The sequence below is a fragment of the Psychrobacter sp. NPDC077938 genome (genome assembly GCF_044542635.1).
Lineage (GTDB): Bacteria > Pseudomonadota > Gammaproteobacteria > Pseudomonadales > Moraxellaceae > Psychrobacter.
The window spans coordinates 1-57,671 of the sequence record NZ_JBITUW010000007.1; the positions used below are offsets into that span (position 1 = coordinate 1).

Sequence of the window (57,671 nt, forward strand, 5' to 3'; positions counted from 1 at the left end):
GGCTTATCCTATTTAGCGAGCTGACCATCATATCATGTTTTAATAGTCTGTCAACTTCTTTTTTTAATTTGTTTCAACAAGTTAACTGGGTTATTTATATGTAATCTACATATAAGCTACTTCCAGCTCGTCTTGATGAGGTGCGTATTATAGACGGTTTATCTTTTGTGTCAACCCGTTTTATTAATGTTTTTAATCTTATTTTAGTAGATGAATAAATCTGTATTTTTTTCAATAGGTTATGATTTAATTAATTTCAATAGGTTTAGAGACTGACTATAGATGTGCTTTTAACTATACTTTCTATCATCAAAAACGCTTAGCTTTGTTAGATAAATACCTTTTACTATCTTTGAGCTTTATCTTCTATTAGTGCAACCATTTCTCTATTTCCATTTTATAACTTACCCATCTTTTCAAAAAACGCCTTATACGCCGCGACTTTCTTATCCAACGATAATGGATAGGCACGTGAGGTTGACGGTAATCTATATAAGGTTAAGTCATTAACATCCGTTTTTTTATTATTCGCATTCTGCCATTGATAAGGGTAATCCATACTTTGATTGGTTTTCGGATGCTTTGATTTAGCAATTGGCTCATCTAATAACCCAAGTAGCACTTCGGTCGCCTTACCTCCTGTCGTAAACAATGACGCTACCTTCGGCACTTGTGGCAAGATAACCTCTAAATCAACAGGTGTGACTACTGTTAGATTTTTATCCGAAGCATTACCCGTCTCACGGATCGCCTGCTTTACTGTCGGACAAGAAGCAATGCCACGTTCAAACATAAAATCTCGGATACGCTCAGGGTCAAAGCGTTTTTCATCGCCTACTCTAAAGTAGTCAGCATCGTCAAAAAACACTCGGCCATATATCCGCCACATATCATTATAAAAATTGGGATAATGAAAGCTCATCGCCCATTTATCAGCAGTCGGTGGAAACGTACCCATCATCATGACCGTGGCATTGGGCGGTAAGACAGGCTCGAAAGGATGGGTTTCAAGCTCTGTGGCTTTGCTATCAGACAATTTCGATTCAGTATCAGTGGTTTTTTGAATGCTTGGTGTTTTTATAGTCATGATATTCTTCATCAGAAAAGCGGTTTTTTTGGTATCATAGCAAGTCTAAACACTACCTCACTTATAATCACGTTATATAGTCAAACTTAGTCGGTTCAATCAGTTGACTTAAGACAGCGCGATATCATTTTACTTAGCCTGAATTGCTTAGGCTTTGATGGCAGCTGTGAACGCAAATATTGTCATTGCGATAAATGAGCACTGTCGTAAAGTAGTTAATTAGCTTGACTGTGAAGGATTTAACTTTACTATTTATGAGCTAAGGATATGGTTAAAGTGCGGTAAGTGTTTGTATCTTTTATACTAATAGCAACCGCAGTAACTGCGCAAGCATCAGACAAGAAACCAAGAGAGTACTTATGAGTGACTTAAACAGCGATTTAAAAATTACGGTAATCGATCATCCACTAGTCCGTCATAAACTCAGCCTTATGCGCGAAAAAGACTGTAGTACTTATAAATTTCGTACATTGACCAAAGAGCTTGCGCGCTTGATGGCTTATGAAGCAAGCCGTGATTTTGAAATCGAAACTTTCCCAATGGAAGGCTGGTGTGGCGAAATCACTGGTGAGCAAATCATCGGCAAGACGGCGACGATCGTACCGATTTTACGCGCAGGTATCGGCATGCTTGATGGAGTGCTCGACTTGATCCCTACTGCTAAGATTTCTGTGGTCGGTCTACAACGTGATGAAGAAACGTTGCAGCCAGTTCCTTTCTTTGAAAAGTTTGTTAGCCATATGGACAAACGTCCTGCGCTGATCATTGATCCAATGCTAGCCACGGGCGGCTCAATGGTTGCGACTATTGAGATGCTAAAGAAAAACGGCTGTACTAACATTAAAGCATTGGTATTGGTGGCTGCACCTGAAGGCGTACGCTTGGTAAATGAAGCGCATCCTGACGTGACTATCTATACCGCTGCGCTAGACAGCCATTTAGATGAGCACGGTTACATCATCCCAGGTCTAGGCGATGCTGGTGATAAAATATTTGGTAAGCAGTTATCTAATAGATAAGTCGCATTAGGATAAATAAAATCGTCACCAAAACTATGGCAACAGCAGACAGCATCAATAATAAGGACAGATAATGAACGTATTGATTACAGGAGCGAGCGCGGGTTTTGGTAAAGCGTTGGCAGAGCGTTTGGTTGCTAACGGCCATCGCGTGATTGGTTGCGCCAGACGCCTTGATAAACTGAATGCTTTGGCAGAGACTTTAGGTGAGGCTTTTTTACCTGTGATTATGGATGTGAGTGATACAGCTTCTATTCCACAAATTATTGCTGATTTGCCTGATGATTTTAAGCAAATCGATGTCTTGGTAAATAATGCAGGGCTGGCACTCGGTGCAGAGCCTGCTCACAAAGCCAGTCTTGATGACTGGATGCGTATGACTGATACCAATATTAAAGGCTTGATGGCGTTAACCCATGCAGTCTTGCCAGCGATGGTCGCTCGCGATAGCGGCTATATCATTAATGTCGGCTCGATTGCTGGTAGCTGGCCTTACTTTGGTGGTAACGTCTATGGCGCGACGAAAGCGTTTGTAAAACAATTTAGCTTAAACTTGCGAGCGGATCTGATTGGCACTCAAGTACGCGTGACCAACCTCGAGCCTGGCAACGTGGCTGGCACTGAGTTTTCAAACGTGCGCTATCACGGTGACGATGACAAAGCTGCCAAGGTGTATGATGGCTTTAAAACCATGATAGGTGAAGATATCGGTGATATTTTGTTATGGCTAATTGAGTCACCTGCTCATATTAATGTCAACCGTCTAGAAGTAATGCCAGTCGCCCAGACCTATAATGGATTGACGATTGCCAAGCAAGCTTAATATTAACTGCTCGGCTAGTTTTAGTATCAATGTTGATTATCAATATAACACTTATCAACACCGAACCTATTAGCGCAGTTCATAAGATCGAAGCAATATAGAGTCATCTATATTGCTTTTTTTTATGTCTTCGACAGTCTGCTCATTGACCAAACGCAAATCCTGAAAGTCCAAAATCAGCACTTCGTTACGCAGACGTTCGCTAGTACGTTTATTGTGACGTATCGCAAACCCCAATACTTGCTTACCAGTGATGGTTATCTGATTAATAATTAACCTTGAATTATTCACGGTCAGCTTGTGGGTCAGATTCTGAGTCATTTTCTGAGCATTTATGATTACAGTCGCTGGATTCACCGTAGTGGTTAACGTCTTAGTTTGTCGTACACTTTTGGGCATATCTCCTGCAAAAAACAATACCTGACCTAATGGTAAATATTGCGCATGCCGTATTAATTCTTGTCGGAACAATGCAGGCATATCTGTGTTAAAACTGTCTTCTGTCTGCTGATAAAATGCGGTAAAGTTACGATGCAAATAACGCCCAAACACTGTAGTATTAATCCATTCTTGATAAACATCATCTGCTAATAACTGCTTGGTAAAAGCACTGGCATCAATTGTGACATCCCTACTCAAAGTAGCAGACAACATCGACAGTAAAAGCGCTTGCGGACTGGCAAATGTCTGCTGCTGCCATACTTGTGGATATAGACTACTATCGAGTAATGGTAATGTCGATCTACTCATGCACTTGTATCCTCAACGATAATTTTCAGCCCCTACATAGCACTGATATAGTCTCACTGTTGACTTCTACCTTTAGCCAAATTCTATGCTATGGTCAGGTGACAGCTTTAATATAGCAATCTTTTATTCGCGGTATAACTATTTTGTAGCTGTGTATTCTGCCGCCATACTTTCTTAGCTAAGTTGACCGAGACAGCTTGAAAAATCAAAGAGATATCACTCTATGAAAAAAGACCTCTTACCCTTTCCTACTCCCTACCAGCTAAAGACCATTACTGTCCAAACAGCTGATGGAACGTTGCTGCCCGTCTCTGTCATCGGCAAAGGTAAACCTGTCCTATTAATGCACGCTTTTGGTATGGATGCGAGGCAATTTTTGCCATTTATTTTACCGCTCATTCGGCACTACTGCTTTTACTTGCCTCATTTTAGAGGGTTTGGTTTGGCCAGTAACCTAACGCTGCCAACGTTTGATTTTATCGAGCAATATGCACAAGATACCCAAGATGTATTTGAATACGTGAGCGAAGAAACCGGCTTTGAGGTTTTTCCTGTTGCCGCGATATCGATGGGAGCATTGGTCATGTGGGCGTATTTTCAGCGCTTTGGTACTCAGCGCGTGAGCCATTATCTGAACATTGATCAAGCACCGATTATTCATAATCAGCCAGACTGGCAAGGTGGCGGTGTATTCGGTACACGACAAACCGAATTGTTTGCGCAATTTACACGGTTGATTACTGACACTGCCCCTTATTTACAAGCCGAGCAAGTGGTTGACTTCCGTCACCTGCCCTATCGATTGAAAGTAAATTTATTAGACATGGAGCGCTCTTTTTCTCTGCTCTCTGTCAGTAGTAAACCTTCGCAATTATTGGTAAAAGCCCTCAGTTATCGGGCACCGCAGAAAATCTCATTAATGGAACACGCGACTTGGCAACACAAACTGCGTTGCCTATCGGCTTATGTTGCATTGCCCTACGATTACCGCGAGGTTTTGCCCACTGTCAATATTCCGACTACCTTGCTGATTGGTGCGCGCTCGCAGTTATATAATGCAGAATGGCAACAGCGTTTGACTACTCTGCTGCCCAATGCACACAGTATTATTTTGCCAACATCAGGCCATGCCGTGCCGATGGATACACCAGTTAGTTTTTATAAAGTATTGAAAGAGTTTCTGAACGCTTAATTGTGAGTTTGCGATAATGCACAAAAAAAACGACCTCAACGGGTCGTTCTAAATTCAATCTAAATTATTGGCTAAGTATTAATCATTTAATGGTTTAATCAATTCAAATCGCGGAATTTCTTTACCATTAACCGTGACCGTCTCAGCGAACATCGCAAGCGGGCGTACCCACACGCCATACTCACCGTAAAGACAGCGATAGACTACTAGTGACTCTTCGGTCTCTGAATGCTGTGCGGTATGCATCACTTGATAAAGACTGCCTTTGTAATGGCGGTAAATGCCTTGGGGAATGGTTTTAGTCATAGCAAACTCCTACTATTAAAAATGGCTGCTAACTATCGCTTCATAAAAAAGGTCGACAATTACTGCCGACCTCGCTATTAATTATTTTTATAGATTATCTAACCAACCGTCACTTTTGCATAAGCCTTTTTACCTGCTTGAATCACGACCGTTTGACCTGAGGTTAGACTAAAGCCACCATCAACGACTTCGCCATCTACTTTGACCACGCCACGTTTTACCATGTCTTTGGCAGCCGAGTTGTTTTTAGCGAGCTTAGCTTGGTTCAATATCTGGGTGATAAATAATGCATCTTGCCCTTCTAGATCTAACATGATTTCTGGCAAGTCAACTGGTAGCTCGCCATCTGCTAAAACGTTACCCGCAGATTTGTGCGCATTAGCAGCGGCATCAGCATCATGAAAACGCTCGATTAATTCTTCGGCTAAGATACGTTTGATTTCTTGCGGATTACGGCCATCTTCCATTTCGCGCATCAATCTTTCAACTTCTTCCATTGGCTTAAAGCTTAAAAATTCAAAGTAACGATGGATAAGTGTGTCCGGCATCGACAGGATTTTTTGATACATGGTACCTGGTGCATCATAGATAGCGACATAGTTGCCCAGTGATTTGGACATTTTATTGACACCATCTAGCCCTTCTAAGATTGGCACAGTGATACAAACTTGCGGCTCTTGGCCATAGCGCCCTTGCAACGTGCGACCCATTAGCAAGTTAAAGGTCTGATCGGTACCACCAAGCTCAACGTCTGCTTTTAGGGCGATAGAGTCGTAGCCTTGTACTAACGGATAAAGAAACTCATGGATCGAGATAGGCGTTTGTGATGCATAGCGTTTTGAGAAGTCATCACGCTCTAGCATACGCGAGACGGTTTGCTGACTGGCAAGCTGAATCATGTCAGCGGCGCTCATGTCATTGAACCACTCAGAGTTAAAGACCACGCGGGTTTTTTCTTTGTCCAATATTTTGAATACTTGCTCAGCATAAGTCGTTGCGTTGGCTTTGATTTGCTCATCGGTCAACGGTGGACGTGTGCTGTTTTTGCCAGAAGGGTCACCAATCTTGGCGGTATAATCGCCGATTAAAAAATAAATCTCATGACCCAAATCTTGAAAATGCTTAAGCTTATTGATCAGTACCGTGTGACCTAAATGCAGATCAGGTGCGGTAGGATCAAAGCCTGCCTTGATACGTAGCGGACGATTTAGCTTTAGCTTAGCCACTAAGTCATCTTCAGATAATATCTCTTGCGTACCGCGCTGAATAAGGGCCAGTTGTTCTTCTAGGGTGTAAGTTTGATTGGTCATGATGCTCTCTATATATCACTTTAATTGGGATTTTTATGAATGACGGTTACTGGCTCAACACCTTAGGAAGTTTAGAACCTCAAAAGGTTGGAAAAAATGCTAGAATTTGACGGATATACTAGCGTTTTTTAAGGTAAATTGCCATGACCAACCCCGCATCGATTGCTGATACTGACCATAATGCCCTCGCAGACTTGCTTATGAATAATGGTTTGGACAACCCTTCAGACGATATTGATGATTTGACCTCTGATAATTCGAACTATGCCACCTTAACTGATGCCCTTGAGCAAACGGTGTTTGAAAGTTTCGATGATGGCTTATATATCGGCATGATGTCTGGCACCAGTTTGGATGGTATGGACACGGTGCTTTGTCAGTTTAATCCTGAGGTGAGTAACGAAGATGGCACCCAACCGCCAATGCGACTGCTTGCGACCTATAGCCAAGATTTTCCGCCACGTCTGCGTGAAGTGCTACTGGCATTGTGTCAGCCGAATGGCGTGAATCAACTCGTACCAGAGGCCGATGAACCAAGCAGTGAGTTGGATTGGTTCGGCTGGGCAAGTCGCGCGTACGCTGAGTTCGCGAGTGAAGTGGTCAATGCCCTATTGCAGCAATTAAATACCGATCCTGAGTCAGTACTGGCGATTGGCTGTCATGGACAAACCGTACGCCATCGCCCGCAAATGGGATTCACGTTGCAACTGGTCGATGCCAATATTATCGCTGAGCGCACAGGCATCAGTGTGGTCAGTGATTTCCGACGTCGTGACATGGCAGTTGGTGGTCAAGGTGCGCCTTTAGTACCTGCGTTTCATCAGGCACTATTTGCCAATCCTGATAGTACCCGTGTGCTATTGAACTTAGGCGGTATTGCTAATATAACCGTCTTGCCAGCTAGTGAAGAAATTCAAGTTGTTGGCTACGATACTGGACCTGCCAACTTGTTATTGGATGCGTGGACCTCATTGCATACAGATAATAGCTATGATGCAGGTGGCGCTTGGGCGCAGTCTGGAACTCTCATTGAATCATTATTACAGCAACTTTTGACACATCCGTTTTTTGCTCAGTCTCATCCAAAAAGCACAGGTCGTGAGGACTTTAACTTAACTTGGTTGCAGGGTGAGCTACAGGCTTTTGAGCAAGCCAATGCTAATATCAGTTATTCAGCAGCCGATGTGCAAGCAACCTTGACTGAGCTAACGGCCATCAGTGCCAGTACGCAAATCAATATGTTTGTCAGCCCTTCAAAAAACAGCTCGGTCTATGTTTGCGGCGGCGGCGCGTTGAATGACTATTTAATGACACGCCTGCAAGCACACCTACCCCATTGCAAAGTAAAAACTACTGAACATTTAAGGCTTGCGCCAACATGGGTAGAGGCCGTTGCTTTTGCATGGTTAGCCAGACAAACATTGATGGGTGAAACTGGTAATTTACCAGCGGTAACTGGTGCAAATAAAGGCGTGGTATTGGGTCAAGTATGTTTTGCCTGACCAGTTAAATTTTAGTTTACATACGTGCACCTATGTGTTTTATAATGACTTTTGAAACGCCATCCTCTTAGGACCTGTAAGTATAGGATATATCGCATGAGCCAGAATAGTAGTTCACCTATCGACCAAGCCACCACTGATGACACAAATAATATGACTGCAGCACCTGTACATAAATCGCGTCAAAAACCACCTCACTACGAGCGTTCTGATGATACGCGTGTGGTAGTCACAGGTATGGGCGCCATTACGCCGCTAGGTCTAGACGTCGATAGCTCATGGACCAAATTGCTCAATGGCGAAAGTGGTATCTCACCGATTACGCATTTCGATGCCACCGGCTACCGTGCGCAAATCGCAGGCGTGATCAAAGATTTTGATGCCAAGCAATATATGAATGCCAAAGATGCGCGTCGCTACGATGAGTTCATGCATTATGGGGTTGCCGCTTCTGCCATGGCACTCAAGCACGCTGGTTTTATCGATGAAGTCAGTGCTGCTGATGCACCTGTGCATGGCGTCGACCAAGATCGCTTTGGTATCATTTTAGGTTCAGGTATTGGCGGTATCCAAACGATTGAAAACAGCCGTGATACCTTACACGAAAAAGGCGCCGGCAAAGTCTCACCTTTTATTATCCCAGGCTCTATCGTTAATATGGCCGCTGGACTGGTAGCAATTAAGCATAAGTTAAAAGGTCCAAACCTTGCGACATCCACGGCTTGTACCACGGCGACTCATGCTATGGGTCTTGCTGCTCGTTTGATTGCTTACGGTGATGCCGACGTTATGCTGGCAGGCGGTAGTGAAAAAGGCTCTAGCCCACTTGGTATAGCTGGCTTTAGTGCGATGCATGCACTCTCTACGCGCAATGACGAGCCAACCAAAGCCTCGCGTCCATTTGATAAAGGTCGTGACGGGTTTGTCCTTGGTGATGGTGCTGGCGTGGTGGTATTAGAAAGTCTTGCCCATGCCAAAGCGCGCGGTGCAACGATATTGGCAGAGCTAGTCGGGTTTGGTATGAGCGATGACGCCAGTCATATTACTGCACCACCAGAAGACGGTAGCGGTGCGGCAAGAGCGATGCAAAATGCACTAAACGATGCTGGTATCGAGTCATCAAGCGTCGGCTATGTCAACGCTCATGGTACCAGTACCCCTGCGGGTGACGTGGCTGAGTCTATTGCTATCGAAACTGTATTCTCTCCTGTAAAAGACAGTATCCTAGTCAGCTCAACCAAGTCAATGACCGGTCACTTACTTGGTGCCGCTGGCGGAGTTGAAGCTATCTTTACAGTACTAGCGCTACAGCATCAGCATGTACCGCCTACGATTAATCTAGACGATGTCGAAGACAACTGTAATCTTGATTATGTGGCTAATCAATCACGCAAAGTTGATAACTTGCAGTATGCAGTATCTAACAGCTTTGGCTTTGGTGGTACCAATGGCTCATTGGTATTTGCTCGCTGGCCTGTCAATCAATAACAGCCATCCATCTACATCGCAGCGCATGGTAATAAATGCGTTGTAACGTTGGTGTCAGATTTGCTACGTTTGTCCACTTGCAGCCCCTTATCGTACTTGCGTATGATAAGGGGTAATTTTTGGAACATTTATGGAAGATACCATGTCAAGCTACTCATTTTCCCATCAGTTTTATCAACGCTGGACGTGTGCACCTGAGCCAGTACGTGCAGCGATTACCCAAGAACTAAAAGACATCACTACTCTGCTGCAATCTGACACCTCATTTGAAGACTTCACTTTTAATACCCATGACTTAGATGCGCATGTAGACGAGCTATACGACAACTACAATGCAGAGCAAGCCATTGCGAAAGCGATCACAGACAAACAAGATCTAGAAGACGCAGCCGCTGCAAAACAAAAACTAGAAGACGAGCAGAAGAAAAAAGAAGCAGAAGAAGCCACACGCAAGGCAGAAACGACTCAAAAAGAACAAGAAAAAAATGAGCAGGCAGCGTTAGAGACAGACAACGACAAAGAAATGGCTGCTACCGACGTAGCTAAATCAAACACAGATAAAGTCGTGGCAGATAGCGCTGTTACTGACGATTTTGTTACTGATAATTCTAGTGCAAAGACTGAAAAAGCGGCATCAGAAGTCGTAAATACTGAAAGCAATGTTAGCGATAGTAAAAATGCTGACAATAAAGCCATTGGCGAACAGGCTCATACGCTTAGTGATAACCACATTAAAGATATTAATAGTAAAGCCAGTGCAGCGATTAATTTGGCCTTAAAAGACGCTAAACTAGATGCAACACATCAACAGCTAATCCGTGAGCTAGAAACACAGGTCGATGACTATTTAAGTGAGCAAATGATGCTAATGTCTGAAAACCTAAAGTCTTGGCTACGTGCTGAGGTCACTCAACACTTTAGCGAACAGAACGATTCAACTACTAATAATGAAGCTGCTAAGAAAAACATCCACTAACAGTGATTGTTTTTCAGTGTGAAACCTACAGTTAGAAACAGTCGCTCAGTAGTAAGTATTAGATAACAAACACTAAAAAGCCCCGTAAATCATTTACGGGGCTTTTTAGTACTTTTAGTTAATGTTTTGAGCTTGGTATTAAATGGCTTTAGTACGTTCAGTCAACCATTCAAGCGCTGCACCTTCAACACGATCTTTTAGCTCTGCGAAGACTTGGCTATGATAGCTATTTAACCAATCAATCTCGGTTTGATCCAACAGTGACGGCTCAATCAGACGCGTGTCAATTGGGCAGTAAGTGATGGTCTCAAAGTTTAAGAAATCACCAAACTCTGTCTCAGTAGGCTTAGCAACTGGCGTATTTACTACCAAGTTCTCGATACGAATGCCCCATTTTCCTTCGCGGTATAGACCTGGCTCATTACTTGAAATCATACCGACTTTCATCGCTCGCTCTTTTGGTGTGCTAGCACTATAGGCGATGACTTGTGGGCCTTCATGTACGTTTAAGAAATAACCAACGCCGTGACCTGTACCATGACCATAATCCATCTGTGCTTGCCACAATGGCGCACGGCAAATAGCATCGATCAACGGTGAGGCGATACCATCAGGGAAATGCGCACGAGCTAGCGCAATGTGAGCTTTTAGCACAATCGTAAAGTCGCGTTTATGCTCAGCAGTGACTTGCCCAATACCGACTACGCGGGTGATATCAGTCGTACCGTTTTGATATTGTGCGCCTGAGTCAATCAGTAGCAATCCGCCTTCGCCCTCGGCCACATCAAGGTAGCTGAATTTTTCTGGCGTTGCGCGGTAATGTGGTAATGCGCCATTTTCGTTAAAGCCTGCGATGGTCGGGAAGCTTGGCGAGACATAATGCGGCTGACGACTGCGCACGTCTATCAGCATACTATCAACATCTAGCTCACTTAGGCGCTCGCCGTTTGCTAGACGCTGCTCAAATGTGGCAAAAAACTCAGCCAAAGCAGCACCGTCTTGACGCATCGCTTCACGGACATGATCGATATCTGCATCAGATTTCACAGATTTGAGTAATGTACTAGGCGCCATTTGCTCAATAAAGCCAACATCATCTGCCATTTTTGAGAGTGTACCTACTGCGACTTTGCTCGGATCTAACAGTAGTAAATCGTCTGGCGTTAATACGCTCAACGCCTCTTGCACAGCAGAATAATCAGCTAACGTGATACCGCTGTCTTTTAAACTTTGTGCAATATCTTCGCTTACTTTATCAGTATCAACAAACAACGTTGCTTTGTCGGCATTAATCAACATGTGTGACAAGAATACCGGATTATAATCAACATCAGCACCGCGCAAGTTCGTCAACCAAGCGATATCGTCTAAGCTTGAAAGTAAATGATGGGTCGCACCCGCTTCTGCCATGCCTTCGCGTACTGCAGCCAGCTTTGAGGTGGCAGACTGAGCAAGGAACTGCTCATCATGAGTATATAATTTGGCCGCTGGTAGTGCTGGACGATCTGTCCAAATCTCTGTCAGCACATCACGCTCAGTGATCAAAGTAATGTCATGGGCATCAAAAGCATTTAACAGGCGATCTTGCTCAGCGATAGATAGCACATTGCCATCTACTGCTACGCTATCCCCTTCTTGCAAATGCTCGGCTAGCCAATCGATATGATTTGACTGACCTGGCGCAAGCTTTTCTAAAGTAATACCTGTGCCTTCTAACTGGTCGGCAGCATGTACCCAATAACGGCTATCCGTCCATAGACCTGCAAAATCAGCAGTCACAACAAGTGTACCGACAGAACCGGTAAACCCTGACAGCCATAAGCGTGCTTGCCAGTACTCTGGTAGATATTCAGATAAATGTGGATCAGCAGAGGGTACGATGATTGCGGTCAGATCTTGCGCGGCTAAAGTGCTACGTAAATTAGCAATACGTTCGTGAATGGCTTGTTTATTCATTGAATGTGTCCTTATAGAAGTTATAAAAATTTGATGTTGGCGCGATTATTTACAATCGTCTTGTTCTAATAGTCGTCTTGTTTGAGTTGTTGATACCGCTTTAGTTTTAATAAGATATTTATTATCGATAACAATTATTCAAGCAAACAGTCTACTTATTTAGCTATCTAATTATGTTTGTTTGGGTAATTACTTCTACTTATTGAGAATAAAAAATTGAATTAATATAGGCTTATAAAACGCTGTACTGCTGTTTATCGTGAGCTATCATTAGATGTTTGGGCAGATAGTAAGCTTTCAATGGCTTGTGCCAAATATCCCACTAACTAAAACAATAAAACGTGCTACCAGTAATGGTAACACGTCTCATCATGTGTCACTTGTGCTGTTGTTAATCACAAATGTACATCAGATTATCTTATTGCTTGGCCAATTGTTTCTCACGCTCGCTTTCTTTAAGCATCTTATTAATAGGTTTTGCTAGTATCAATAGTAGTACAGCGGTAACTACCAAGAAGATGGTCATGGTAGTAAATAGACCTGGTAAGCCTTCGATTTTGTCAGCAGATACATGCCCACCAAAGAAGGCGGCAACCAAGTTACCCATAGCGATAGAAGCAAAGAACAGCCCCATCATTTGGCCTTGCATACCCTCTGGCGCCAGCTTAGTCATGGCAGATAACCCAACTGGGCTTAATGCTAACTCACCTAGCGTCAATAATAATAAACTACCTACCAACCATAGCGGCGATGCCAAGCCAGCACCAGGCGCTAAAATGCTTTTTGAGGCAAAAATCATCAAGGCGAAACCTGCGGCTGCAAGCAGCATACCGAGTGCAAACTTAGCCATACTGCTAGGCTCAAGACCTCGGTTACCAAGCTTGACCCAAACAATACTAATGATGGGAGCTAAGATCAGAATAAATAAAGGGTTCAATGACTGAAACCAAATACTCGGTATCTCAAAACCTAAAACATTCAGATCAGTATAACGATCGGCAAATAAGTTAAAAGACGTTGGCTGCTGCTCAAAGCTTGACCAAAACAGCGTCGAGCCAATGATTAAAACAAAGCAAATTAGCAAGCGTAGTTTGTCTGTCTTATCCAATCGTGGTGAGATAAACATAATAGCGAAATACAAGATGACCACCGCAGCAATGATATACGTCATATACTCTGCAACCATCTCAGGATTGAACGATATCATGCCGGTAGACACTAATAGCACTGCGGCTACTAGCAAGGCGACAAAACCACCAACCCAGCGACCGATGTTTTTGTAATGGTCGTTAGATTTTTCCCACTCGGCTGAGATACCTTTAGCACGTGCATAACGCGTTAAGTTCTTTTGCGCGAAAAAACGATAGATCAATAATGAAACCAGCATACCCAAACCACCAACGCCAAAGCCGACATGCCACATGCCTTTTTCTTTGAATACGCCAACGATAAGTGCTGCTAGTAACGCACCGATGTTAATACCCATGTAAAACAAGGTAAAACCGCCATCACGGCGAGAGTCGCCTTTGGGGTACAAGGCGCCAACCATCACTGAGATACAGGTCTTAAATAACCCTGAGCCCAAGACAATACAGATTAAACCAACAAAGAACAGCGTCATACCGAACATCGCTGAAAGCGCGATACACAAGTGACCAAGGGCAATAATAATACTGCCCCACCACAACGCACGCTCTTGACCTAGCCAGTTATCTGCTAACCAGCCACCTGGTACTGCTGCTAAGTACAACGAACCCGCAAAAATACCATAAATAGCAGAAGCGGTGACTTCATCGAAGCCAAAACCGCCACTGCTCACTGTTGCCACCATAAATAAAACTAATAGTGGACGGATACTATAATAGGAGAATCGCTCCCACATTTCGGTAAAAAACAATGAGCGTAAGGGCGCAGGATGTCCCATAAAGCCATTGTCTAGTGCTTCTAGCTCTGCTGCACTAGCCCCCGATTTTGTTTCTGTGCCCATAACTTTATTCCTTTAAAGATCATATTTGTAATGACCAAACCCCTGATTATTCAGATGGACGGTCATATAGGCGGAACATTGTTTCACTTGGCTATAATCAAGTAAAGAAAAAATTGGTCAAAAATTACACAAATACCCATAAAAAAAGCCCGATCTCAATGGTTGAGAACGGACTCTTTTTATGGGTATCTAGGACAGTGATATTATGCTTATAGCACTGTTGATACAGGCTTCATAATGCATCTCATCTGACAATCAAGTAGCACTATTTTAAATCATTTATATAGCCATACTACAGCTTACTGTGCTGCGACCTCATCAGTAGCGTCGCCAGCATTCCCAGCATCTACATCACCATCCGCTTGCTCAGCTGTCAAATCAGCATCAGCAACAGCGGCTTGGCTCACAGTACCAGAGGCAGTTGCGGTACCAGCTTCTGCGGTAACAACTGCACTATCTGCATCTGCCACTGGTGTTACGGTTGCATCTGCTGCAGTATCAGGCGCTGTAGCATCTGATGCTTCTTCTGTTGTCGCAGCTTCTGCATCGGCTGGAGCCGCTTCTTCTTCAGTAGCAGTGGCTTCTGCTTCATCTGCCGCAGCTGATGCTTCAGTCGTCTCAGCAGTGATATGCTCGCCTGCTGGACGCAAAAATGCAGAAACACCAATAAGTAAGACAATACCTAAGAACATGGCAATGCCACCTAAAGCGAATAACAGCTCTTTTTTTGGATTGTTATTAACGATACCTTCTGACATACCTTATCCACCTTGCACAAAATATTTGAAATATTGACCTATTATATCGCAATTTATACTGATTTGTGAAAACCCTTAAGTATTTAAAGGGTTTATTATCCACAATTTAAATATTCATTTTTGACACTTGTGACAGCTAACTACTTAATCAGTTATCTCTTATTCGCTATCGTCACATCTTACTTAATAATACTACTTAACCAAACGTACTGGAGACTTAGTACGTTTACCCAAATAGCTAAGTATTAGCAACAGTGCCATGATAAACAAAATAGGATATTGACCAAAGCGCATAAATGGCGTGTTGCCAACTCGTGCTTGAATATCACCGCGCAATACAGTACGTTCAAACTGCGGTGCTCGCTCTACAATACGACCTTTGTGATCGATAATAGCCGTCACACCTGTGTTGGTCGCACGCATAAACCAGCGACCGTTTTCTAGTGCGCGCATCTGTACCATCTGTAAATGCTGTAGTGGGCCTGCCGACGTACCAAACCAAGCATCGTTTGAGATGGTCAATAAGAAATCCGTACCAATGGCGTTTTTGCGCGTGGTATCTGGATAGGCCACTTCATAACAGATGGCTGCACCTAAATTATGCCCTCGCACACGTAGTGGCGACTGCTGATCACTGCCGCGACTATAGCTCATAATGTCTTGGCTGCCTGCCAGATTAGGCAGAATATCAAGCACTCCTTGGAATGGAATGTATTCCCCAAATGGCACCAGACGTTGCTTTTTATACAGCCCCTCTGCCTGTGCCCCTAGCGCTATCACGCTATTGTAGAACGGCGGATATTTATCTGTACTGGCATCAAACGCTGCTTCATCCTTATAAGGAATACCAGTCACCCATGTCGTGTCAGTCTCTTTGGCCATCGCGACCATTTCACTGATAAAACCAACAGCTTCTGTCTGAAACATAGGAATCGACGATTCAGGCCACAGCACGATGTCACGTCCCCACTCGTCACGGGTCAACGTTGCATAGATTTTTAGCGTCTCAATCTGATATTCGGTGAGCCATTTTAGATCTTGCGGGATATTGCCTTGAATCAAAGATACCGATAAATCAGGAGTGCCTTTTGGTTTGGTCCACTGCGGATTAATCAACCATAGCGCGCTACTAATGATTAGTAATGCTATCGATGGAATCATATAGCCACCGCGGCGACGCAACAGCTCAATGATACTGGCAGCCAATAATACCGCTACGAAAGAAACCGCAAAGACGCCAGCTACAGGCGCTAGCGAAGACAGCCAATACTGTTCAGTAAACGCGTAACCGACGAATAGCCAAGGAAAACCAGTAAACAACCAAGTTTTCATCCACTCTTGGAGTATCCACAGAGCGGCAAAAGATAAAGGCTGCTTGCCGACCACACGATTAAAGATGAGCGCCAAAAAGCCATGGAACAAGCCCATGCCTAGACCCATGAGCGCAATCATAATCAAAGAAAGCCATGCGGGCGTATCACCATAAACGTGTATTGAGGTATATAGCCAAAACGCGCCAACACACCACAGCCCTGTACCGTAGGCCTGACCAATTAGAAAGGCGCGGCGACCTGTCATCGCTGGTACCAGTAATGCATATAAGATGGCAGGTGATACCAAGGCAACTGGCCAAATGCCATAAGGCGCGAGCGCGAGTATAAAAGCGGCCCCTGCCAGCCAAGCTATTAGTACCGTCAACCCCATATGTAAACCTTTTGGCTTATCGGGGTTCAGACGTTTTTGTAAATCAACAGTAGACAGACGCATAGCAGTTATCCAAAACCATATTTTCTAAAATTTCTCAGCTAAGCGATGAGATAATACTCACGCAAAACCTGACTGCATAATGCTTTATGCAGGGCCACAAATAAAACCCACCCATGATACCAGTCAAAACCTGCAAGTGGGTAAATTTGCGTAGCTAAAACCTCATTCTAAAGACCAAAAGGCAGAAAGCAAAAAACACGATTTTTCATCGTGTTTTTTATTGAATTTGCTAACAAGTTTTATTCATTGACCAATTATCGTGACACTATAAGCAAGCTAGTGGCTGCCTATCAATATCTGTTGCTCGGCATTGGTTTTGGTCAGCTCTAGATTTTGGATAAATCGCCCTTCGACATCGGTAATGGTAATTTTCCAATCATCTATCACGACGCTCTCGCCTTCTAAATCACCAACGAAGCCAAGTGCTTGCATGACCAAACCGCCCATCGTATCGACATCGGTATCGTCAAAACGACTACCTAGCTCATCATTACAGTCTTCAATTACTGTAGACGCTTGGACACGCCATGTATTTGGCTTTTCTGGATCAGGGACGATGTTATTGATATCGCTATCTTCATCAAAGTCATCGTGCTCATCGACGATGTCGCCAACGATTTCTTCCAACAAATCTTCCATGGTGACCACACCACCAAAGTTACCAAACTCATCAACGACAATCGCCATGTGTACTTGGGTACGCTGCAATGAGCGTAGCAAGGTATCAGAACGAGCCGTCTCACTGATATATAACGGCTGGCGCACCAAGTCTCTGAGACGCTTACTATCAATTTTGTCTTCTTGGTTGCGGACCATATGTACCAGAATCGGAATCAAGTCTTTTGCTAATAAGATACCGATGACGGCATCATCATCTTGACTGTCAAAAACAGGATAGCGCGAGTGAGTGGTCTCAAGAATAATATCCATCACTTCGGCAAGACTGGTGCTCTCGTGCAGACCAATCACTTGCGGACGCGGTGTCATGATTTCGCGGACTTGTGTCGCAGGCAAATCTAGCACGCCTTCTAACATATCGACCGTATCAGGCTCTAAAAACTGGCGCGAGTCTTGTACCAGACGAATCAATTCATCACGGGTTTCGGGGGCGGTCGATAGCCAGCGTTTTAAGCCGCGCATCGACCAACTACTCGGGCTGGGAGTGTCGTCAGACATGGTGGTGTGATTTAACCTCTTTAGTTAATAAAAATCAGAATAGTATTCAATAGAAAAATGAACAATACTCAATAAAAAACAAGTAGAGCCTAGATGGGGATAAAAGTAGCAAATAAAACAGCTGGTTTGTTATTAATTACTGCATGAATAACAAATTTGCTAGTACAAATTAGCTTCACTTTATCGCAAGGCTCACCGACATTCAACGACAAATTCACTCAAATTGTATTGTCAGCGTGTTATAAACTTTGCTATGGTCAAAGCCTTTATTTATCAAAGCAAACCCTATGTCGCTACGTTCCGTTTTTTCTCGCTTACTCTCGTCGCGTTCACGCAGTCGACTGTCAGACAGTCGTGGCTTAGAGAGCCGTGGTTTAGAGAGTCTGGACTTAAAACGCAAAACATTAGAACGTAAACAGCCAAAGCCTACATGGCGCCATCGTCTTATGACTTTTTTAATTGCTGTTACGTTGTTGTTATCAGCGCTATGGTTATTACTCGCGATTTGGTATCAATACGGCGTCAGCTCAGTATTGACTTGGCTTGCGACAATAGCGATTGTAGGTATATTAGCTGCGCTGCTAAGTACACGTTATTGGAATGCTGTCACAAAAATATTGCAAAGTGACTCATTGTCTAATAGAAAATCGATTGGTAAAGGCACAGCAACCAAGCTGCTTATCGGCGTATATGGCGCTGTTTGGCTTGTGGGTCTAGGTTGGTTTTTTTCTATCGAACCTAAACAAGATCGAGAATGGATGGCTGAGGTCGACCAGCGAGTCTCCTATGAGCGCGATGCGACTAACCCTGATTTGATTACCTTAACCAATGTTCGTAACTTTGATTGGCAAACTGAAGAGGATGCTAACGAGCATTGGGATACCCGTACGATTAATTTGTCTAAACTCTCTGGCGTTGACGTGACCAATTCTTATTGGATGGGACCACTAATTGCTCATACCTTAGTTAGCTTTCGATTTGAAGATGATAGACCACTTGCCTTTTCATTTGAGATTCGTAAAGAAGATGGCGAGTCTTTTTCAGCGCTGGCTGGTTTTTTTCGACGTTATGAGCTGAGCCTGATTGCTGCAGAAGAACGCGATATTATCTACACTCGCAGCAATGCGCGCGGCGAGCAGGTTTATCTGTTTCCTATTAGCAATTTGCAACAGCATGAAGTGAGGTCACTATTTGAATCTTATCTAACGGCGGCCGATGATTTGAACGCTAAACCTGCTTGGTACAATACATTGCTCAGCAACTGTACCAATATCATCTTTTATATGGCGCGTATCGTGAGTGGCGATCGCTTGCCATGGGATTATCGGATTTGGGTGTCTGGTTGGTTACCGAATTATCTATACGATGTAGGTATGTTAGATGCGGCTCTAGAAAAGAACAACCAGCCTTGGTCAATGAACACGTGGTATGAGCGCACTCATATCAACCCAAAAGCAAAAGGCTTTGATAATCAAGTCAACTCACAGTCTGATATCGATAGAGATAAAAACAGCCGTAAATTCTCACAGCAGATTCGTCAAGATATTCCGATACCAGCATTGGCTAACTCGCAAGCCAGTGCTGAAGCAAAGGCCAAATCTACTGCTCAGGCATCTGACTAATGGTAGACTAAGGATTAACCCAGTTAACCACCCGTGTCTCCATTTCTTCATCAGACATACCGATTTCCGTGACACAGCGACCAGCGACGCCTACGTTGGCCGCTCGCATTTGTTGTTGTGTCACCACAGCATCCCCAGTCAATAATAAATGCCAACTTGGTAAGCCCTGCTCTTTATACAAACGCTTATAAGCGCAGTGCGATGGTAGCCACATCATCTTGGGCAAGTTGTCCATAGTCAGCTGAATACAATCTGGCACATGCTCCTGACGCGTCGCATAATGACTGCAATATCCTGTCGCGCAGTCCATCAACTGGCAGGTGACATCGGTATATTCGACCAGTTCTTCATCCACATTACCGCTTTCATCTTCATCGATGTACTTAATCAAGCAGCAACTGCCGCAACCATCGCACAACGCTTCCCACTCGCTATGGTTTAATTCTGTTAACGCAAATCGCGACCAAAACTGCGGACGTAGTGGTTCAGACTCATACTTAGAGTCAGCATTAGCATTAGAATCCACATCGGTACTATCAGGGAACAAACTTACCGGTTGCGTAGGCTTGGCCGCTGCATCGAGACCTAAATTCAAGTCAGATTGGTCATTATTTTTGTTTAACAAATTTATAGTCATAAAGTCGCAGTAGCATTTTGATAAAGAGCGTTACAGTATTATAGCTGTTTTTGCTGGACATGGGCGTTAAGGTAGTACGAGTTAGAAAAACGAACCATCACAATGACGAATAATTAAAACTCATAACATAAAAAAGGACAATAATATGTCAATTAAGACTTTTGAATTAATCAGTACTACCGAAAACGGTGTAGAACTTATCAGTTATGTAGCACTACCAGAGAACGCTTCAGATGGAAATCCAGCAGCAGGTATCTTGGTTGCACCAGAATGGTGGGGCGTGGTCGATCATCCAAAATCAGTGGTTGAGCGTTTGGCAGAAGCAGGCTATGCAGCAGTCGCTATGGACGTTTACGGTGAAGGCAAACTAACCACCGATGCGGCAATGGCAAACATGTGGATGGAGCAAGTACTGGCTGATCAAGACATGCTAATGGCACGCTGCCGCTTAATCCTTAATGATTTCAGCGATCAGTTATCAGTCGATGGTGACAACCTAGGCGCAATCGGTTACTGTTTCGGCGGTAAAGTCGTACTAGATATGGCTCGCGAAGGCATGCCACTAAAAGCCGTTGCTACGTTCCATGGTAACCCAACGCCAAAACAACCAGCAGACAAAAACTTTGCGGCAAAAGTGTTGGTTGCTCATGGCCGTGACGACTCAATGGTATCAATGGATGCTATCGAAGGTCTAAAATCTGAGCTAGACGCAGCCGATGTTGACTACACTATCGACGTCTATGACAATGCCAAACATGGCTTTACCAATCCGCACGCCGATGAGCGCGCAGCCAAAAATGAAGTAGATCTTGGCTACAATGAAGCCGCTGCTAAACAAAGCTGGGAAAACATGCTTGAGTTTATGAAAGCCAATTTAGCATAAGAAACGATTTGGTATAAAGACCATTAAAAAGGGTAGCTTAATTATTAAGCTGCCCTTTTATTTTGAGTGTCATCTTAGCATCTGTCTTTTAGTCCAGTAATCAGAGTAGTCTTGTGCTTCTTATTAAATCACGTCATTATCACTTTACTATAAACTGGATTGAGTGACGAAGATGTTGTATCTAATGGTGACCCAGTTGGGCTGGCTGGCTTTTACGATTTTATTGATCGTAGTGGTCGCGTTATATACTAGGATAGCTCGAAAAATCGAGCATCTACGCCGTGATGTGACGACGCTGCAAGCTGAGCTGGAGCAGCAAAGACATCGTAGTATGACGCCTCCGTCTGCACCTTTAATCGATAAAAATGATTATACACGTAACACTGCTACTGACGATAATGATCTTAAAGACAATGTTCCTAAAGACAGTGACGCTAAAGACCATGATGCTAAAGAAATAACTTTTGACTCACAACATTCTTCTGCAGATAATCGGCTGCCTGTATCACCACCACCGCTTCCTACCGTTGCTTCAAACTCGACCACACCTGCAGCATCAAACATCTATGACGATAAATATATAGACGATAACGCCTCGATAAATACTAAAAACACGGCGTCTACCGCACCGATTGAGCCAGATGAACGCTCATTGCCTATTGTGACCTCACTGATTCATTCAATCAAAAACTGGTTTTTCGGTGGCAATTTAGTCGTGCGAGTCGGCGTATTGGTGCTATTGGTAGGTGTGGTGCTCCTGCTTCGCTTATTAAGCGAATATATCGAGATTTCGATTGCGACGAAGCTGATAGCAGTTGGCGTTACAGGATTAGCATTGGCAGCACTTGGATTAAAGCTGACCGCAAAACGCTTCTCATATGGGATTACGCTACAAGGTGCAGGCTTAGCAATTGCGTATCTAAGTACCTTTTTTGCTTACAGTGTTTATGAAATCATTTCTGATATCCCAAGCTTTATCGGGCTTGGGTTATTGTCTGCCATTACCATTGCTCTCGCCGTACGTCAAAACGCCTTCCCATTAGCGTTACTGGCATTATTGGGTGGATTTTTTGCACCGATTCTGACCAGTGAAGATACTGGCAGCTTGGTCATCTTATTCAGCTATTATCTACTGCTAAACGTCACCATTGCCGTGATTGCTCATTATCGACCATGGAAAATATTAAATCTATTCGGTGTGACTGTGACATTTGGTTTGGCGTACTATTGGGGTATCAGCGAAAACCTGAGCGCCGTCATTGAGACGCAGCGCTGGGCATTGGTAGCGTTAGTAACCTTACACTGGCTGCTTTACTTATTTGTCGTCATTCGTTATGCGCAGCAAATCATTACCTATAACGCGCTAAACGAAAAAGACCTCAGTCATGCTGATAATGTAGATAATACAAAACACTTGGACAAAGCCCATGTAGGCAGCTCCTATGTACTCCCCATTGATACGGGTTTACTGTTTTCAGTACCGCTACTGGCCTTTGGCTTATTTTCTGCCTTACTAAACGACATCGCTAACGCCCTCACGATTACCAGTGCCATTTTGGCTATGGTTTATCTTGGCTTAGGCTGGCTATTTATCCAGCGCAGTAGACGCTATGCTTTAATCACCGAAGGGATGCTGGCATTAGGGTTAGGATTCTTTGCACTAGTCATTCCGCTGGCGCTAGATGCTGAATGGATTGCTTTTGGCTGGTCAGTACAAGGGTTGGCGCTAGTATGGTTTGGACGACGCTCATTGCGGTCGTGGTCGGTATTGTTCGGCTTACTATTACAGCTCGTCAGTATTGGTATGCTAGTGACGACAGCGATATTCTCTAGCAAAGACTATCCCGTTTTAGCCTTTAGTATTTCAGCGCTCAGTTATCTAGCGACCGTCTTTATATTACGCGCTAGCAATTCACCTGCCGCGCTGATTAATAGCTTAGATAGTAGTAATAACCTTAATAGCCTTAACAATAAAGGCCCTACAACAGCCTCGGTCATACAATCACAATCCTCAGTAATGAAAACACAAACATTGGACATCACATCAGATCCATTAACTAGCTATGCCCATGCGCTGGGCGTCAGTATACAAGCTGCGCAGCAATGGCTGACCTCCATCGATAGTCAGAGCCGCGTATTCAAATTCGTTTGGCATAGCCCTAGATTCATCAAATTTTTGACATTGACCGCGATGGCTTGGATGCTACAAGTACTGATGCTTGATTTGCATCATTGGTTTGATATCTGGCAATCAAGTACGACCGTAATTGCACTAGCAGCACTTATGAGCTTGATCGCTTATTGGGTCATCAATCGCTATCGTCCGTGGGCGGAAATTAGACAGCTTAGTCATGGATTGCTAGCCCTGTTCTACTTCATGCTAATACTGCAACTACCGCAAAATTTTGAGCGAAATTTAACATGGTCAACAGCGGAATGGTTGGTGTTTGTAGGCTTAATAATCGGTTGGTTAGTCATGGGTCAGCTATGGCTAAAAACATGGTCTGATACATGGTCCGATAACAAACATACCTCACGTTATACTGTTGCAAGCTGGCTAGGTACAGGCATCTTACTTATCGCTGCCGCTGCGCATTATGGTCTACCGAACTCTGATGGCGTGATGGCTTTCTTGTTTCCAGCAGTACTCATATTGATTGGATTATGGTTCAATCATCGTTATCTCAGTCAAAATGAAGAAAGCACCTCGACTAATAAAGTTTCAGAACAAGGTCTGCTGTATTGGTTTGATTGGCAGCAAGCACTGTTAGGATGTGCCGCCATCTTTGCTCCCATTGCTTTACTGTGGGTTGTTCTTACCAATTGGTCTTATGACGGTGTGATTTGGAAACTGTCTTATTTTCCATTATTCAACCTATACGACATCACATCGTGGCTGACGCTATCGGTTGGTTTTAGTCTGTATTACATCAGCCAACGTCGCCACAATGAAACCGTTATCGAGTCAGGTGCAACTGCCAAACCTAAGCGCGTATTCACCACTGAGAATTTACTAATTATATTGGGACTAATCAGTTTTTTGGTGATCTCCAGCATGTTAGTCAGAACGCTACACGCCTTTATCGGCACGCCACTTTGGAATGACTATCAAGGCGGCGCATGGCAGAGCGAGCAAGTACAAACAGGGCTGACGATTCTATGGACGCTCTTGGCATTGGTCGCTACCATCATGGCGAGTCGCTATTGGCAGCGTGCGCTTTGGTTTATGGGTATTGGGTTGTTAGGTATTGTCGTACTTAAGCTGGTCTTAGTCGATTTGTCACAGACTGAGGCAATTTGGCGAGTGATATCCTTCCTTGGTGCGGGCAGTTTAATACTATTGATTGGATATTTGGCGCCCTTGCCGCCAGAAGCTGAGGAGAATATTGACAAGCCTCAGGATTAGCATTCAAAAACGTATCCCAATTTTAAGAAAATATGCTGAGAAAGGTAATCGCTAATACTTTACAAACTCGAATTCATCAGGAGTGTTATTAGCTACTCATGGAGCTATAACTTCAGTATAATTGTCCTCGTTTTGGTTGTTGAGAGTGTGCAATGGTACGGAAGTTAACAGCAATAGATTTGTTTTCGGGGGCAGGTGGTTTTTCGCTTGCAGCCTATAATGCTGGCGTTGATGTACTTGCTGCGATTGAATTTGATCAAAATGCAGCCGAAACTTATCAAAAAAACTTAGTAGATCGACTGGATACAAAAACAAAAGTTTACGCTGAAGACATTACCGAGTTTGATATTGACTCACTTATTGATAGTATAGGAATAGAAAAAGGTAGCTTAGATATTCTGCTAGGTGGTCCACCATGCCAAGGTTTCTCTTCTCATCGTATTAAAGATTCTGGTAAAAACGATCCAAGAAATGACTTACTTATTCGTTATTTCGATTTTGTTGAACATCTACAGCCCAAAGCTTTCTTAGTTGAAAATGTTCCCGGTTTACTATGGCCTCGTCATGAAAAATTTCTTAATAATTTTTTAAGTCTTGCCAAGGAGCATGGTTATACGATTGTTGCTGATGAACCACTTATTTTGAATGCGCGTGATTATGGTGTCCCTCAAAATCGTCGACGTGCTTTTATATTTGCAATGCGTAATGATGTAATGCAAGAAGATATCGATTGGCCGCCACCGCCAACACACCATAAGTCCGGCGATTCTCCATGGTTAACTGCCTCATCTGCTTTTGAAAAGCCGAATTCAAAAATTTTAGATACCTTCAAACAACGACTTGAAGAAAAGTTTGGACATTCTAAAGAAGAGTCGGCTAAGATAATTGAATCATTAGAATGGGGCGAAAAACTTGAGCCTCAAGATTCATGTAACTTAAGTATGACTCACTCTGAAACCTTAACTAAAGTATTTGAAAACACACCCCTATTAGGTGGTAGAGACGAGTCAGGCAGGGAGCTAAACTGTCATAAAAACTACAAAGGTCATAAAGATGTTTATGGCCGCATTTATCCACACATACAAGCAAATACAATTACAGCTGGTTGTAATAACCCCTCGAAAGGACGCTTTGTACATCCTTGGTTAAATCATGGAATTACTTTACGTCATGCTGCACGCCTACAAACCTTTCCAGATGATTACACATTTACTGGCGGCTCTATGTCAGTAGCAAAACAGATTGGAAATGCAGTACCTTTTAAATTAGGGGAGGCTCTCATATTAAAAATATCACGGTTACTATCGGCTCAATAGAAAATCCTACCTTCTTTAATTGCGAGATAGAAGTATTTCTAAAGGACTCTACTCAGGAAGATGCAAAATGACTGCACCAGTTACTTTCCAAACACGAGCAAGAACTATAGACCACCTAGGTCGTGAGCAAATAGCTGACTGTCCTACTGCAATATCTGAGCTATGGAAAAATGCTTACGATGCTTATTCTCGAAATGTAGAGCTTCATTTATTCGATGGGGATGTTAAAGTTGCCGCTATTTTAGATGATGGTCATGGCATGAATCGTCAAGAGTTCGAATCAAAGTGGCTAACAGTCGGCACAGAATCTAAAATAAATGGTTTTGAGATAGCTATAGAAGATCGTAATGGTTTGGACCCTCGTCCTAAACAGGGCCAAAAAGGTATTGGTCGTTTGTCCTCTGCCGCATTAGGCCCACTTTTGCTTTTAGTGTCGAAGCGGAAGAATGAAGACTACGTTGCTGCCTTGATCGATTGGCGATTGTTCGAAAATCCATTCCTTTATCTAAACGACATTCGAGTTCCTGTCACTGAGTTTTCAAAACCTACTCATTTAATAGAAAATATACCTATATTATTCGATCAAATGATGGGTAATATTTGGGGTGACAGTGATGATCAAGCTAGAAATCAACGTTTGGCAGAAGCTTGGAAAGCATTTTCCCTGCAGGAAGTTAAAGATGGCAATGAAAAAACAACTCAAACACAGATAGAAACTACTCTTATCAAAGACATTTTCTTGGAAAAGCACTTTAATAAGTGGTCTGTATATCAAGGGTTATCTGAACACGGTACTGCCATGTTTATCGCTGATATCATTTACGATCTTGAAGTTCAGCTATCTCAGGTGCCAATATTTGAAGCAGATGAATCAGAAAAGGCTACTCGAGATCGTTTTCATCATACTCTATCGAATTTTACAGATCCTTTTTCCAAAGGTGTTGAACCTGTCGCCCAGAACTTTAAATGTCTGGTCAGAGGTTGGCGAAATGGGATTCCTTTTGATTTAGTTAGTGAAGATCGTGAATTTGACATTAAAAACCTCGCAGACCTAGAACATATAATTGAAGGTCATGTAGATGAAGATGGATATTTTAGCGGTCGCGTGAAAGCCTTCGGGAAATGGACTGAAAACTATATTGTAAAACCTAGATATTTGTATAAAACACGGAAAGATAGTGCTTTTGGACCTTTTGATATTCGAGTTGGGACATTTGAACTTAATATAGGTAGTACATCGTTGTCTGATCAACAACATGCCTTTTTCTCTCAACAAGCTGAGCGTTACGGTGGCTTTAGGGTTTATCGGGATGGCTTACGTGTTATGCCTTATGGTCGCGTTGATAGTGACTACTTTTCAATTGAGTATCGTCGTTCTAAAAATGCTGGCCGTTACTTTTGGGCTAATCGTCGTATGTTTGGTAGGGTGGCAATTTCACGACAAGACAATCCAAACCTGAAAGATAAAGCTGGTCGAGAAGGTATTATTGAGAATAGAGCATCTAAATATTTTCGAGAAATTGTGGAAAATATTTTACTTGATTCTGCTGATAGGTACTTCGGTAGAAAATCCGATGTTCGAAATCCTGCTTTAGCAGATATAAAAGAGCAGAAAGAATTAGAGAAAGCAGAGGCAGATCGCAAGAAGCTTCAATCTAAAGAACGAACACGGATTCGTACATCGATTAAAAAAAACCTCAATCAATTAGTTTCTCATGTGGACAACTTGTCTGAGCTAAGAAATACCTTTGAAAGTCGCTTGTCTTTAAATTCAATTGATGAGCTTCAGAAGTTGAAAGCCGAAGTGGATCATTTTAACGAGGTAACGCAAGACTTTTCTTTGAGTCCAATTCCTTCGAATTTAGGAAGATTAGAAGATGATTATAAAGGTTATAGAAAGTATGAGCTTGCTGCTAAAGAACTTATAAAAGAGCTGACTTATACTGTTAATAAAGCTTTAACTGAATCGACACAGAAATCCGATTACGAAAAAGCTTCAGAAGTATATCGGAGTAAGTTAGCAAGTATCAATAATAGCATTACTCGCTTTTCTGCTAAAGGGAAGGCCATGTTAGCTAAGCAGCAGCAAGAACTAGAAGAACTTACTAAATATTGTCGTGAACAATATAAGATTCAAGTTGAAGATGATCTAGAAGACCTCAAATTGGAGAGATTATCTCTCAATGTAGTGCTTGAAAAATTAGACGATATACAAGCAAAAATTGAAGTTGAAAATACTCAAAAACTTTCTCCTTATATTACAGCCTTAGAACGAATCAATGAGCAAATCGATCTAGAAGGTTTAGCAATTCATAGTATGAATGAATCATTCAAGTATCGAGAGGAGTTGGCTAGATTACATTCTTTAGCACAATTAGGTATTACTGTTGAAATTATCGGTCATGAGCTAGAAGGATTAGATCAAACAATCGCATATGGCTTAAAGAATCTAAATAATGACAATCTAACTGAGAATCAAGAATCTCTACTAAAGAATACTATGCACGCTCATCAGTCCCTGATGGACAAGCTACGTTTCCTTTCACCTCTTAAACTTTCTGGTAAAAAGACCATCGAAAGAATGACTGGCTACAAAATTGAAGATTTTATTCGATCTTACTTTGGAGATCATTTTGAAAAAGCTTCTATAGATTTTAAGGTTACAGACAATTTCAGGGCAATGGTTTTACAGGAAGTACCTTCTAGAATCTATCCAGTTTTCTTAAACCTTATCAACAACTCTCTATATTGGTGCCAGCGTAGTGACAAAGACAATAGAAAAATTTGTTTGGACTTAAAAGATAACGAGGTTTTCATTTCAGATTCTGGACAGGGAGTAGACCAAGACGATTACGGTCAACTGTTTACATTGTTCTTCACGCGCAAGCAACGTGGAGGTAGAGGTGTTGGCCTTTACCTTTGCAAACAGAATCTTCAAGCTGGTGGACATAAAATCCGCTACGAAACACGACCAGATAAAAAGTTGCTGTCAGGAGCAAACTTTGTCATTGAGTTTAAAGGATTAATCAATGAGTGAAATAGTAGAAACTTATCAGGATCTGATAAGAGAAGCATTCATAGACCCAATAAGAACTGTAACAGTCATTGATGATGAGTATCCGACTTTTCAAGAGTTACTGCTACAACCTGATAATGAGAAACTAAAGCAAAGTAACAATATAGACCGATTGATGAAAATATCGGAAATGTGTCATAGCACTCATAACTGGAGTTTAGATGTCTTTGATGGACAATCACCTAGGATAGGTGAAAACGATGAAATTCCAGATCACTTAAATCACAGTGATCTTTTGATTATTGATTACCACTTAGATGGTGAGCCACCTTCAGATGATGGAAGTAGGGCAAGAAAAATCATAAAAAAACTAGATTCGAATAATCATTTCAATATTATTCTTGTGCATACTAAAGGTGATGACGGGGAAATTAAAGGCATTTATGAAGATATACTCTTTGATCTTAACACTATAAGAAAAGCAGATTACTTTGACGTAGAGCCAGAAAATATTGATAAGATTGAAACTTGGTTAGATCAGAATGAAGATGGAGCTGAATATAATTGGTTATCTGAGAGTATAAATTATTCAAAGACAGAAGTTTTAAGCCTATTAGAATGTACTAATGAAAGACTATTTTTGAATACTAGAAATCCTAATCATTTATTCAGTCCTTATCACAGTGAAATAGATGACTTATCAAAAAAAATAGACATAAACAACAACGACTTAATCAAATGGCGTTTACTTGAGATCTGTAAAAAACAGAATATAATATTCACAGAAGAGTCTAGAAGTGATTTGAATTGGAAGTGGAATGATTCTGGTATTAACCATATAGCGACAGGAAAAGTTTTCATCTCTGTCGTGCGCAAAGTTTCTGAAGATCCTAAAAAAGAACTTTTTGATGCATTATGTACCTCTTTAAATCAATTTAATGCCCCACCTATGCACTTGCTAATGGCGAAAATTCGTCACGAAATAGATGAGACAGGTTTTGAACAGGCACAAAATATTATTTCAAATCGACCCGCTCAAGCAGGGTGGCTATACACCCTTCTTTCTCAATCAGATGACATTCTTGCGCATGACAAAGCTATAGATCTTCATTGGGAACAACTAGGTAGAGCCTCGAAATACTCTCTTAGAAAATTTTCTCAAAAGATGATTAATATTCTCGGACAGCAAGATAATTTGAAAAATACCGTAAAAGATTTTTTCAGAGAATGTATAGCCGATGCTGATGCGTCATGTGGTCATTTAAATGCGTTTACTTGCTCCATGCCTGTAGTCAGCAGATATCTTAGTACAGGAGCAGTATTTGTTTTTGATAAAGAGTTTTGGGTGTGTCTTACACCTGCATGTGATCTAGTTCCTAATCAAAAATTAATTCAATGGGAGTCTAGGATTGGTTCTAACCATTTAGCATTCAGGGCAGTCAAGTTACATGAAGCTAAATTATCTACAGCGAATGGTAATGCAAACAGTAATGAATTTTTGTATTTAAACTTAGAAGATTCCTTAGAACTTAAAGCCTTTTCTTTTTCCAAAGGAGAGAGTCCTACTTGGGATACGTTTTACGCATCTAATCAGGGGCGTTTTGATTTAGAAAACAATATTAGTCTTTCCTGTGTCCGGTTCTCTGAAGGCAGCCTAAATATTAATGAATCTGAAGCGCAAATTGTCTCAGAGTTGCGCTACGAATATGCACTAAACTTACTTCAAAGATTGGGTTCAAGTCAAACAAGAGTCGGATTAGACTTTATTGAAAAATCTCATCTCTGGTAAGTAGAGTGTCAAGGTTCACCATGCAAAATATAATATTTTTTTATAAAAGTGCGTAGTAGAAATTGGATTGTATATTGGTAGACACATACTTTAATGTCTTAAAGATCGACTATTTCAAGATATAGCATTCATAAATTATATTTTCTTCATCTCAATCTTTCACCTAACTATTTTAATTATCTGCATATCACAGTCAGGTGAAATTGTGCCGTGAGCAAGATGGTTCTGTAGTAAACTGGACACCATTAGAAAGTAAACGTTGATTGTTTTACTTTTAGCATTTTTTATAAAAGGTTATGAAAGCAGATGGATAAGAGAGCAAGTATTCAGTGGTTCCCTGGGCATATGAACAAAGCCCGTAACGAAATCAAAGAAGTCATGCCGCAGATGGATTTGGTCATCGAGGTCATCGATGCGCGTATTCCGTATAGTAGTGAAAACCCAATGGTCGCAGCACTACGCGGCGAAAAACCTGTTATCAAAATCCTGAACAAAGCTGACCTTGCCGATCCTGAGTTGACTCAAGCATGGATGGATTATCTCGAGCAGCAAGATGGGGTCAAAGCCATTGCTTGCGATACTGAAAAAGCCAATGATGTAAAACGCATCATCGCCATCTGTAAGCATCTTGTACCCAATAAAGTCGGGACTGGTCGTCAAATCAAAGCGATGATTATGGGTATTCCAAACGTTGGCAAATCAACGCTAATCAATACGCTAGCAGGACGCGCTGTGGCAAAAACAGGCGACGAGCCAGCCGTGACCAAGTCGCAGCAGCTGATTAAACTCGACGATGACATCATGCTCTATGACACACCTGGTATGCTATGGCCAAAGGTTGAAAACGAAAACTCTGGCTATCGTTTAGCAGCGACGGGCGGTATCCGTGATACTGCTTTTGACTTCGCTGATGTAGCCAGCTATACCGCTGAGTACCTAATGCAAGCCTATCCTGAGCTGCTAAAAACTCGCTACAAAATTGAAGCGCTGCCGAAAACCGACTGGGAGTTTTTTGAAGTGGCTGGACGTAATCGCGGCTGTGTACGCGCGGGCAATCAAGTCGATACATACCGTATGTCTGAGATTCTCATCAACGAGCTGCGTAGCGCAAAGATTGGTCGTATCACGCTAGAAACACCAGCGATGACTGAAGCTGAAGAAATCGTCGTCGCTGAACAACGACTCGCTGCTGAAGAGAAGAAAAAAGCGAAAGAGGAAGAAAAACGCTTACGTCGTCTAAAAACGCGGAAGAATCGGAAGTAGCGTTTATCTAAAGGCTCATTACTCAAAAAGCTATTACCTATATAAAAGCCCTTATGGGCTTTTTTTATGTCTGTATTATCTGTATAACATCAGTATCGTATATCAGAATTATAAATATAGAGAGTGCTCAATGACAGATTACAGCGTAATGAAAGAGTTAACTTTTTCTAGTAGAGATGAGTTCACGCGGAAGCCTATCGCTGAAAAAATCATTAAACTCTTGGACTCAGATATTGATGTCTCACCACTTATCATCGACGGTAAATGGGGTACAGGTAAAACCGAGTTTTGCTTCAAGCTTAAAAATCTAATTCAAGCACATAATCCCAATAACTATAAAGTTGGCTACGTGAACGCCTTTCAAGCTGATCATGCTAATGAGCCACTGTTAACACTTATAGCTGAGGTGGCTAGTTTCTATGATGAAAAAGATGAAAAGCGCAAGAATTTTGTAAAAAATGCAGTTCCTTACTTAAGGTTGATTTCTGGTATAGGTCTCAAAGCAGGGTTAGGATTTGCATTCGGTAGATATGCGGCAGATATTCCTGATGCACTAGTAGATGGAGTAGAAGAAATAAAGGACGGGTCAAAATCTCTTATCGACCAATCACTTGAGTCTATGATTAAAGACCAAGTGGAAGCTGAAAAGAATTTATCGACATTGCGTGATGCTCTATCAGATATTGCTTCCACAAACCCTATCATTTTACTGATTGACGAGCTTGACCGTTGTCGTCCAGACTTTGCAGTGATGATGCTAGAGACCATCAAGCATGTTTTTGATGTTAAAAATGTGCAGATTATTTTGATTACCAATGCTGAGCAGCTTAAAGCGACTATCAAACATAGCTATGGTAGCGAAACCAACTCTCGCGATTATCTATATAAATTCTTTAAATATCAAATCAATTTGCCAACTTCTATAAAAGATATCGAAGGTAGGTCTATTGAAAATAACGTTACTTACTTTAAAGCTACGGTACAAGCTAGTAAAGTTATCCCTCAAGAATTTAAAGATAATGAATTCATATATGAAATCCCAACCTTCTTGGATCTCAGTGAATTATCACTTCGTAAAATTGAACAGACTGTTCGTTGTATAGAAACGCTAATAATTTTTGAAGACAAAGAACAAAGTAAGTCACAGATTGTTGAGCAAATTCTGATGGTTTTCCTATCCTTTGTCTATATGATTGATGAAGAAATATTTCAGGAGATAAACAATAAAGAAATTGATGACGTTAAGTTTTTACACTTTACTAATGCATCTCAGCTCACTGTCTCAGAGTATAGCTCAGTGGAGGAGGTAGGATTAAGGGATATAATTTCCATTATTTTTAACAAATACTTTGGAGAAGAATGTTTATACTTGCCTACAGGCCATTTTGATCGCCGACGTGCGGCTCAGACATTAAGTGAAATCCTAGATATTTATAAGTTTAGTGCAGAAACAGATTATTTAATAAAATTTAAAGACAATAACTCTTATATCTATAAATACATCGACCATACTATCAATAACCTCCTACTTTTCGACATCGTTAAGTAGTTATTTTTATTATATTATTTCAGTACATTACGTCAGAGTTGGGTCGTAGAAAATACGTATCTCAGGTATAATTGTTTACCTTCAAAAAACCAAATATAAGAGCCTATGACCCAGCCAACTGCCAACTCTACACCTTCTGATACCAACTTTAACCACTCCACCTCTTCCCTCAGTGCCTTCGCCCCACGCCTACTCGATTGGTTTGCCGAAAACGGTCGCCATGATTTACCTTGGCAACAGCATCAAACCGATACGCCCAATCCTTATATCGTTTGGTTATCCGAAGTGATGCTTCAGCAAACGCAAGTGACCACAGTACTGCCCTACTTTGCACGCTTTATGGCATCGTTTCCGACCGTGCAAGATTTAGCAGCAGCAGAGTGGGATACCGTAGCAGAGCATTGGGCAGGGCTTGGCTATTATGCACGCGCACGTAATTTGCACAAAGGTGCTAAGCAGTTGGTTGAGATCATCGATGAAACGGGCGAGTTTCCGCAGACACTAGCAGGATGGGAAGCGATTTCGGGCGTTGGGCCATCGACTGCTGGCGCGATTATGGCGATGGGATTACATCATTATGGCGTCATCTGCGATGGTAATGTCAAACGAGTGCTGACACGTTGGGCCGCTATCGACGGCGATATCACTAAATCTGCTACCACCAAAGATTTATGGGCATTGGCAGAGCGACTGACACCTACAGAGCATTCAGGATTGTTTGCGCAAGCCATGATGGATATGGGCGCGACATTATGTACCCGTAGCAAGCCTGCCTGCCTATTATGTCCATTAAAAGAAGACTGCCTAGCCCATGCGCAAGGGCGCGAGACTGATTATCCCGTCAAAGCAAAAAAGCAGCCCAAACCTAATAAATTCAGTGATGCACTGCTAATCGAAAGTGCAGACAGTGAGATATTGTGGCTACAGCGCCCTGACAACGGTATCTGGGGTGGATTGTGGAGTTTGCCATTACAGTTCGTGGAAAAAGTTAATGGTAAAGCGAACACTAAGGCTACCGTTAAAAAGACACTAGCTAACGATGACAAACTATCGAATATGCCAAATGACGTACGTAGTAATGAAAAAGTATACGAAGCAGAATTTACTACTGCTGAGCAAATCATAAATGAATGGCTGATAAAAAATAAACTGGTGGCAAAATCAGTTAGCAATACTTTACTCGATGACGCCCCTATTAAGCATTCGCTGACGCACTTTCACTGGTATTTGACCCCGCGTAAATTGACGATCGACGCGACGCAGGTAACTGAGTTAAATCAGAAATTAGCAGCGGCTGAAATTGACTTTAAGTGGTTGACCGAACAAAAAGCGCAAGACAGCCTAGGGCTACCTCGCGCGATGGTTAAAATCTTAGAATAAAAATTGGAATAAAAAAAAGCGACCCACTATTAATAATGAGTCGCTTTTTTATGATGACAATCTAAAGGTAGCTGAGTCTACAGCACTCTAAGACTTTGGTACACGTAAACGCATGAGTCCTTCTTGTTGCACAGTAGCGACCAGTTTGCCATCTTGCCAAAACTGACCATGGTTCAAGCCTTTCGCATTAGACGTGGTATCACTCCACATGTCATACAGCATCCATTTATTCAAATCAAAATCGCGATGGAAATGCATCGAATGATCGATACTGGCAGCTTGTAGACCACTGGTCATAAAGCTAACACCATGTGACATTAGCCCTGTGCCAACCAAATAAAAGTCAGACGAAAATGCCAATAACGCTTGCTGAATAGCCACTGGCTGATTGCCCAATTCACGAATGCGTAGCCAGTTTGCTTGCTTAGGTTTCATTGGTTCTGGGCTAATCGGATTACGCGGCTTAACTGGTTTAATCTCGACATGACGGCGGCGCATAAATCTTGCTTTTAGCGCTTCTGGCACTTTTCCGACATTCTCTTCCTTTAAATCTTGCTCTGTCAGCAAGTCTTCTGGCGGTGGATAGACAGGCATATCTTCTTGATACTCAAGCCCATCTTCCATCGGCGAAAACGAGGCAATCATTGAAAATATCACTTGCTCAACAGGCGGCTTACCACGTACTTCTTTGTACTGGATAGCCGTGACTTCACGTGCAGACAAGCTACGACCATCACGCAATCGACGGACTTGGTATATCACCGGTTGGTTGATATCGCCACCACGCAAAAAATACCCATGCAGTGAGTGACAAGGTTTGTCTTTATCTAATGTATGCGCCGCTGCCATAATCGCTTGGGCGAGCACTTGCCCACCAAATATACGACTGCCCACATAGTCATGGCTTTTACCCTCAAACACATCAGGGGTAACTTCAATAAGCGCGATAGTAGCCAGCAGCTCATCAATCAGTTGTAGATTATCGGACATGACGATATGTTTCCTTATTTTTATCAAAAACGCTCAGCATCTGATGATATTGATGCCATATAGCCATCATATTTGAATGTAAAATAATGCGAGATCACTTGTTAAGATCTGTCGAAGGAGACCTTAAAATAAACATACAGACATCGTTAGCGATGTTATTACCGAATATTTATTTTCTATAGAAAAGGTAAACATCTTACCCAATATTGGTGGCTTTGACTAGTTACTGTCGACTTACTCATAAGTATTGCTTAGCTGTTTTTGCTAGACAAATCGCAACTAAAGAGCAAAGCAAGCAATCTCAACCATAAAAAAACGAGATGTATAATAACACCTCGTTTTTGACAAATACGCCGATATTTATGGCTTAACTGCTACGAGTACGCGAATAGAATCCGGTACTAAGGACAAGTTACCAAGCGCTTGCTCACCTTGAGCTTTAAGCTGCTCTAAACGCTCAATCTCTTCAGGACGTACGTTTGGATTGATCGTCTGTAGATGTTTTAGACGTTTGATTTCGCGTGACCACTGCTGGCTAAAGCGGCTATTTGCTTGCTCACCAATTTCAGCGATCTGCTGACGAGCAATGTCTTCAGCTTCGTAATAACGCTGCTCAATCACATCACCGCGTACTTTAATGACTTGGCGGGCACGGTTTTTATCCAAACGCTCAACGTGCGGCATAATCATCTCAGCACTGATACGAGCCGATAAATCACTGCCCTGCTCACTGATAAAGACACGGATATTTTGTGTGGACAAAGTCGCTGGCAGATTGAGCACTTTTGGCGCAATCGCTTCAACACGGAAATTCACCTCTAGCAGTACCATACCTTGCGGAACAGCGGCACTTTTGAGCATAGCAACTGTCGTATTACCAAAGGTGCTGGTGCTCGCTAGCTCATAAATTGCCCGCATCAATGGATGCTCGTGAGTGATAAACTCGATGTCTTCACGCTGAAGCGCTTGCTCACGCTCAAAGGTCAACGTCATACCGTCTTCATCACCAAGTGGCAAGCCATCAATATAATCACTAATTTCGGTGCTATCGATCGGTGCGATCACCCACGAGCCATCACGTTGAATGTTATGATCGATATTGGCAGACGCAAAGAAACGCTCGATAAAGTGCGGCAGCAAATTATTACCATCAAAGTCACGCATAGCATCAGCGATACGACCAGCGACACGCGGACGGCATGAGTTGTACTCTAGCAGACGGTCACGACCAGCTTGTAGCTGTGCTTCTAGTCCCAAACGTGTCTGTAGCGCCTCGTCAATGATGTCTTGCAAGATGACATTGTTCTCAGGATTATCAGCACCCTCAAGCATTGGCTTAAGCTCTTGGATATATTGCTCTTGCACGCTTTGTGCGGTTGGCGATATCTGATTGAACATATTCAGCGCATCGTTATACCACTGATACAGACGCTCTTGCGCTGTACCTTGCACATAAGGCACATGTAGCATGATTTGCTGTGTCTGACCGATACGATCTAGACGGCCGATACGCTGCTCTAAGGTATCTGGATTAGCAGGCAAATCCCATAGTATTAACTGGCTTGCAAACTGGAAGTTACGACCTTCTGAACCAATCTCCGAACACAGTAGTATCTGCGCACCTTCGCTATCTGCAAAGAATGCGGCCGCTTGGTCACGCTCAAGCAAAGTCATCTGCTCAGTAAAGATAGCTGTTTTGATACCGGCATGCAGACGCAATACCGCTTCTAAACTCTCTACCGTCGCACCACTACGAGCAATTAATAGGACTTTTTGATGCTTAAGCTCACCGCGTAAGATATCAATCAACCAAGAAACGCGTGGATCATCTTCTAGCCAGCCACCATCTGGTTGGTTTTCTTCGCCCCATAGCTGCTCACGCAACTTACCATTGGTTTGATAGCTGTCTTTCCATGCTTCAGGTAATGGCAGTGGATATGGTTGGCTACTACGGCCGTAGAAACCTTTGACACTCTCACGAGTATTACGGAACAAAATACGACCGGTACCATGACGATCTAATAGCTCGTTTAGCGCATGTGTACGCAGTTTTTCATCTTCATTGATTGAGGATAGCTCTTCAATACTAATATCTAATAGACTACTTAAAGCAGCGATTTGGCCTTCATTCAATGGCTTTTCTTCTATTAAGACACCAGCAACTGCTGCTGTTTCTGCAAAAGCTTCTTGACCATCGATAAACTCATCTAAATCATCAAAGCGATCTGGATCCAGCAAACGCAGACGGGCAAAGTGACTTTGCGCACCAAGCTGCTCTGGCGTCGCTGTCAATAGCATCACGCCTGGCGTTTCTTCGGCGAAATCCGCAATCAAGTCATACTTATCATTGCCGCCCTGTGCTTCATCCCAATGCAGATGATGTGCCTCATCGACGACCAATAAATCAAACCCTGCATCCATCGCTTGGTCATATAAGTCTGGGTGATCGAGTAACAGATCCATGCCACCGATGATACATTGCTCAGTGGCAAAGACGTTTTGTTCAGGGTCGTGTTCTTTAATAGCTGCAGTACGCACCAAGTCAAACAAGGCAAAATTCAGATTAAAGCGACGACGTAACTCAATCATCCATTGGTACTGCAAACTATCTGGCACCAAAATCAACACACGTTCAGCTTTGCCTGTTAGCAACTGCTGATGAATAATCATGCCCGCTTCGATAGTTTTACCAAGGCCAACCTCATCAGCCAGTAGTACACGCGGCGCGATACGCTTGCCGACTTCATGTGCGATATATAGCTGATGCTCGATGATATCGACACGTGCACCCATTAGGCCTTTTAGTGGATGACCTGCCAGCGCCGACTGCATGCGCAAGATATCTTGACGCAGCTCATACCAGTCACCACGTTCAATACGGCCAGCAAGCAAACGCTCAAGCGGCTTGGCCAACGTGATATTGGCAGCAAGGCGGGTTTCCATGATGCCGCGCTCGTGCTCATCGACGCCATATTTCAGTACGCCCATTACTTCATCAACGGCATTGACCGTATAGCTTTTGCCATCTTGATCGTAGATGCTATCGCCCACCTTAAACACCACGCGCGATAATGGCGCAGAGTTTTTTGCGTAGACGCGTGTCTCTTCACTTTGCGGAAATAAAATATGCACACATCGGTCGTCAACATCGATGACCACACCTAAGCCAAGCTCAGACTCCGTATCAGATAAATAACGTTGACCAACGGCGAATTCAGTACTGTGCAATGAAGCAATAGAGATAGTCATAAGGCGATGTCTTTTGTACTCAGGTAGTAAGAAATTAAATAGATAGCTTAGAAAACAGCAATGGCGGCTAACAATGGCTAAATAAGGTTGTTCACACCATAAAATGTCAAAAAGACATAGAAGAAGTGCCACAACACCAATCAAGCCAATCGTTCAGCCCAACCATTATATAACGTTAGCGGGTAGATGAGTGCGTTAAGTTGACTTTTCAAGAGCAGATTCATACAAGATGACGCGAATGCTAAGCATAAGTTGGTCATATAAAACAATAAGATAACGACTCGCAAGTATAGAAAAAACATTTACATCATAAAATTGTTTCTATACTGTTACTTTATGAAAATAGATGTGTTTTTCGTTACGTCAATTGTTCATGTGTATAACTAAAAAAAATAGTATTTAGCACTTTCCTTCTACTTATCGACCGCTATCAATGTTCACAGGTAGACGGATTTACTATTTGTTATAGGGACTTAGTTTGTAGATAAGCGGATGGGTTTATGGATTGCGCCCTTCCTTAGAAGTAATGGCTTCACATCGTTGTGCTATTTATTCAGACATTTAGACATCAAATTATTCAGCATTAATAATCGCAGCTCTTTTTATACAAAAAATACTGCTAATCGTATTTTTTGTACTTTATATAATTCAAGGATGAATACATTTATGAGTGCCTCCAAAAAAGTTGGCTTATTTAACCAAGTCAGTACCCAAGTTACCATTATTTTGTTTCTTGCTTTTGCCGTTGTTGTTGCCGTTGTGGTTTACATTGTCGAAAAAGAAGGCTATGAAAAAATCAGACTTGAGTCAGGAAAACTAGTGGCTCAACGAGGGAATACCGCCGTCAACAGCATCTCGGCTGATGTCAATCGCGTCATGCGTAGCGCGTTGCAACTGCAGCAAAGCGCTCAAACACTGCCAATCGAAGAAAATATTTTGCAGACCAGTACGGCTAACGCTTTTGATAAGCGCGATTATAGCTTATTAGGTAGTGGTGGTATTTGGCCTGATAATGGTGCGCTCGGAGACAGTACGGCGACTCATCCCTTTTTGATGGTGCGCCAAGATGGCGATTACCGAGCAATATTAACGGATCCAAACCCTGCTAATCCTTATTACAATGAAAACTGGTTTAACAAAGTAAAACTACTCAGACCTAATGGCTGTATATGGGCTGATGTAAGCCCCACTCAAACCAAAGGTGAATTGGCAATGAGCTGCGGTGTCGCTATTGAACGTGACAATCAGTTTTGGGGTGCAAGTACCGTTAACTTTACACTCAACCAGCTACAAGAAAACATCGTTAAGCTGAGTGAAAGCTCTGGCTCAGGTTATATTTTATTGATTGATAACAGTAATAAGGTTATCGCTTCATCTAACCCTGAGCGCTTAAACTATATTGACGAAGAGACTGGTGTCCCACTGGATATCAAACAAGTCATTGATTCAGACCCTGCGTGGCAACCTATCTTAGATTTTTTAGATGCTCAGCATAGTGAGATTATCAAACAAATTGCCGCAAAAATGCCTCCTGAAATACAACAAGTCATTGCAACACTTGATAAAAATGAGGCCACTGCTGTTAGTAATTCTGAGCTTATCAACTATGCTGCTTATTTGAATGCTAATGCAAGCAATACAAGCACGATGGACAGTCGCTTGCTACAAAGTTTCGATCTAACCAATGACAGCTACTACAATGGTAGTCAGGCATATGTTTTCCAGATTCCTGAGACCTACTGGAAACTAATCGTAGTTCAACCAGATGCTGCCGTTAATGCTATCGCAGATAACTTGAGCAAAAACCTAATCAACTTAATCATGCTAGCGCTGTTTATAACCGCTGCACTGATCTATTTCATGCTGACATTCTTAGCATTCAAACCATTGAAAAAGACCACAGACAAAATCTCTCTCGCAGAAAAACTAATCGATGATAAGCAATATAATAAGCTTAGTGACGTCAAATTTTCAGGCGGACGTAATGAAATTGGCCTAGTAAACCACTCTATCAGTGAGCTACTCCATCGTATCCAATCTAACGAAGGTAAGCTTGCCAATATCAATCAACAGCTAGAGGTTAAAGTCGAAGAACGCACCGCTGAACTACAAGACACACTAAAAGAGCTGAAAAACTCTCAGCTACAGCTGATCCGTTCTGAAAAAATGGCCACACTTGGTCAGATGGTTGCAGGCGTTGCTCATGAAGTAAATACACCTTTATCTTATGTACAAAATAACCTCGAAATCATCGGTCAATTGACTGAGCAATACGAAGAGCTGATTGAGTTGGTACAAGGGTTAAAAGGCGTTCAATCTGAATCGGCTGCCGATGACAAAATAGATAAACTGCTAGCAGATATTGTCCGTGCTTCGGATGAAATCGAAGAAGATGACTTATCATCTGAGCTAAAAGAGCTGATAAAAGACTCTTTGTTTGGGGTAGAACAGATTACCGAGATGGTACTCAACTTACGTAACTTTGCACGTCTTGATGAGTCAAAAGTGAAGACCATTGATGTACGCGAATGTATAGAATCTTCTCTCAAAATTGCTGGGAACTCTATCAGACATCAAGATATTGTCACCAACTTTGGGTCAACGCCTGAAATCAAATGCTCACCATCGCAAATCAATCAGGTATTAGTTAACCTATTGAACAATGCTTCGCAAGCAATGGAGGGCAATCCTGATGACAAGATTGAGGTGCGTACCTACGCTGATGAAACCAACGTCTACATTGAAGTAACTGATAATGGTAAAGGCATGAGCCAAGCAGTATTGGATCAGATATTTGAGCCCTTCTTCACTACGAAAGCAGCAGGTGAAGGCACTGGCCTAGGCATGGCAATCAGTCAGCAAATCATGGAACAACACAATGGTACGATTACCGCCACATCTACTGAAGGTGTTGGCACGGTGTTTACCTTAACCCTACCTATCAACAATAATTTAACGGAACAAAGTATGTCGGCATAAGCAACACGCTTATTATATTGTCGGCGCAGCTCAGTTATGCGCTGTGCTGACAACAGACATAATATTTACAATCTAGCCTCTATTATTCATCGTAAGGATACGATCATGAATGAAGTTAAAGACAACATACAACCCTCTGCTCTAAGTACTGGACCTAAACCGAAAATTGCGTTTATTGACGATGAACAACGCATTTTACGTTCTATGAAACTCCTCTTTCGTAAAACTCATGATGTTTTTATCACGACCGATCCCACTGAATATATCGACTATATTAAAAATAACCATGTATACGTAGCAGTCAGTGACCAACGCATGCCTGAACGTGTCGGTGTCGATATCTTACGTGAAGTAAAAGATATATCACCGTCTACCATGCGTATTTTATTAACAGGCTATGCCGATTTGAATGCCATTATTGGTTCTATCAACGATGGAGAGATTTATCGTTATTTGACCAAGCCTTGCAAGTCTGAGGAACTCATCGCTGTGGTTGGGCGTGCCACTGAAATCGCGTTGACTTACAATCCAGATGAAGATGCCGATCAGATTGATAGCTCAGACAATAAGCAAACCCTGTTGGTTATCGATGAAACAAATGAGCTAATCGAACAAATTCGCAAGCAGTTTTCCAATAATTATAAGGTACTGCATGCTGAAGGTTTAGAGGAGGCTTATGACTATCTGGCAAACTATGACATTGGTGTATGTATTACTGACATCAATGTTAGTGGCGAAAACATCGCACCAATAATCTTCACTTTAAAGCAAGATGCACCGCATTTGGTCGTTTTGGTGCAAACTGAGTTTCAAGATGCAGGTTTGTTGATTGATTTAATTAACAAGGGTCAGGTCTATCGATGCTTGCCGAAGCCGATGCGCGCGAGCTTGCTAGAGATTAGTGTTAATCGTGCTTTCCAACATCATACTAAACTCAAAGCGAGTCCTGACTTGGTAAAACGTTATGAAGTCGAACACGACCCTGACAATGATGTGCGTATTGATTTGAGTAATCGCGTACGCAGTTTCATTGGCAAATTGCGCAAGCGTTTTTCTTTTTAGCATTTGTTATTAACAGTGTTTGCAAAGTTGGCTTGATAGCGCTTGTAATACAAGCTGCATCAACGAAAAAACGTATTGTCTAACTATAAGACCTCTACTTCGATATTGAAATAGAGGTCTTTTCTTTGTTTAAAGTAACATTCATTTTATAGATACTGCTTTCACGCTAAAAACAGAGTGAAAATTCCTTTTTGCTGCTTACTTCTTTTTGACTAAAAATACCAACGTGCTACATTAAGCCGATAAGGATTCATGCAATAGCCGTTTATTCGCTAACTATCTATAAGACAACAATAAGTAAGGACTAGCCATGCAAGCCGTTTTTTTAGATAAAGGTACGTTTTCTGAAGGTATTGACCTGCCAGCGCCAATAGGTGTGAGCGATTACATCACTTATAACGACACGCCAAAAGACACGTCTGTCATCATTGAGCGTTGCAAAGATGCTGATATTATTATCACTAATAAAGTACAAATCGGTGCGGAAGTGATAGAGCAACTACCGAAACTTAAGCTGATCCAGCTGACTGCTACTGGCATGAACAACGTCGATCAAGAGGCTTGCGATAAGCACTGTGTTGCGCTGTCCAATGTCGCTGGTTATGCGGTCAAAAGCGTACCCGAGCATACCTTTATGCTCATGCTGACAGCGATGCGTGCTGGTATTCATTATCATCAGAAAGTCGCTGATGGCACATGGCTGGCAAACGGCAATTTTTGCCTGCTAGATATTCCGCTGATTGATTTGGAGGATAAGACGCTAGGTATTATTGGTATTGGCACTATCGGCAAGCGCGTGACCGAGATTGCTCGTGCCTTTGGTATGACCGTACTATGGGCAGAACACCAAGGACGCGAACCACGCAGCGACGACTATACTGCGTTTGATGAAGTGCTAGCACGTGCGGATGTGATCAGTCTGCACTGTCCATTAAATGAAAAAACTGAGCATCTTATTAACAAAGATGCTCTGGCGAAAATGGTTAAACAGCCGCTCATCGTCAACGTCGCACGTGGCGGCATCGTTGATAGCCAAGCATTAACTGACGCGATCAATAGTAAGCAAATCATCGGCTATGCTAGCGATGTGTTTGAACAAGAACCGATCGCTGACGATGACCCATTGCTCAGTATCAGCGACCATCCGCGAGTTATCTTTAGTCCGCACAATGCATGGGGCAGCAAAAGCGCCCAAGAGACCTTGTGGCAGATGTTAAGCAAGCAAGTGGCCGATTTCATCGACAACCATCATCAATAATTACCAAGATACTAACGACTAAACCGTAACCAGTCGTCTTTTATCTTACGATACTTAAGCATGATTCGATCGCTTAGATAGTTGTTGGTCACGAACCAAGGATAGCGCTCGCCTTGCTTAGGTAGCTCGTCTTTGCCGCGTCTGACATAACCAGACGATAGCGAACCCATTACGGTATCTGCTTGAGCACAGGCTGTCATATCGTCAGTCTGTGCTTGTGGCATGGCGACTTGATAACGGTTTTTATGCATATATCCCAGCAGCCTCACTACATACTGACAAGCCAAGTCAATTTTAAGCGTCCACGAGGCATTGGTATAGCCAAACAGTGCCGCCAGATTAGGTATGCCTTCTATCATAACCGCTTTGTAGGTCATACGCGTGCCAATATCGACAGCTTGACCATCGATATATACCGCTGCCCCGCCCAACATCTGTAGCTTTAAGCCAGTCGCGGTAACGATGATATCAGCGTCGAGATACTGGCCAGATTGCAGCATAATTCCCGTTGCCGTAAAGTGACTGATTTGATCGGTCACTACTGTTGCGCGTTTGTCCTGCAGGGCTTTGAATAAATCACCGTCAGGTACCGCACATACTCGTTGATCCCACGGATTATAGTCAGGCATAAAATGCTTGCTATCGACGCCGCTACCTTTCAGCTCTTTTTTCACCCCACTTCTTAAGACTGCCTTCATCACCTTGGGTGCATGAGTCGCAACTTTGTACAGGCCTTGCTGTCTCAACACATTGCGCGCGCGCAGTAGCGTATAAGCTTGCTCTTTTGATAATGGTGAAAACTTGCCAGATAGCCAGTCAATAGCATAGTCATCGCCCGGCACGCTCGCCACATAGGTCGGCGTACGCTGCAGCATCGTGACATGACGCGCACACTGATTATTGTCTTTATCTACTAGCGCAGGTAGCAACGTCATCGCCGTGGCACCACTACCAATAACGACGACTTTTTTATCATTATAGTCTAGATTATTCCAATGCTGTGGATGAACGATTTGACCGTGGAAATCCTCCTCTCCATCAAAATGAGGGCGATAGCCTTGCTCATAATCATAATAACCAGTGGCCCCTACGATAAACTTGGCAGTCTTAACAAACCTCTCACCGTTTGCATGATTTTTGATGGTTGCTGACCACTGTTGATCCTCACTAGACCAGGATATCTGCTGAACTTCATGCTGATAATGGATATGTTCGGTCACCCCAAACTCGCGTGCCGTATCAGCGATATAGCGTTTGATATCATCGCCTGCTGCAAGCATTCTATAATCAAGCCACGGCCTAAAATTATAACCAAAGGTCAAGGCGTCAGAGTCAGAGCGAATCCCCGGATAGGTAAATAAATCCCATGTACCACCCAAATCAGCACGCTTTTCTAAGATAGCAAAGCGCTGTGGAGGTTTTTGCTTATTAGTCGAACTTACCTGCTTTTGCTGCTTGGGAGCTTTATGGCCGAATAGGCCTTTATGCTGCTGTTGCTGTAAACGGCAAGCCATACCAATACCTGCGATACCCGCACCGATGATCAATACTTCATAGTCGGCTACCTTATCCGTCTTTGATTTTTTACCTTTAAGGCGGTTCTTGATAGCCTGTTTGGTCGTGGTGATATCAAGCATACTTTCATCCTTGTATTTGCATGACTGGCATTTTATAGCTGGCTTTAGAGCCGTTGTTTATCGCATCTATTGACAGTAAGCGGCAAAATCTAACTCTTAAAATGGACAGGGACTTTCCCAGTCCATCCAAGCACCCAGTACTGGATGCTTTAAACGCAATTGCTGTGCATGTAAGTTGAGCCTTGGTGCTATCTCTAGTGCGGCACCTTCAGCATAAATCGGATCGCCAATCATCACATGATCGACATGGACCATATGTACGCGTAGCTGATGGCTACGGCCCGTGACTGGCTTTAGCATGACCCTAGTAACTACCTCGCCATTACAGGTTTCGTGAGCCACAACTTCGTATAGCGTCAGCGCATGCTTTGACCAGTCGTGATCGACGATATGGCGCGGTTTGGTACTTGGCTCATAGCGTACTGGCACTGATATCTCACCAGTTGCGCCGACCTGCTCCCACTTACCAAAGACACGTGCTTGGTATTTCTTTTGCGGTAGACGCTCGATAAATTGCTTACTGATATTGGTTTGCGCTGCTGCATTTTTTGCAAAAATAAGCAGTCCCGACGTGTCCATATCTAAGCGATGAATCAATTTGACAGCTGGATTGGCACGCTCAAGACGAGCAAGCAGACTGACTTTGAGTGTTTTACCATCGACGCTTAATAGGCCTGCAGGTTTATCAACTACCCAAATATCATCGTCTTCGTAAACCGTAATCTCTTGCGCAAATTTTTTGAAAAACTCAAGCGGATAAGCGCTTTCTTGGGCATTGAGGGCATTAACTTCTTCATCGGTAAAAGGCATAAATTTAACTACTTATGTAAATTGGTTTTAAGATAAGGATTTCTGGTGGTTAATCTTTTGGAAATGATAGCTATATTTGGCACGATAGCCATTTTAGGAACGACGGCTATTTGGATAAAAGGGCAAAAATTTAGCTGATTTTTAACGTTATTAATATCGCTAGCTACTAATCACTAGCTACTACGCAAACGAGGTAAACATAAAACTTCTATCTTGCTGAGATACATACTTTGATAAGGATAATCGTATTAAATAACAGATTAGACACTCTTGTGCTGCACCGTTTCGATTTATTGTACTAATACTAGTTGTTAAACAATTTAACCAGCCTGTATCTGTCAAATTAGAGCAAACATGTTAATATAATGGCACATTTTCACCCCTTCTAAACAATTCTTTGACCACCAACTGATTTATTATTAAACCAATATATAGGTTGATGAGTGGTGATAGAAGTAATAAAACAAGAGAGATAAAATTATGTCAGACCTTATTGTACATACTACCGACACGGACTTTGATCAAGACGTTCTACAATCAGACGTACCTGTACTAGTAGACTTCTGGGCGCCATGGTGTGGTCCTTGTAAAGCCATTGCTCCTATTTTAGAAGATCTAGCGACTGAGTACCAAGGTAAAGTTAAAATCGTTAAAGTAGACGTAGACAACAACCCACAAGCGGCTAGCCGTTTCGGTATTCGTAATATCCCAACGCTATTTGTATTCAAAGATGGCGAAAAAGTTGATTCAGTAATGGGCCTACAGCCAAAAGCTGAATTGGCTAAAGTACTAGACAAGCATTTATAAGTTAAATTTGCTCGCTCTAGATTACCTTGAGCAGGTAAAATAGAATAACCGAGAAAGCCATTATCTAACTAAGATAGTGGCTTTTTTGCTTGTTTTTTGTGCAAAAAACTCGATAATGTGACTTTTTTGGCAAAATTTATTGACAACGCTATTGTGAAGACCGTATAGTCTGCTGACAAGAGAAAACCAACTGTTTTCCTAAGTATCTTGTCGCTATTCTCCTCGTGTTTATCAACAAAAACACAATCGTCATTATAAACACCATTGCTGAACAAAATGACTAAACGCAATTACTGATATTGAGTTTTTGACGCAGACTCTTATGTAGCCTTTTTTATCCTTATTTCTTATTACCTTGCCTCCAATGATGGCAATGCGTACATAAGCAGACATATAAAACCAAAACTACATAAACTACAGCGCTGTGCACACACCCATATCATCATATTACCGTTATTTTAATCACTGTCGTGACTTGTGCTGCTAATGGCATCTCTCATCTGATCAATTGCTAATGACCTATCTATGAATCTTACTGAATTAAAGAAAAAATCAATCGCTGAGCTATTGGCTATCGCCAAAGAAATGGGTCTTGATAATATGGCGCGTAGCCGTAAACAGGACATTATCTTTGCTATTCTAAAAACCCATGCGCGTAACGGTGAAGCCATTTATGGTGACGGCGTACTTGAGGTTCTTCCTGATGGTTTTGGATTTTTGCGCTCATCAGAAGGCTCATATTTAGCCGGTCCTGATGATATTTATGTCAGCCCTAGCCAAATTCGCCGTTTCAGTCTAAAAACTGGTGACAGTATCGCTGGTACGATTCGTCCACCAAAAGATTCTGAGCGTTATTTTGCATTATTAAAAGTTGGCGAAATCAACTTTGATACGCCAGATCGCTCACGTCATAAGCTTATCTTTGAGAACCTGACGCCTCTCTTCCCAACTGAGCATTTAAAACTTGAGCTTGGTAACGGAACTACTGAAGATTTGACTGGTCGTATCATCGATCTAATCGCTCCGATTGGTAAAGGTCAGCGTTCTATCATCGTCGCACCGCCAAAAGCGGGTAAAACGATGTTGCTACAGACCATCGCGCAATCAATCACTCGTAATAACCCTGAATGTTATTTAATCGTACTATTGATTGATGAGCGTCCAGAAGAAGTCACCGAGATGGTACGTACCGTACGCGGTGAAGTGGTCGCTTCTACCTTTGATGAGCCGCCACAGCGTCACGTACAAGTTGCTGAAATGGTCATCGAAAAGGCCAAACGTTTGGTTGAGCATAAGCAAGACGTGGTGATTTTACTTGATTCAATTACGCGTCTAGCGCGTGCTTATAACACGGTCATTCCATCGTCAGGTAAAGTGTTGACGGGTGGTCTGGATGCCAATGCTCTAGAACGTCCAAAACGTTTCTTTGGTGCGGCGCGTAACGTGGAAGAAGGTGGTAGTTTGACCATTATTGCCAGTGCATTGATTGATACTGGTAGTAAGATGGATAGCGTTATTTTTGAAGAATTCAAGGGAACGGGTAACCAAGAGATTACGCTTGAGCGTGACTTGGCTGAAAAACGTGTATTCCCTGCGATTAATATCAAAAAATCTGGTACACGCCGCGAAGAGCGTTTATTGGACGAAGACAAGCTGCGTAAAGTATGGATTTTACGCAAACTACTTCAACCGATGGATGGCGTACAAGCTACTGAGTTCTTGTTGGATCGCTTGAAAGAAGCGAAAACCAACGATGAATTCTTTGAGCAAATGAAGCGTAAATCACAAAACTAATTTTTAGTCAGTTTACCAGTCATATTCAGCTTTGATTTGATATTAAGACTACCTATAGGTAGTCTTTTTTATAGCAGTATCGAAGTATTAATAGTTACACCCATTAGGACGTAATCCGCACTGTCGTTCACAGGCGTTGCTGATGATACAGTACGGCAACATCGCTTACATCTCGTTTGCAAAGTTTAGCGTTTTTACTACGACTATATTATTAGTAACCGACTATTATGACAGACAGTAGGAATATACTTGAAAATATCATGGACACAGTATTTTGAAGGTATTGTATTTTAAACTTGATGACTTAATAGGTGATAATATGAAATTTGCTAAAACGATCGCAATGACTGCAATTACTAGCTCAGCACTAATCATGACTGGTTGTAACTCTTATAGCGGTATGAGCAACACTGCTAAAGGTGCTACTGCTGGCGCAGCAGCTGGTGCTCTTATTAAAAGTAAAGGTGACAGCAAAGATATCGCTCGTGGCGCATTGGCTGGTGCAGCGATTGGCGGTGCTGGTGGTTATGTTCTTGACAACAACTAAATCTTTCTACGCTGATGTTACTTGATAATTGATTGAGTAATATCAGATAAAAGATGATAAAAAAGCCTGCAATTCGTTGCAGGCTTTTTTATGTCTTAATTTTGATTATAAGTCCATGCACTAGACTTATAATAAAAAACATCAACCTTAAAAAACATCGTTAGTCAAATACACGATTATTAATATATATGTCTATTAAAGTGCACCGCTGAACGTATCACAAGATTGTACATTACCGCTTTCTAGACCACGAGTGAACCATTCGACACGTTGTTGACTGGTACCATGAGTAAAGTTATCAGGCACTACTGCACCACCACTCGCTTTCGCCAGACGATCATCACCGATTTGACTAGCTGCATTCACCGCTTCATCAAGATCACCAGCTTCTAAAAACTGTACGCGCTCTTGATTGCGCTGAGCCCATACACCGGCAAAACAATCCGCTTGCAATTCTTGCAATACTGATAGCTTATTAGACTGTGCTTGAGTCACTTGCTGACGAGCTTCATTGACCTGTTGGCTAATGCCCAATAGCGTCTGTACATGGTGACCTACCTCATGTGCTATCACGTAGGCCTGTGCGAAATCGCCAGCCTTGCCTTGGTTCTCTTCACCACCAGAGCCTTGCTGATCGCCTGAAATACCAAGATTCTGACGCATCTCTACAAAGAATGACGTGTCTAAATAAACAGTCTGATCCCCTGGGCAATAAAATGGCCCCGTTGCAGAGCTAGCACTACCACATGCTGAGCTGACTTGACCATTAAACAAAATCAATGACGGCTCTTGATAAGTGCTACCAGCCTCATTAAAGATTTGATGCCAGACTTCTTCTGTATCTGCCAGTACAACTTTTACAAATTGCGTGTCTCGGTCTGTGCTGGTTGCCAGCTCAGTAGATGACTCACTACTACCACCTGTGACCGCCTGTCCTGTCTGTAATGCGGTCATTGGGTTTACCCCAAATACCAACCATAAAATACCAGCTATAATAATACCCCCAATACCGCCACCGATCATCTTACCGCCACCTGTGCTAGAGCGCACATTCGAGCTGCCTCGTCTACCTTGCCATTTCATAATTTTATTCCTCAAATATAGATTGATTCACTATTTCTATTAACTACTATCTCTATTAGCCACTACTTCTATTAATCTTTACTTATGTTATATGTTATTTAGCCAGTCAACTTACGCTATGATCTAGTCTACTACCCTAAAAGCAAGTAGAAACTTATAAAATTGCTAACTTAACTAGGATTTATGTAATATAGGACGATAATCAGACTATTTAATTCAATTCTTATCCATAAAAACGAGGCTAATATCGACAATTCGAGACAAAAGATGATAACTAAAAAAGGGCTCAATCCCTCTGATGTTATTGATTATACGTCGATTAATCTGGCTTCTTGTATTAAAAAGTATATCGGATAGCCAAAGTAAAATATTATTTTAAATTTTATTGTTACTTAATTGTACAGGCTATTTCTATTTACTTAGAAAACCTATAGAATGCGTGGAAGCTGAGTAGCTGTGACTAAGACTAGTTGAATTCTGAGAAATCTCGGATTTCGACCTTTGTTGCTGCTACTGCTCATTTCATTTTTCCGGAGAAAACCATATGAAACTTAAATTACTTGCTCTAGCTGGTATCATGACTGCAACTATGGGCCTTACTGCCTGTGATAGCAGCAAAGAAAACGCTGCTGAAGATTTATCTGACGCGCAAGAAGAAGTGCAAGACGCTTCTGAAGAGCTAAACGAAGCTGCTGCTGAAGGCGAAATGACTGCTGATGCTGACGCTGCTGTTGCTGGCGCTGAAGCTGACATCGCTGATGCTCAAGAAGCAACTGCTACTGACGAAATGGACGCTGAAGTTCCTGTAGACGGCGACACCACTAGCGTAGACGTAGCTAGCGAAACTGATACTGCTGCTGTTGAAGCTTCTGACGAAGTAGTAGTTGAAGAAGCTCAGTAATTTATTGTTCATACAATAGATAAACTGTAGTAAAAAAAAGAGAGCCTATGCTCTCTTTTTTTATGTCTATCATTTATGATTTTAGTAGGTTCCTACTTTATAGATAACTCTAATATACGATGCGTGCTGCAATATCGAAATATATAGATGTACGCAAAAATAACTAAGTGCAAATACGCACTAGCATTCTTATAAACTCACGATAAAACAGACACACTATCGTTCAGCGCAGTGCCAAACTAGGTATTAGCTATCAAACAAACGCTCGTCAACCTTCTGACGAAATTTCTGCCCTGTCTTAAAAGTAACCACACGGCGCGCGGATACTGCAACAGGCTCCCCTGTTTTCGGGTTACGGCCTGGACGGCTGTTTTTATCTTTAAGCTCAAAGTTGCCAAAGCCTGAAAGCTTGACCTCTTTGCCATCAATCAAACTCTCTGACAGCTCATCAAAAAAGTTCTCCACCAGACAGCGGCCTTCTTGGCGTGTTAGGTTTAGGTGACTCATCAAATGCTCAATCATGTCAGATTTGGTTAAGGTGCTCACAGTACGACTCCTATGCTATGTCGTGATGTCGAATATCATGGTTTAGCGGTATGAGGGTTAAGGCTAGCTATTATAAAGGTTTTTTGACCATTTTTTAACAAAGTCTTCATTAAAATCCTTTATTAATAACCACTTAACTTATTCTATGAATAGCAATGCTCCGTAGCCTCATGGTAAAAAGACTACAGAGCATTGGGTATAATACTTACTAAATGTTAGCTGTCGCGCAGCTGTACAGAATGCTGGTCAGTTAGCGCTTGTACCACTTTATCTGTGGCAGTCTTGACGGCTTCGTCAGACAACGTTTGCGTACTATCTTGCCATATCAGTGCAAACGCTAGTGAGCGCTGGCCTGCTGGTACTTTGTCACCTTGATAGACATCAAATAACCAAAGATCAATCAGCATATTACCTGCTGCAGCTCGCACGGTTGTCTCTAGCGTCTGCAAACTGATGTCACTGTCTACCAAGATAGCAATATCGCGGCGTACTTGTGGGAACTTGCTTGGTGTCGTGATAGCATGCTGCTCACGTGCAATCGTCAATAGCGGTGCCAGTGACAATTGAGCGACCCAGGTAGTCGGCAGATCTAATTGCTTAGCAGTATTTGGGTGCAACTGACCCAACCAACCAACATATACATCATCAATATACAACTCAGCGCTTTGTCCTGGATGCAGGAAGCTCAGCGTACTACGCTCGTAGCGAATACGTGCGCTATCGATTTGTGCTGGTAATAACTGCTCAATATCATGCTTTAGGTCATAAAAATCTAAGGCACGGTTTTGATAAGCTTGCTCGCTCCATATATCACCAACTGCGACTAAAGCAATACTTGGTGTTTGCACTAAGTCACTAATACTTTGTCCAACAAAGCTAAGACCTGTCTCAAAGAAACGTACACGTGGCTGCTGACGATTTAAGTTATATTGCACGCAAGGCAGTAGGCTCGATAGCAAGGTACGACGCATAACGGCTAGATCACTAGAGATAGGGTTTGCCAGTGCCAATACCTCCCCTAGCGCTTCGTCGTCAAGCAATGCTTCTAGTTTTGCATCACTAAAGCTAAAGCTGATCGCTTCCATATAGCCGTTGTCGACCAATGCGAGCTTCATCTCATGGGTCAAATCCGCAGTATCATCATAATCCATACTTACTTGCAAATGTGGCAGGACGCTTGGAATATTGTCATAGCCATAGATACGAGCAATCTCTTCGATTAAATCCTCGCGGATACTCATATCAAAACGATAAGATGGCGGCTTGCAAACTAGTGAATCGCTCTGCTGCTCTACGTCAAAACCCAATTGGGTCAAGATACGTACCATCTCAGTTGGTTCAATATCAATCCCAATGACATCACGAACTTTCGCGATTGGCAATGTAATCGGTGCGCGTGCTGGCAAATGCTCAAGGTTTTCGGCCGTGACTATTTGTCCAGCTTCACCGCCAGTAATACTGGTGATTAAATCACAAGCTCGTGCCAACGCTAATGCTGGCAATTCAAAGTCGACGCCACGCTCAAAACGCTGTGATGCGTCCGTATGTAGTCCGAAACGACGTGCGCGTGCAGCAATGGCTAGCTGATTAAAGAAAGCACTTTCTACAACGATATTGGTGGTACTATCAGTGACACTGCTACGCTGACCACCCATAATACCAGCCAGTGCCAAGGCACCTTTGTCATCAGCAATCACAAGCTCATCACCCGTCAAGGTAACGGTTTGTTCATTTAGCAAAGTAATGGTTTCATCAGGCTTTGCCAAACGTACAACGATATCACCTTCGATCATGTCTGCGTCAAACGCATGTAACGGTTGACCCAACTCCATCAATACATAGTTGGTCACATCTACCAAGAAATTGTGTGAACGTAGTCCTGATTGTACCAGCGCATCTTGCATCCATTTCGGCGTATCGATGCTACGGTCAATATTGCTAATCGACTGCAGCAGATAGCGAGGGCACGCTTCCTTTGCATTGACTGTCACAGCTGGTGTTGCGGCAGTGCCAGCGGTATTGGCCGAGATTTCTGGCGTTTGTACAGGTAAGTCGTTGATGACAGATATTTCACGAGCGATACCACGTACGCTAAAGCAATCACCACGGTTTGGGGTGATTGAGATATCTAATACTTGATTATCTAAACCTAGATATTCACGAATATCTGTACCAACTGGTGCATCTTCAGGCAGCTCAAGCAAGCCATCTATATCATCGACTAAATCAATTTCAGAAGCGCCACATAGCATGCCATTTGAGGCCACACCGCGTAGCTTACTCTTTTTGATTTTAAACCCTTTCTTATCATCGCTTGGCAATACCGCACCAACGGTAGCAACTGGCGCTTTCATACCGACGGTCACGTTAGGAGCACCGCAGACAATTTGTAATGGCTCAGCGTCACCGATATTTACCTGAGTAACACGTAATTTATCTGCATCAGGATGCTGCTCAATGCTGATGACTTCACCGACAACCACACCGCTAAAAGCACGGGCAACCGCATAGCGATCATCAATCTCAAGACCTGCCATAGTCAACTGTTCGGCTAACTGTTCGCTAGTATTTGTAGGGTTTACCCACTGACGTAGCCACTGTTCGCTAATTTTCATAAATATCTCGGATCAGAATTTTATAATAAAGATGTTGGAGTAAAGCTTGGCGAATTCACTTGCTATAGTCAATCCTATATAAACTAGATACAGCGTCAGGCTCGCTCAGTCTACAATTGGTAGCACTTTCACACGCCTTCCTTAGATCTAAATTATCTTGAACTGACTATATAGGTATAAAGAAAACTCTAGCCAAATTGCTTTAAGAAGCGCACGTCATTTTGGAAAAACAAGCGCAAGTCATCAATACCGTAATACAGCATCGCAAAGCGCTCGATACCCATACCAAAAGCAAAGCCAGTGTATTTATCGCTATCAATACCGCAATTGGTCAATACTTGTGGATGCACCATGCCGCAACCCATTACTTCAAGCCACTTGCCATTGTCATCTAAGATATCCACTTCTGCAGACGGCTCAGTGAATGGGAAAAACGACGGACGGAAACGTACGGTCAGCTCTTTGGCAAAAAATGCTTCTAGAAACTCACTGATTAAACCTTTTAGCTCAGCAAAAGTGCTCGACTCGGTGACCATAAGGCCTTCTAGCTGATGGAACATCGGCGAATGAGTTTGGTCTGAGTCGTTACGATAAACACGGCCTGGGCAAATGATGCGAATCGGCGGCTCATTTTTTTCCATGGTACGAATCTGGACAGGACTGGTATGCGTACGCAGTAGATAATGCGCATCGAAATAAAAAGTATCATGCATCGCGCGCGCAGGATGGTGCGACGGGATATTCAACGCTTCAAAATTATAGTAGTCGCTCTCGACTTCAGGGCCAGTTGCGACATTGAAGCCCGCTTGAATAAAATACTGCTGCATACGCTGAGTAATCATAGTTACTGGATGCAGATGACCTTTTTGCCCACCACGAGCAGGCAAAGTGATATCAATACTCTCGCTTTCTAGCTTGGCATTGAGCGCTGCGACTTCTAGTTGCTGCTGTTGGTCTGTTAGTGCTTGCTGAATGCGGCTACGTACTTGATGCAACCAGCCGCCATAAGTTTTTTTATCATCAGCATCAAGCTTGCCCATCTGCTTTGACCAGCCCGTTAACGGACTCTTTTTACCAGTCAATTGCACACGCAAATCTTGTAGTGTGCGCGCATCAGTTACTTGTAGGATTAGAGCTTCAGCAGCATTTGCAAATTCGGTAAGCTGAGCTTCGTTAAGCTCATTGAGCTCTGAAGACAAGGTCGGTAGCGCCGACAAGTCGTTGGTGGCAGCAGGGTTAGTCATAAGACGCATTATTCCTGATTTGAACGGACTATTAATTGTAGGGATTTGACCAAATATTGCAAACCATTTATCCAACTATGTTTATATAAAAGATTGATATAAAGGCTGGTTATAAGAATGGCTTGAATATTTAGACGATGATAAGCGTATTTTTGCTCGACAAAGTTCAATATAGAGCACGCTTAAAATAATTTAATATAAAAAAAGCCACCGACCAGCGGTAGCTTTTATTAATATCATACTATTAATCAATATTAGTCCTATCCATTTAGACAATTGCTTATAAATCATTATTTAAAAGCATCATACCTAAAGGACGGTTAATATTTAGGCCAATTCCGCTTTTGCTTTTTCGACCAATGCTGTGAAAGTCGCTGCATCATGCATAGCGATGTCTGCTAGAACGCGACGATCGATTGCGATGTTTGCTTTTTTCATGCCATTGATGAAGCGGCTATAGCTTAAGCCGTTTAAGCGTGCACCAGCATTGATACGTGCGATCCAAAGACGACGGAAAGTACGTTTCTTGTTGCGACGGTCACGATAAGCATATTGACCAGCTTTGGTCACTGCCTGTACCGCTACGCGGTAAACACGTGAACGGGCACCGTAGTAGCCTTTTGCGCGCTTTAAGATTTTTTTGTGACGGCGATTTGCCTGTACACCACGTTTTACACGGGCCATAATTTACTCCAAGATTTTTTAATCACTGTTAAGCGAGTGATGATGCCGTTAAATAACAAACATCATTGTCAGATTGCAAAGTCAAATATTTTCAATCAAAGATAGATGACGGTAGGCTATTAAATGTATGGGCACATACGACGAACTGCTGCTTCGTCAGACTTGTGCACCAACTTAAGACCACGCAATTGGCGAATACGCTTAGCTGATTTCTTGGTCAAAATATGGCTTTTGAATGCTTGCTTACGCTTGAAGCCATTCGCTGTTTTTTTGAAGCGTTTAGCTGCGCCGCTTCTGGTTTTCATCTTAACTTTCATGATGATTTGCCTCTTTTTCTGTTTTAGAACCTGGTCGTCAAATAGTCATACTGAATAATCGTTATATAAATAACCACTAAACCTCTATTTGCCTCGAGGTGGGAGGCGCTATTTTAGCAGATAGTGCCTTGTTTTGCCAAGTAAAGTTTTGGCAAGGTTTTAGTAGACAGTATAGACAAGTAATCAGCAT

At 42.5% G+C, this 57,671-nt stretch carries 42 protein-coding genes; 22 read left to right on the forward strand and 20 right to left on the reverse strand.

Annotation, left to right across the window (positions count from 1 at the left end; all coding sequences use genetic code 11):
• Positions 1-397: 397 nt before the first annotated feature.
• The gene (locus ACIGBM_RS11680; RefSeq protein ID WP_367179724.1) at positions 398-964 is read right to left on the reverse strand and encodes a DNA glycosylase; all 567 of its coding nucleotides are present in this window, start codon (positions 962-964) and stop codon (positions 398-400) included.
• A 482-nt stretch (positions 965-1,446) separates the two neighbouring features.
• Here ACIGBM_RS11680 and upp point away from each other — a divergent pair, with 482 nt between their 5' ends.
• On the forward strand, positions 1,447-2,106 hold the full coding sequence (gene upp / locus ACIGBM_RS11685) for a uracil phosphoribosyltransferase (protein ID WP_057761878.1): 660 nt from the start codon (positions 1,447-1,449) through the stop codon (positions 2,104-2,106).
• A gap of 73 nt (positions 2,107-2,179) precedes the next feature.
• Positions 2,180-2,929: an SDR family NAD(P)-dependent oxidoreductase gene (locus ACIGBM_RS11690; protein WP_397477858.1), complete on the forward strand. Its 750-nt coding sequence runs from the start codon at positions 2,180-2,182 to the stop codon at positions 2,927-2,929.
• Positions 2,930-2,998: 69 nt separating this feature from the next.
• On the opposite strand, the gene ACIGBM_RS11695 is transcribed toward ACIGBM_RS11690, so the two are convergent.
• A complete protein-coding gene (locus ACIGBM_RS11695; protein WP_397477859.1) occupies positions 2,999-3,679 on the reverse strand; it encodes a hypothetical protein in 681 nt (226 codons plus the stop codon).
• Positions 3,680-3,902: 223 nt separating this feature from the next.
• On the opposite strand from ACIGBM_RS11695, the gene ACIGBM_RS11700 reads away from it, so the two are divergent.
• Positions 3,903-4,871, forward strand: a complete 969-nt coding sequence (locus ACIGBM_RS11700) for an alpha/beta fold hydrolase (RefSeq protein ID WP_397477860.1) — start codon at positions 3,903-3,905, stop codon at positions 4,869-4,871.
• A 78-nt stretch (positions 4,872-4,949) separates the two neighbouring features.
• On the opposite strand, the gene ACIGBM_RS11705 is transcribed toward ACIGBM_RS11700, so the two are convergent.
• Positions 4,950-5,177 (reverse strand): DUF1653 domain-containing protein, encoded by a 228-nt coding sequence (locus ACIGBM_RS11705; protein WP_397477861.1) that lies wholly within the window; start codon positions 5,175-5,177, stop codon positions 4,950-4,952.
• A 98-nt stretch (positions 5,178-5,275) separates the two neighbouring features.
• The gene (gene tyrS / locus ACIGBM_RS11710) at positions 5,276-6,487 is read right to left on the reverse strand and encodes a tyrosine--tRNA ligase (protein WP_397477862.1); all 1,212 of its coding nucleotides are present in this window, start codon (positions 6,485-6,487) and stop codon (positions 5,276-5,278) included.
• A gap of 143 nt (positions 6,488-6,630) precedes the next feature.
• Between tyrS and ACIGBM_RS11715 the strand changes: the two genes are divergently transcribed.
• From ACIGBM_RS11715 to ACIGBM_RS11725, 3 genes are all read left to right on the forward strand, one after another.
• Entirely contained in the window at positions 6,631-7,989 is a 1,359-nt protein-coding gene (locus ACIGBM_RS11715; RefSeq protein WP_397477863.1) for an anhydro-N-acetylmuramic acid kinase, read from the forward strand.
• Positions 7,990-8,142: 153 nt separating this feature from the next.
• The gene (gene fabF, locus ACIGBM_RS11720) at positions 8,143-9,477 is read left to right on the forward strand and encodes a beta-ketoacyl-ACP synthase II (RefSeq protein ID WP_397477940.1); all 1,335 of its coding nucleotides are present in this window, start codon (positions 8,143-8,145) and stop codon (positions 9,475-9,477) included.
• Positions 9,478-9,607: 130 nt separating this feature from the next.
• Positions 9,608-10,453 (forward strand): hypothetical protein, encoded by an 846-nt coding sequence (locus tag ACIGBM_RS11725; RefSeq protein ID WP_397477864.1) that lies wholly within the window; start codon positions 9,608-9,610, stop codon positions 10,451-10,453.
• 138 nt (positions 10,454-10,591) lie between these two features.
• On the opposite strand, the gene ACIGBM_RS11730 is transcribed toward ACIGBM_RS11725, so the two are convergent.
• The 5 genes from ACIGBM_RS11730 to ACIGBM_RS11750 form a co-directional block, all read right to left on the reverse strand.
• Positions 10,592-12,409 carry an aminopeptidase P family protein gene (locus tag ACIGBM_RS11730; RefSeq protein WP_397477865.1) on the reverse strand — a complete coding sequence of 606 codons (1,818 nt, stop codon included), beginning with the start codon at positions 12,407-12,409 and terminating at the stop codon, positions 10,592-10,594.
• A 418-nt stretch (positions 12,410-12,827) separates the two neighbouring features.
• Positions 12,828-14,396, reverse strand: coding sequence for a peptide MFS transporter (locus tag ACIGBM_RS11735; protein ID WP_397477866.1), 1,569 nt, complete (start codon positions 14,394-14,396; stop codon positions 12,828-12,830).
• Between the two features lie 299 nt (positions 14,397-14,695).
• A complete protein-coding gene (locus ACIGBM_RS11740; RefSeq protein WP_397477867.1) occupies positions 14,696-15,154 on the reverse strand; it encodes a hypothetical protein in 459 nt (152 codons plus the stop codon).
• A 192-nt stretch (positions 15,155-15,346) separates the two neighbouring features.
• A complete protein-coding gene (lnt, locus tag ACIGBM_RS11745; protein WP_397477868.1) occupies positions 15,347-16,921 on the reverse strand; it encodes an apolipoprotein N-acyltransferase in 1,575 nt (524 codons plus the stop codon).
• 276 nt (positions 16,922-17,197) lie between these two features.
• On the reverse strand, positions 17,198-18,097 hold the full coding sequence (locus ACIGBM_RS11750) for a CBS domain-containing protein (protein ID WP_057761902.1): 900 nt from the start codon (positions 18,095-18,097) through the stop codon (positions 17,198-17,200).
• A gap of 287 nt (positions 18,098-18,384) precedes the next feature.
• Here ACIGBM_RS11750 and ACIGBM_RS11755 point away from each other — a divergent pair, with 287 nt between their 5' ends.
• A complete protein-coding gene (locus ACIGBM_RS11755; RefSeq protein ID WP_397477869.1) occupies positions 18,385-19,719 on the forward strand; it encodes a DUF4105 domain-containing protein in 1,335 nt (444 codons plus the stop codon).
• A gap of 7 nt (positions 19,720-19,726) precedes the next feature.
• Here ACIGBM_RS11755 and ACIGBM_RS11760 read toward each other — a convergent pair whose 3' ends face one another.
• Entirely contained in the window at positions 19,727-20,245 is a 519-nt protein-coding gene (locus ACIGBM_RS11760) for a YcgN family cysteine cluster protein (protein ID WP_397477941.1), read from the reverse strand.
• A 256-nt stretch (positions 20,246-20,501) separates the two neighbouring features.
• Here ACIGBM_RS11760 and ACIGBM_RS11765 point away from each other — a divergent pair, with 256 nt between their 5' ends.
• The 8 genes from ACIGBM_RS11765 (at position 20,502) to mutY (ending at position 34,958) form a co-directional block, all read left to right on the forward strand.
• Positions 20,502-21,239 (forward strand): dienelactone hydrolase family protein, encoded by a 738-nt coding sequence (locus ACIGBM_RS11765; protein ID WP_397477870.1) that lies wholly within the window; start codon positions 20,502-20,504, stop codon positions 21,237-21,239.
• A gap of 172 nt (positions 21,240-21,411) precedes the next feature.
• Entirely contained in the window at positions 21,412-24,645 is a 3,234-nt protein-coding gene (locus ACIGBM_RS11770) for a DUF2339 domain-containing protein (protein WP_397477871.1), read from the forward strand.
• A 152-nt stretch (positions 24,646-24,797) separates the two neighbouring features.
• A complete protein-coding gene (locus ACIGBM_RS11775) occupies positions 24,798-25,961 on the forward strand; it encodes a DNA cytosine methyltransferase (RefSeq protein ID WP_397477872.1) in 1,164 nt (387 codons plus the stop codon).
• A gap of 67 nt (positions 25,962-26,028) precedes the next feature.
• Positions 26,029-28,998 (forward strand): ATP-binding protein, encoded by a 2,970-nt coding sequence (locus ACIGBM_RS11780; RefSeq protein WP_397477873.1) that lies wholly within the window; start codon positions 26,029-26,031, stop codon positions 28,996-28,998.
• Positions 28,991-30,766 (forward strand): response regulator receiver domain, encoded by a 1,776-nt coding sequence (locus tag ACIGBM_RS11785; protein ID WP_397477874.1) that lies wholly within the window; start codon positions 28,991-28,993, stop codon positions 30,764-30,766. The genes ACIGBM_RS11780 and ACIGBM_RS11785 overlap by 8 nt, the downstream gene beginning before the upstream one ends.
• A 306-nt stretch (positions 30,767-31,072) precedes the next feature.
• Entirely contained in the window at positions 31,073-32,029 is a 957-nt protein-coding gene (ylqF, locus tag ACIGBM_RS11790) for a ribosome biogenesis GTPase YlqF (RefSeq protein ID WP_397477875.1), read from the forward strand.
• A 130-nt stretch (positions 32,030-32,159) separates the two neighbouring features.
• Positions 32,160-33,578, forward strand: coding sequence for a P-loop NTPase fold protein (locus ACIGBM_RS11795; protein WP_397477876.1), 1,419 nt, complete (start codon positions 32,160-32,162; stop codon positions 33,576-33,578).
• Positions 33,579-33,683: 105 nt separating this feature from the next.
• Entirely contained in the window at positions 33,684-34,958 is a 1,275-nt protein-coding gene (mutY, locus tag ACIGBM_RS11800; protein WP_397477877.1) for an A/G-specific adenine glycosylase, read from the forward strand.
• A gap of 87 nt (positions 34,959-35,045) precedes the next feature.
• On the opposite strand, the gene ACIGBM_RS11805 is transcribed toward mutY, so the two are convergent.
• A complete protein-coding gene (locus ACIGBM_RS11805; RefSeq protein WP_057761915.1) occupies positions 35,046-35,948 on the reverse strand; it encodes an acyl-CoA thioesterase II in 903 nt (300 codons plus the stop codon).
• A 360-nt stretch (positions 35,949-36,308) separates the two neighbouring features.
• Positions 36,309-39,197, reverse strand: coding sequence for an RNA polymerase-associated protein RapA (gene rapA, locus ACIGBM_RS11810; protein WP_397477878.1), 2,889 nt, complete (start codon positions 39,195-39,197; stop codon positions 36,309-36,311).
• 666 nt (positions 39,198-39,863) lie between these two features.
• On the opposite strand from rapA, the gene ACIGBM_RS11815 reads away from it, so the two are divergent.
• The 3 genes from ACIGBM_RS11815 to ACIGBM_RS11825 all read left to right on the forward strand — a co-directional run bounded on the left by ACIGBM_RS11815 (position 39,864) and on the right by ACIGBM_RS11825 (position 44,496).
• Positions 39,864-42,176 (forward strand): ATP-binding protein, encoded by a 2,313-nt coding sequence (locus ACIGBM_RS11815; protein ID WP_397477879.1) that lies wholly within the window; start codon positions 39,864-39,866, stop codon positions 42,174-42,176.
• A 105-nt stretch (positions 42,177-42,281) separates the two neighbouring features.
• On the forward strand, positions 42,282-43,238 hold the full coding sequence (locus ACIGBM_RS11820; protein WP_341610299.1) for a response regulator: 957 nt from the start codon (positions 42,282-42,284) through the stop codon (positions 43,236-43,238).
• A 310-nt stretch (positions 43,239-43,548) separates the two neighbouring features.
• Positions 43,549-44,496, forward strand: a complete 948-nt coding sequence (locus ACIGBM_RS11825; protein WP_397477880.1) for an NAD(P)-dependent oxidoreductase — start codon at positions 43,549-43,551, stop codon at positions 44,494-44,496.
• Positions 44,497-44,507: 11 nt separating this feature from the next.
• Here the strand turns inward: ACIGBM_RS11825 and ACIGBM_RS11830 are convergent, their stop codons facing one another.
• The gene (locus tag ACIGBM_RS11830; RefSeq protein WP_397477881.1) at positions 44,508-46,133 is read right to left on the reverse strand and encodes a flavin-containing monooxygenase; all 1,626 of its coding nucleotides are present in this window, start codon (positions 46,131-46,133) and stop codon (positions 44,508-44,510) included.
• 96 nt (positions 46,134-46,229) lie between these two features.
• Positions 46,230-46,943, reverse strand: coding sequence for an RluA family pseudouridine synthase (locus ACIGBM_RS11835; RefSeq protein WP_397477882.1), 714 nt, complete (start codon positions 46,941-46,943; stop codon positions 46,230-46,232).
• A 480-nt stretch (positions 46,944-47,423) separates the two neighbouring features.
• Between ACIGBM_RS11835 and trxA the strand changes: the two genes are divergently transcribed.
• From trxA to ACIGBM_RS11850, 3 genes are all read left to right on the forward strand, one after another.
• A complete protein-coding gene (gene trxA, locus ACIGBM_RS11840; protein ID WP_057761928.1) occupies positions 47,424-47,750 on the forward strand; it encodes a thioredoxin in 327 nt (108 codons plus the stop codon).
• A gap of 525 nt (positions 47,751-48,275) precedes the next feature.
• Positions 48,276-49,544: a transcription termination factor Rho gene (gene rho / locus ACIGBM_RS11845; RefSeq protein WP_055125334.1), complete on the forward strand. Its 1,269-nt coding sequence runs from the start codon at positions 48,276-48,278 to the stop codon at positions 49,542-49,544.
• A gap of 319 nt (positions 49,545-49,863) precedes the next feature.
• Positions 49,864-50,091, forward strand: a complete 228-nt coding sequence (locus tag ACIGBM_RS11850) for a hypothetical protein (RefSeq protein WP_057761930.1) — start codon at positions 49,864-49,866, stop codon at positions 50,089-50,091.
• A gap of 195 nt (positions 50,092-50,286) precedes the next feature.
• Here the strand turns inward: ACIGBM_RS11850 and ACIGBM_RS11855 are convergent, their stop codons facing one another.
• A complete protein-coding gene (locus ACIGBM_RS11855; protein ID WP_101204903.1) occupies positions 50,287-51,174 on the reverse strand; it encodes a neutral zinc metallopeptidase in 888 nt (295 codons plus the stop codon).
• A 544-nt stretch (positions 51,175-51,718) separates the two neighbouring features.
• Here ACIGBM_RS11855 and ACIGBM_RS11860 point away from each other — a divergent pair.
• Entirely contained in the window at positions 51,719-52,075 is a 357-nt protein-coding gene (locus tag ACIGBM_RS11860; RefSeq protein WP_165598186.1) for a hypothetical protein, read from the forward strand.
• 246 nt (positions 52,076-52,321) lie between these two features.
• On the opposite strand, the gene ACIGBM_RS11865 is transcribed toward ACIGBM_RS11860, so the two are convergent.
• The 5 genes from ACIGBM_RS11865 to rpmI form a co-directional block, all read right to left on the reverse strand.
• A complete protein-coding gene (locus ACIGBM_RS11865; RefSeq protein WP_057761935.1) occupies positions 52,322-52,621 on the reverse strand; it encodes an integration host factor subunit alpha in 300 nt (99 codons plus the stop codon).
• Between the two features lie 215 nt (positions 52,622-52,836).
• Entirely contained in the window at positions 52,837-55,236 is a 2,400-nt protein-coding gene (gene pheT, locus ACIGBM_RS11870; RefSeq protein WP_397477883.1) for a phenylalanine--tRNA ligase subunit beta, read from the reverse strand.
• 188 nt (positions 55,237-55,424) lie between these two features.
• Positions 55,425-56,480 (reverse strand): phenylalanine--tRNA ligase subunit alpha, encoded by a 1,056-nt coding sequence (gene pheS, locus ACIGBM_RS11875; RefSeq protein WP_201608011.1) that lies wholly within the window; start codon positions 56,478-56,480, stop codon positions 55,425-55,427.
• A gap of 327 nt (positions 56,481-56,807) precedes the next feature.
• The gene (gene rplT / locus ACIGBM_RS11880) at positions 56,808-57,164 is read right to left on the reverse strand and encodes a 50S ribosomal protein L20 (protein WP_011281252.1); all 357 of its coding nucleotides are present in this window, start codon (positions 57,162-57,164) and stop codon (positions 56,808-56,810) included.
• A 119-nt stretch (positions 57,165-57,283) separates the two neighbouring features.
• On the reverse strand, positions 57,284-57,481 hold the full coding sequence (gene rpmI, locus ACIGBM_RS11885) for a 50S ribosomal protein L35 (protein ID WP_057761939.1): 198 nt from the start codon (positions 57,479-57,481) through the stop codon (positions 57,284-57,286).
• Positions 57,482-57,671: the final 190 nt, after the last annotated feature.

Bases quoted from the DNA above. Each gene is read 5' to 3' on its own strand.
- ACIGBM_RS11830 (WP_397477881.1), bottom strand. From the start codon at position 46,133: ATGCTTGATATCACCACGACCAAACAGGCTATCAAGAACCGCCTTAAA.
- ACIGBM_RS11765 (WP_397477870.1), top strand. From the start codon at position 20,502: ATGTCAATTAAGACTTTTGAATTAATCAGTACTACCGAAAACGGTGTA.
- ACIGBM_RS11705 (WP_397477861.1), bottom strand. From the start codon at position 5,177: ATGACTAAAACCATTCCCCAAGGCATTTACCGCCATTACAAAGGCAGT.
- ACIGBM_RS11690 (WP_397477858.1), top strand. From the start codon at position 2,180: ATGAACGTATTGATTACAGGAGCGAGCGCGGGTTTTGGTAAAGCGTTG.
- ACIGBM_RS11815 (WP_397477879.1), top strand. From the start codon at position 39,864: ATGAGTGCCTCCAAAAAAGTTGGCTTATTTAACCAAGTCAGTACCCAA.
- lnt (WP_397477868.1), bottom strand. From the start codon at position 16,921: ATGCGTCTGTCTACTGTTGATTTACAAAAACGTCTGAACCCCGATAAG.
- ACIGBM_RS11785 (WP_397477874.1), top strand. From the start codon at position 28,991: ATGAGTGAAATAGTAGAAACTTATCAGGATCTGATAAGAGAAGCATTC.
- tyrS (WP_397477862.1), bottom strand. From the start codon at position 6,487: ATGACCAATCAAACTTACACCCTAGAAGAACAACTGGCCCTTATTCAG.
- ACIGBM_RS11820 (WP_341610299.1), top strand. From the start codon at position 42,282: ATGAATGAAGTTAAAGACAACATACAACCCTCTGCTCTAAGTACTGGA.
- fabF (WP_397477940.1), top strand. From the start codon at position 8,143: ATGACTGCAGCACCTGTACATAAATCGCGTCAAAAACCACCTCACTAC.
- ACIGBM_RS11700 (WP_397477860.1), top strand. From the start codon at position 3,903: ATGAAAAAAGACCTCTTACCCTTTCCTACTCCCTACCAGCTAAAGACC.
- ACIGBM_RS11740 (WP_397477867.1), bottom strand. From the start codon at position 15,154: ATGTCAGAAGGTATCGTTAATAACAATCCAAAAAAAGAGCTGTTATTC.
- ACIGBM_RS11695 (WP_397477859.1), bottom strand. From the start codon at position 3,679: ATGAGTAGATCGACATTACCATTACTCGATAGTAGTCTATATCCACAA.
- ACIGBM_RS11850 (WP_057761930.1), top strand. From the start codon at position 49,864: ATGAAATTTGCTAAAACGATCGCAATGACTGCAATTACTAGCTCAGCA.
- mutY (WP_397477877.1), top strand. From the start codon at position 33,684: ATGACCCAGCCAACTGCCAACTCTACACCTTCTGATACCAACTTTAAC.
- ACIGBM_RS11780 (WP_397477873.1), top strand. From the start codon at position 26,029: ATGACTGCACCAGTTACTTTCCAAACACGAGCAAGAACTATAGACCAC.
- ACIGBM_RS11730 (WP_397477865.1), bottom strand. From the start codon at position 12,409: ATGAATAAACAAGCCATTCACGAACGTATTGCTAATTTACGTAGCACT.
- ACIGBM_RS11755 (WP_397477869.1), top strand. From the start codon at position 18,385: ATGTCGCTACGTTCCGTTTTTTCTCGCTTACTCTCGTCGCGTTCACGC.
- ACIGBM_RS11750 (WP_057761902.1), bottom strand. From the start codon at position 18,097: ATGTCTGACGACACTCCCAGCCCGAGTAGTTGGTCGATGCGCGGCTTA.
- ACIGBM_RS11770 (WP_397477871.1), top strand. From the start codon at position 21,412: ATGTTGTATCTAATGGTGACCCAGTTGGGCTGGCTGGCTTTTACGATT.
- ACIGBM_RS11860 (WP_165598186.1), top strand. From the start codon at position 51,719: ATGAAACTTAAATTACTTGCTCTAGCTGGTATCATGACTGCAACTATG.
- ACIGBM_RS11855 (WP_101204903.1), bottom strand. From the start codon at position 51,174: ATGAAATGGCAAGGTAGACGAGGCAGCTCGAATGTGCGCTCTAGCACA.
- pheT (WP_397477883.1), bottom strand. From the start codon at position 55,236: ATGAAAATTAGCGAACAGTGGCTACGTCAGTGGGTAAACCCTACAAAT.
- ACIGBM_RS11825 (WP_397477880.1), top strand. From the start codon at position 43,549: ATGCAAGCCGTTTTTTTAGATAAAGGTACGTTTTCTGAAGGTATTGAC.
- ACIGBM_RS11805 (WP_057761915.1), bottom strand. From the start codon at position 35,948: ATGTCCGATAATCTACAACTGATTGATGAGCTGCTGGCTACTATCGCG.
- ACIGBM_RS11680 (WP_367179724.1), bottom strand. From the start codon at position 964: ATGATGATGGGTACGTTTCCACCGACTGCTGATAAATGGGCGATGAGC.
- rho (WP_055125334.1), top strand. From the start codon at position 48,276: ATGAATCTTACTGAATTAAAGAAAAAATCAATCGCTGAGCTATTGGCT.
- ACIGBM_RS11775 (WP_397477872.1), top strand. From the start codon at position 24,798: ATGGTACGGAAGTTAACAGCAATAGATTTGTTTTCGGGGGCAGGTGGT.
- ACIGBM_RS11835 (WP_397477882.1), bottom strand. From the start codon at position 46,943: ATGCCTTTTACCGATGAAGAAGTTAATGCCCTCAATGCCCAAGAAAGC.
- ACIGBM_RS11715 (WP_397477863.1), top strand. From the start codon at position 6,631: ATGACCAACCCCGCATCGATTGCTGATACTGACCATAATGCCCTCGCA.
- ACIGBM_RS11725 (WP_397477864.1), top strand. From the start codon at position 9,608: ATGGAAGATACCATGTCAAGCTACTCATTTTCCCATCAGTTTTATCAA.
- ACIGBM_RS11795 (WP_397477876.1), top strand. From the start codon at position 32,160: ATGACAGATTACAGCGTAATGAAAGAGTTAACTTTTTCTAGTAGAGAT.
- rplT (WP_011281252.1), bottom strand. From the start codon at position 57,164: ATGGCCCGTGTAAAACGTGGTGTACAGGCAAATCGCCGTCACAAAAAA.
- trxA (WP_057761928.1), top strand. From the start codon at position 47,424: ATGTCAGACCTTATTGTACATACTACCGACACGGACTTTGATCAAGAC.
- rpmI (WP_057761939.1), bottom strand. From the start codon at position 57,481: ATGAAAGTTAAGATGAAAACCAGAAGCGGCGCAGCTAAACGCTTCAAA.
- pheS (WP_201608011.1), bottom strand. From the start codon at position 56,480: ATGACTAACCCTGCTGCCACCAACGACTTGTCGGCGCTACCGACCTTG.
- upp (WP_057761878.1), top strand. From the start codon at position 1,447: ATGAGTGACTTAAACAGCGATTTAAAAATTACGGTAATCGATCATCCA.
- ylqF (WP_397477875.1), top strand. From the start codon at position 31,073: ATGGATAAGAGAGCAAGTATTCAGTGGTTCCCTGGGCATATGAACAAA.
- rapA (WP_397477878.1), bottom strand. From the start codon at position 39,197: ATGACTATCTCTATTGCTTCATTGCACAGTACTGAATTCGCCGTTGGT.
- ACIGBM_RS11735 (WP_397477866.1), bottom strand. From the start codon at position 14,396: ATGGGCACAGAAACAAAATCGGGGGCTAGTGCAGCAGAGCTAGAAGCA.